This is a genomic window from Streptomyces cinnamoneus (assembly GCF_014650495.1).
GTDB lineage: Bacteria > Actinomycetota > Actinomycetes > Streptomycetales > Streptomycetaceae > Streptomyces > Streptomyces cinnamoneus.
The window spans coordinates 1-56248 of sequence record NZ_BMVB01000006.1; the positions used below are offsets into that span (position 1 = coordinate 1).

The 56248-nt window shown below is 74.0% G+C and carries 48 protein-coding genes; 19 read left to right on the forward strand and 29 right to left on the reverse strand.

Translation table 11 applies throughout. The annotated features are described in order from the left end of the window. Positions 1-116 precede the first annotated feature (116 nt). Together IE182_RS10590 and IE182_RS10595 are read right to left on the reverse strand one after the other, a co-directional pair. On the reverse strand, positions 117-1604 hold the full coding sequence (locus IE182_RS10590; protein ID WP_190109469.1) for a membrane-associated oxidoreductase: 1488 nt from the start codon (positions 1602-1604) through the stop codon (positions 117-119). A 343-nt stretch (positions 1605-1947) separates the two neighbouring features. Continuing rightward, positions 1948-2376 carry a PPOX class F420-dependent oxidoreductase gene (locus IE182_RS10595; RefSeq protein ID WP_190109470.1) on the reverse strand — a complete coding sequence of 143 codons (429 nt, stop codon included), beginning with the start codon at positions 2374-2376 and terminating at the stop codon, positions 1948-1950. A 126-nt stretch (positions 2377-2502) separates the two neighbouring features. Between IE182_RS10595 and IE182_RS10600 the strand changes: the two genes are divergently transcribed. Next, positions 2503-2904 carry a winged helix-turn-helix transcriptional regulator gene (locus IE182_RS10600; RefSeq protein ID WP_190109471.1) on the forward strand — a complete coding sequence of 134 codons (402 nt, stop codon included), beginning with the start codon at positions 2503-2505 and terminating at the stop codon, positions 2902-2904. Positions 2905-3707: 803 nt separating this feature from the next. Here the strand turns inward: IE182_RS10600 and IE182_RS10605 are convergent. Then, complete coding sequence (locus IE182_RS10605; protein ID WP_190109472.1) at positions 3708-4082, reverse strand: peptidoglycan-binding domain-containing protein; 375 nt, start codon at positions 4080-4082, stop codon at positions 3708-3710. Between the two features lie 288 nt (positions 4083-4370). On the opposite strand from IE182_RS10605, the gene IE182_RS10610 reads away from it, so the two are divergent. Beyond that, positions 4371-5363 (forward strand): ArsR/SmtB family transcription factor, encoded by a 993-nt coding sequence (locus tag IE182_RS10610; protein WP_190109473.1) that lies wholly within the window; start codon positions 4371-4373, stop codon positions 5361-5363. A 239-nt stretch (positions 5364-5602) separates the two neighbouring features. Here the strand turns inward: IE182_RS10610 and IE182_RS10615 are convergent, their stop codons facing one another. The 4 genes from IE182_RS10615 to IE182_RS10630 all read right to left on the reverse strand — a co-directional run bounded on the left by IE182_RS10615 (position 5603) and on the right by IE182_RS10630 (position 9275). Continuing rightward, positions 5603-6526, reverse strand: coding sequence for an aminoglycoside phosphotransferase family protein (locus tag IE182_RS10615; RefSeq protein ID WP_190109474.1), 924 nt, complete (start codon positions 6524-6526; stop codon positions 5603-5605). A 135-nt stretch (positions 6527-6661) separates the two neighbouring features. Continuing rightward, the gene (locus IE182_RS10620) at positions 6662-7570 is read right to left on the reverse strand and encodes a phytoene/squalene synthase family protein (RefSeq protein ID WP_190109475.1); all 909 of its coding nucleotides are present in this window, start codon (positions 7568-7570) and stop codon (positions 6662-6664) included. Positions 7571-7654: 84 nt separating this feature from the next. Continuing rightward, positions 7655-8254: a TIGR03086 family metal-binding protein gene (locus IE182_RS10625; protein WP_190109476.1), complete on the reverse strand. Its 600-nt coding sequence runs from the start codon at positions 8252-8254 to the stop codon at positions 7655-7657. Beyond that, complete coding sequence (locus IE182_RS10630; RefSeq protein WP_190109728.1) at positions 8244-9275, reverse strand: SDR family oxidoreductase; 1032 nt, start codon at positions 9273-9275, stop codon at positions 8244-8246. Before IE182_RS10630 ends, IE182_RS10625 begins: the two co-directional genes overlap by 11 nt. Positions 9276-9328: 53 nt before the next feature. On the opposite strand from IE182_RS10630, the gene IE182_RS10635 reads away from it, so the two are divergent. After that, positions 9329-10810 carry a bifunctional phosphatase PAP2/diacylglycerol kinase family protein gene (locus IE182_RS10635; RefSeq protein WP_190109477.1) on the forward strand — a complete coding sequence of 494 codons (1482 nt, stop codon included), beginning with the start codon at positions 9329-9331 and terminating at the stop codon, positions 10808-10810. 233 nt (positions 10811-11043) lie between these two features. On the opposite strand, the gene IE182_RS10640 is transcribed toward IE182_RS10635, so the two are convergent. The 3 genes from IE182_RS10640 to IE182_RS10650 all read right to left on the reverse strand — a co-directional run bounded on the left by IE182_RS10640 (position 11044) and on the right by IE182_RS10650 (position 15415). Then, on the reverse strand, positions 11044-13407 hold the full coding sequence (locus IE182_RS10640) for an AMP-binding protein (RefSeq protein WP_190109478.1): 2364 nt from the start codon (positions 13405-13407) through the stop codon (positions 11044-11046). 131 nt (positions 13408-13538) lie between these two features. Further along, entirely contained in the window at positions 13539-14264 is a 726-nt protein-coding gene (locus tag IE182_RS10645) for a DUF998 domain-containing protein (protein ID WP_190109479.1), read from the reverse strand. 11 nt (positions 14265-14275) lie between these two features. After that, positions 14276-15415 carry a DUF6777 domain-containing protein gene (locus tag IE182_RS10650; RefSeq protein ID WP_229844722.1) on the reverse strand — a complete coding sequence of 380 codons (1140 nt, stop codon included), beginning with the start codon at positions 15413-15415 and terminating at the stop codon, positions 14276-14278. Positions 15416-15651: 236 nt separating this feature from the next. Between IE182_RS10650 and IE182_RS10655 the strand changes: the two genes are divergently transcribed. Next, a complete protein-coding gene (locus IE182_RS10655; RefSeq protein ID WP_229844723.1) occupies positions 15652-16971 on the forward strand; it encodes a streptophobe family protein in 1320 nt (439 codons plus the stop codon). A gap of 37 nt (positions 16972-17008) precedes the next feature. Here IE182_RS10655 and IE182_RS10660 read toward each other — a convergent pair whose 3' ends face one another. Continuing rightward, positions 17009-18124, reverse strand: a complete 1116-nt coding sequence (locus tag IE182_RS10660; RefSeq protein WP_190109480.1) for an NADAR family protein — start codon at positions 18122-18124, stop codon at positions 17009-17011. A gap of 130 nt (positions 18125-18254) precedes the next feature. After that, complete coding sequence (locus IE182_RS10665) at positions 18255-19103, reverse strand: GNAT family N-acetyltransferase (RefSeq protein ID WP_229844724.1); 849 nt, start codon at positions 19101-19103, stop codon at positions 18255-18257. 202 nt (positions 19104-19305) lie between these two features. Between IE182_RS10665 and IE182_RS10670 the strand changes: the two genes are divergently transcribed. The 3 genes from IE182_RS10670 to IE182_RS10680 all read left to right on the forward strand — a co-directional run bounded on the left by IE182_RS10670 (position 19306) and on the right by IE182_RS10680 (position 21551). Then, entirely contained in the window at positions 19306-20412 is a 1107-nt protein-coding gene (locus tag IE182_RS10670; RefSeq protein ID WP_190109482.1) for a hypothetical protein, read from the forward strand. A 171-nt stretch (positions 20413-20583) separates the two neighbouring features. After that, positions 20584-21072 carry a hypothetical protein gene (locus IE182_RS10675; protein ID WP_190109483.1) on the forward strand — a complete coding sequence of 163 codons (489 nt, stop codon included), beginning with the start codon at positions 20584-20586 and terminating at the stop codon, positions 21070-21072. 281 nt (positions 21073-21353) lie between these two features. Then, entirely contained in the window at positions 21354-21551 is a 198-nt protein-coding gene (locus tag IE182_RS10680; RefSeq protein WP_190109484.1) for a hypothetical protein, read from the forward strand. Positions 21552-21647: 96 nt separating this feature from the next. On the opposite strand, the gene IE182_RS10685 is transcribed toward IE182_RS10680, so the two are convergent. Both IE182_RS10685 and IE182_RS10690 read right to left on the reverse strand, forming a co-directional pair. Then, positions 21648-23384: a M4 family metallopeptidase gene (locus IE182_RS10685; RefSeq protein WP_190109730.1), complete on the reverse strand. Its 1737-nt coding sequence runs from the start codon at positions 23382-23384 to the stop codon at positions 21648-21650. Positions 23385-23790: 406 nt separating this feature from the next. Beyond that, the gene (locus IE182_RS10690) at positions 23791-24216 is read right to left on the reverse strand and encodes a gamma-glutamylcyclotransferase family protein (RefSeq protein ID WP_229844725.1); all 426 of its coding nucleotides are present in this window, start codon (positions 24214-24216) and stop codon (positions 23791-23793) included. Between the two features lie 97 nt (positions 24217-24313). Here IE182_RS10690 and IE182_RS10695 point away from each other — a divergent pair, with 97 nt between their 5' ends. Genes IE182_RS10695 through IE182_RS10705 form a run of 3 tightly spaced genes read left to right on the forward strand, consistent with a single transcriptional unit; the run spans position 24314 to position 28301 of the window. After that, positions 24314-26665 (forward strand): ABC transporter ATP-binding protein/permease, encoded by a 2352-nt coding sequence (locus IE182_RS10695; RefSeq protein ID WP_190109486.1) that lies wholly within the window; start codon positions 24314-24316, stop codon positions 26663-26665. An 8-nt stretch (positions 26666-26673) separates the two neighbouring features. After that, positions 26674-27330 (forward strand): hypothetical protein, encoded by a 657-nt coding sequence (locus IE182_RS10700; protein WP_229844726.1) that lies wholly within the window; start codon positions 26674-26676, stop codon positions 27328-27330. Then, the gene (locus tag IE182_RS10705; protein ID WP_190109487.1) at positions 27327-28301 is read left to right on the forward strand and encodes a serine/threonine-protein kinase; all 975 of its coding nucleotides are present in this window, start codon (positions 27327-27329) and stop codon (positions 28299-28301) included. Before IE182_RS10700 ends, IE182_RS10705 begins: the two co-directional genes overlap by 4 nt. Positions 28302-28335: 34 nt before the next feature. On the opposite strand, the gene nirD is transcribed toward IE182_RS10705, so the two are convergent. The 4 genes from nirD to IE182_RS10725 are packed head-to-tail and all read right to left on the reverse strand — an operon-like array spanning position 28336 to position 35937. Next, positions 28336-30015 carry a nitrite reductase small subunit NirD gene (gene nirD / locus IE182_RS10710; protein WP_190109488.1) on the reverse strand — a complete coding sequence of 560 codons (1680 nt, stop codon included), beginning with the start codon at positions 30013-30015 and terminating at the stop codon, positions 28336-28338. Further along, the gene (nirB, locus tag IE182_RS10715) at positions 30012-32519 is read right to left on the reverse strand and encodes a nitrite reductase large subunit NirB (RefSeq protein WP_190109731.1); all 2508 of its coding nucleotides are present in this window, start codon (positions 32517-32519) and stop codon (positions 30012-30014) included. The genes nirD and nirB overlap by 4 nt, the downstream gene beginning before the upstream one ends. A gap of 38 nt (positions 32520-32557) precedes the next feature. Further along, positions 32558-33805, reverse strand: a complete 1248-nt coding sequence (locus IE182_RS10720) for an NAD(P)/FAD-dependent oxidoreductase (protein ID WP_190109489.1) — start codon at positions 33803-33805, stop codon at positions 32558-32560. Continuing rightward, the gene (locus IE182_RS10725) at positions 33802-35937 is read right to left on the reverse strand and encodes a molybdopterin oxidoreductase family protein (RefSeq protein ID WP_190109490.1); all 2136 of its coding nucleotides are present in this window, start codon (positions 35935-35937) and stop codon (positions 33802-33804) included. The genes IE182_RS10720 and IE182_RS10725 overlap by 4 nt, the downstream gene beginning before the upstream one ends. A gap of 191 nt (positions 35938-36128) precedes the next feature. Here IE182_RS10725 and IE182_RS10730 point away from each other — a divergent pair, with 191 nt between their 5' ends. Beyond that, positions 36129-37286, forward strand: a complete 1158-nt coding sequence (locus IE182_RS10730; protein WP_190109491.1) for a uroporphyrinogen-III synthase — start codon at positions 36129-36131, stop codon at positions 37284-37286. Here IE182_RS10730 and IE182_RS10735 read toward each other — a convergent pair. Together IE182_RS10735 and IE182_RS10740 are read right to left on the reverse strand one after the other, a co-directional pair. Beyond that, positions 37264-37536, reverse strand: a complete 273-nt coding sequence (locus IE182_RS10735) for a hypothetical protein (protein WP_190109492.1) — start codon at positions 37534-37536, stop codon at positions 37264-37266. The two genes, IE182_RS10730 and IE182_RS10735, sit on opposite strands and share 23 nt — an antisense overlap. A gap of 101 nt (positions 37537-37637) precedes the next feature. Further along, positions 37638-38015 carry an RNA-binding S4 domain-containing protein gene (locus IE182_RS10740; RefSeq protein WP_190109493.1) on the reverse strand — a complete coding sequence of 126 codons (378 nt, stop codon included), beginning with the start codon at positions 38013-38015 and terminating at the stop codon, positions 37638-37640. A gap of 140 nt (positions 38016-38155) precedes the next feature. Here IE182_RS10740 and IE182_RS10745 point away from each other — a divergent pair, with 140 nt between their 5' ends. Next, positions 38156-38704 (forward strand): hypothetical protein, encoded by a 549-nt coding sequence (locus tag IE182_RS10745; protein WP_190109494.1) that lies wholly within the window; start codon positions 38156-38158, stop codon positions 38702-38704. On the opposite strand, the gene IE182_RS10750 is transcribed toward IE182_RS10745, so the two are convergent. Further along, complete coding sequence (locus IE182_RS10750) at positions 38691-39227, reverse strand: DM13 domain-containing protein (protein ID WP_190109495.1); 537 nt, start codon at positions 39225-39227, stop codon at positions 38691-38693. The two genes, IE182_RS10745 and IE182_RS10750, sit on opposite strands and share 14 nt — an antisense overlap. 103 nt (positions 39228-39330) lie before the next feature. Next, positions 39331-40098: a type I methionyl aminopeptidase gene (map, locus tag IE182_RS10755; protein ID WP_190109496.1), complete on the reverse strand. Its 768-nt coding sequence runs from the start codon at positions 40096-40098 to the stop codon at positions 39331-39333. A 63-nt stretch (positions 40099-40161) separates the two neighbouring features. Between map and IE182_RS10760 the strand changes: the two genes are divergently transcribed. After that, positions 40162-40437: a helix-turn-helix domain-containing protein gene (locus IE182_RS10760; protein WP_190109497.1), complete on the forward strand. Its 276-nt coding sequence runs from the start codon at positions 40162-40164 to the stop codon at positions 40435-40437. Positions 40438-40500: 63 nt separating this feature from the next. Here IE182_RS10760 and IE182_RS10765 read toward each other — a convergent pair whose 3' ends face one another. Then, on the reverse strand, positions 40501-41217 hold the full coding sequence (locus IE182_RS10765) for a B3/B4 domain-containing protein (protein ID WP_190109498.1): 717 nt from the start codon (positions 41215-41217) through the stop codon (positions 40501-40503). Between the two features lie 290 nt (positions 41218-41507). Here IE182_RS10765 and IE182_RS10770 point away from each other — a divergent pair, with 290 nt between their 5' ends. Further along, entirely contained in the window at positions 41508-42113 is a 606-nt protein-coding gene (locus tag IE182_RS10770; protein WP_229844727.1) for a hypothetical protein, read from the forward strand. 101 nt (positions 42114-42214) lie between these two features. On the opposite strand, the gene pdxR is transcribed toward IE182_RS10770, so the two are convergent. Beyond that, positions 42215-43714, reverse strand: coding sequence for a MocR-like pyridoxine biosynthesis transcription factor PdxR (pdxR, locus tag IE182_RS10775; protein ID WP_190109499.1), 1500 nt, complete (start codon positions 43712-43714; stop codon positions 42215-42217). A gap of 50 nt (positions 43715-43764) precedes the next feature. On the opposite strand from pdxR, the gene IE182_RS10780 reads away from it, so the two are divergent. Further along, the gene (locus IE182_RS10780; protein WP_190109500.1) at positions 43765-44220 is read left to right on the forward strand and encodes a carboxymuconolactone decarboxylase family protein; all 456 of its coding nucleotides are present in this window, start codon (positions 43765-43767) and stop codon (positions 44218-44220) included. Between the two features lie 40 nt (positions 44221-44260). Here IE182_RS10780 and IE182_RS10785 read toward each other — a convergent pair whose 3' ends face one another. Further along, a complete protein-coding gene (locus tag IE182_RS10785; RefSeq protein ID WP_229844747.1) occupies positions 44261-45244 on the reverse strand; it encodes a GlxA family transcriptional regulator in 984 nt (327 codons plus the stop codon). Between the two features lie 238 nt (positions 45245-45482). On the opposite strand from IE182_RS10785, the gene IE182_RS10790 reads away from it, so the two are divergent. After that, on the forward strand, positions 45483-46688 hold the full coding sequence (locus IE182_RS10790; protein ID WP_190109501.1) for a PP2C family protein-serine/threonine phosphatase: 1206 nt from the start codon (positions 45483-45485) through the stop codon (positions 46686-46688). Here IE182_RS10790 and IE182_RS10795 read toward each other — a convergent pair. Both IE182_RS10795 and IE182_RS10800 read right to left on the reverse strand, forming a co-directional pair. Beyond that, positions 46595-48220, reverse strand: a complete 1626-nt coding sequence (locus IE182_RS10795; protein WP_190109502.1) for an alpha/beta hydrolase — start codon at positions 48218-48220, stop codon at positions 46595-46597. The two genes, IE182_RS10790 and IE182_RS10795, sit on opposite strands and share 94 nt — an antisense overlap. A 156-nt stretch (positions 48221-48376) precedes the next feature. Beyond that, positions 48377-49363 carry an NAD-dependent epimerase/dehydratase family protein gene (locus IE182_RS10800; RefSeq protein WP_190109503.1) on the reverse strand — a complete coding sequence of 329 codons (987 nt, stop codon included), beginning with the start codon at positions 49361-49363 and terminating at the stop codon, positions 48377-48379. Between the two features lie 138 nt (positions 49364-49501). Between IE182_RS10800 and IE182_RS10805 the strand changes: the two genes are divergently transcribed. From IE182_RS10805 to IE182_RS10815, 3 genes are all read left to right on the forward strand, one after another. After that, entirely contained in the window at positions 49502-51058 is a 1557-nt protein-coding gene (locus IE182_RS10805) for an FAD/NAD(P)-binding protein (protein ID WP_190109504.1), read from the forward strand. Positions 51059-51141: 83 nt separating this feature from the next. Further along, on the forward strand, positions 51142-52077 hold the full coding sequence (locus IE182_RS10810) for an oxidoreductase (RefSeq protein ID WP_190109505.1): 936 nt from the start codon (positions 51142-51144) through the stop codon (positions 52075-52077). Positions 52078-52354: 277 nt separating this feature from the next. Beyond that, positions 52355-53317, forward strand: coding sequence for a 2OG-Fe(II) oxygenase (locus IE182_RS10815; RefSeq protein WP_190109506.1), 963 nt, complete (start codon positions 52355-52357; stop codon positions 53315-53317). Positions 53318-53323: 6 nt separating this feature from the next. Here IE182_RS10815 and IE182_RS10820 read toward each other — a convergent pair whose 3' ends face one another. Both IE182_RS10820 and IE182_RS10825 read right to left on the reverse strand, forming a co-directional pair. Beyond that, a complete protein-coding gene (locus IE182_RS10820; protein ID WP_190109734.1) occupies positions 53324-53995 on the reverse strand; it encodes a response regulator in 672 nt (223 codons plus the stop codon). 7 nt (positions 53996-54002) lie between these two features. Then, positions 54003-56006, reverse strand: a complete 2004-nt coding sequence (locus IE182_RS10825) for a sensor histidine kinase (protein WP_190109507.1) — start codon at positions 56004-56006, stop codon at positions 54003-54005. Between the last annotated feature and the right edge of the window lie 242 nt (positions 56007-56248).

Sequence of the window (56248 nt, forward strand, 5' to 3'; positions counted from 1 at the left end):
ATCCATGCCCCCATCGTGCAGCGACACCGTTCCCGGTCACCCGACATTCTCCGCACCGCCTTTGTCGGGTAATCACCACGCCGGTTTATGCGGCTCCGTTCACAACGTGGCGTCGGTCACGGACTTCCTCCGGGGTTCGCGCCGCGGCTGGTGGTCCGGGTCACGCCGGCGAAGACCGTCGTGGCCAGCACCCAGCCGGCGACGATCAGGGCGTAGGAGAGCGTCTGGTACCAGCCTTGTGGGGCGAACGCGCTTTCCTGGCCGAAGGAGATCACCGGCAGCAGCAGGTCGAGCGTGAAGAACACGGGGTTGAAGTCGGGGGCCTCGTCCGGCTTGAGCGGGGGCGGGTGGTGCAGGCCGTAGACGACCGATCCGACGGCGAGCAGGGACAGCAGCCAGAAGCCCGCGAGCAGGGGGCGGAAGCCGTAGCCGACCGTGGCCTCCTGGAGGTGTCCCCACACACGGGCCTGCCAGGGGAGGGTGCGGCGGTGCCGGCGGATCTTGGCCAGCTGGACGACACGGGCGGCGTGGTCGTCGCCGACCCGCAGGAAGGCCCCGGTGAGCTGCTCGTAGCCGTGGGGCAGGTATCCCTCGCTCTCGCTGTGCAGCATGGGGAGGCGGCGCTCAGCAGACTCGTGCGGGGTGAGCGTGGTGTAGACGAGACCGTTGAGCATCACTTCGTCCGGCAGCACCTCCGGCTCCAGGAACAGCACCTCGATCTGGGTGCGTCGCAGGTTCAGGGCGCCTTCCATGGGGGGTGCCTTGCGCAGCCAGAGTTCGCCGATGGCGCAGCTGCTCGCGCGCAGCGCCGTGTCGCCGGGGTTCGAGAGGTGGGCGTACGACAGGTCGAGCCGTCCCGGGACGCGGGCGCCCCGGAGGCCGATCCAGCCCTGGACACGGATGTGTCGCATGAGGAGGTTGCTGCCCACGACGAGCGTCTCCGCGTCGAGGGCGGCACCCCCGGGGTTGCCGAGCCTCGCGCGGTCGAGGGTGGCCGATCCCGCGACCGAGGCGCCGCTGAGCCGCACTTCGCCGTGCGCGACCAGTCCGGGGGCCCACAGGTTGTCGCCGATGGTCGCGTGACCGAGGCGGAGCGCGGGCCACTCGGTGGTGTCCGGCGGGATGATCTCGCATGCGTCCATGAACAGCGCCCCGTCGATCCGCGCCCCGCCGAGCCGCACCGGCCCGCGGAACCGGCAGCCGGACAGGTGGACCATGCCTTCCACCTGCACGATGGCGGCCGCCAGACCGGGCAGGACGGAGCCGTTCAGGCTCAACTGGCGCAGCCTGGCGGCATAGAGGAGGGGCGTCTCCTCGAAGAAGCAGTCGCTCAGCCGCAGGGCGTGATCGATCGTCCCGTACGCAAGATCGAGGGTCCCGGTGATCCGGGCGCCCGCCAGTTTGAGGGCGGGTATCTCGCCCTCCTCCTGCGGACCGCTGAGGAGGAGGGTCCGCAGTACCTCGGCGCGGACGGTCCGCTCCTGGCCCCAGTCCGCGCCCTGTGCCGCGTCCTCGTCGTCGGCCGCACGGAGGTCGACGGAGATGCCCTTGGGGAAGGCGTGCCACACCCTCAGTTCGGCGGGGGAAAGATCATTTGTGTCCACCTGCCGGGACTCTGGCGCCACCGCGCATGGCTGTCAACACCTCCTTGCGTCAGAACATCGAGGTCCTGGGGGCGCCTTGTCGCAGCGGCCGGCCACAGACGCCCTTCTTCCACCTTCCGGACCACCACACGAGTCGCCGCCCATAGGTGCTCTCGCTCATGACCTGCGCAGCCGGTCCCGGATCCGCCGGAACGGGGCACACCGGGACTGCACCCGGCCTCCATCATCCGTACGCCCGTAGATGCCTGGCCCGCGTGTGGGCGGACTGAGCTTGTTCCGTGACCTCATCGGATCCCTCCGCCGAGTCCCCCTGACGGGACGCGTGATCGCCCGGGCAGGACCGCTACAGGGATATCGCGATGACCTTCTCCGCGGTGATCCGCACGATCAGCCGGACGACGTCGGCCGGCTCCGCCGGCGGGTCCTCGCCGAGATACCGCTGTGACAGCTCGCGCGGCAGCGCCTTGTCCGGGTCCGGCAGCAACTCGGCCGTTCCCCGTATTTCCACGGACCGGTACGGGTTCGCACGGTCGTAGACCGTCAGGCTGATCCGCGGGTCCCGGACGAGGTTTCGCGCCTTCTGCCTTCCTGCGGTCGTGGAGAAGACCACGGCGTCCCGCTGCCTCCCGACCCAGACGACGGACGTCTGCGGACCGCCGTCGGGATTCAACGTCGCCACCACGGCGAAGTTCCGCCCGTCGATCAGCTCCTTCACCGCCGCGTCGAGCGCCACCGGCGCGGGAAGCTCCTCCGTCTTCCGGGCGTTCTTCATTCGTCGTCCTTCGTTTCTCGGTGAGCGTGGGATCAGCGCGAGCGGCTGAGGCCGTCTCTCGCGGGGCACTGACGTGCACGCGCCCATCCTCGGAGGCCGCGCCACACAACGGAAGTAGGCACATTTATGTCACGCAAGAACACGTGCACGGCGGAAGAGGCTGCGGGCCGCGAGGTCTGTACCGTCCTCGATGTGCTCGGCAGGGTGAGCGGCAAATGGAGCCTCGGCGTCCTGAGCGAAACCACGCGTGGACCTGTCCGATTCGCCGAACTCGAACGTTCGCTGAACGGGATCAGCCGTCGGATCCTCACCCTGACGTTGCGGCAGCTCGAAGAGAACGGCCTCCTGATCCGCACGGTGTACCCCACGGTGCCGCCCAAGGTCGAGTACACCGCCACCGACGAGGCGCGCGAGCTCTACGCCCAGCTCACCGGTCTCACCACCTGGGCCGCACGCCACGCGACCGCGACCACCCAGACCGACCCCCTGTCGGACTCCGCTCACGATCGCCCGGACATGACCCGGTAATCACCGCACGTCAAAGCCCTCGCGATCGTCACGTCCGATGCATGACGCTTCGGCGCGGCTTCGGGCGCACCGGGCGGTGTGGAACCAGCCAGCCCGGGGGGCAACATGGCCTGAAGTGCCGGGCGCTCTGGAATTGCTGTGGGTCTACTCTCTGCTCATCAAATCCACAGCTGGGGGGTCACAGTGAGGATACGGCGCATCAGTACTGTTGTTGCTGCTGTTGCAGCAGTACTGATCCTGGAAGCCAGTCCGGCGAGTGCGGCAAGCATTTCCTGGTCGAGTTGCAGCGGTGGGCAGTGCGACTACGGGGCAGTAGCGAACAACGCCAACGGCACAAGCACGGCGACGGTTCTGGACGGAAGCGCCGACGGTCTGGGGGCAGGGCTTCAGATTCAGTTTTACAACACCGATAAGTCGTCGTACCTCGTAACTCTCAGAGGTAAGGGCTCGACTGCCAGTCAGTCATACCCGTCGACCATTCGGAGAGCGCGCATCTGCGACTACCTGGATTACGGCCCGGGTTACCACAACTGTGGCGGCTGGAAGAATTTCTGACCGGTCACACCCTCCCCTTGCTCCATGAGGTCGAGCGGCGATGGCTGGGACAGCTCGGTGGCGGCGGTGCGCATGGTTGCGGGACGTGCTCGACGGCCTTGCGGGCGGGGCGAGGGATAGCCGAAGTCGTCGTCGGAGCACAAGCCACCCTCAATCCGGCGCACCGCCCGTGCGCCGACGGCGGGCTGCCGACCTGACGGTCGGCAGCCCTGTGCCGGTGCCTCCCGTGCGGCTCGGCAGGGAAATCGTCAGGGGCAGCCGTTGCCGCGTAAGGCCCGCCAGGTGTTGGGGCCGATCTCGCCGTCGACCGTGAGGCGGTTGGAGCAGTACTTGCTGTCGTACTGGAAGCCGATGGTGGCATCGTGGGTGTCACGGCCGAAGTCGCCGTCGATGCCGGACGGGCCAACGCTGTAGCCCCAGTAGAGGAGCAGGCACTGAGCCTGCTTGACGGCCGGGCCGCCGGAGTCGCGGGCCATGGAAATGGTGGGGGTGGAGTTCGAGTAGTTGCAGCCGTGGACCCCGGCCGCGGTCGAAGCCGCGGCCATTGCGGGCGTGGCCGGCAGGGGGCCGGCAGCGAAGATGGCGGCTGTGGCAGCCGCTGCGGCACATGTTCGCAAGCGCATGATTCTCCCCTTGGGTGTGGTTGCAGGATCACGAGCGCTGCAAGGCTCGCGCAGGAGGCACCGTCGTCGGTAGCTGTGTGCAGCCACATGCACATTCCCTGGTCACAGGACTGGGGTTGGAGCCGTGAAGCCGTGGCCGACGTAATGGCACCGGTGGTCGGATCGCCCGGCCGAAAAGGGGCTGCTGGGCGAGGCAAGCGGTCTGCTACTTGTGGGCAGCCGATGTTCCGGATGCCTGCCCAGCCGACGGAATGAGTCCTTCGGGAGGCAGCCGGGGGGAGGAAGCGGATGCTACAAATTCACTTCACACCTGAGGACCTGGCCCGGACCCGTTTCGCTCCGGGACCGGATCCGATGTGGGAATTGGTGATCAGCCTGCACCGAATCCAGCGCCGCGACAGTTCGGTTCTGTTCGGGCCCTGGCGCAGACAGGTGATGCCCCGGATCCCGGTGGCCACCGGAATGATCTCGGCGCTCAGCCCACCGGTCGGCTACGGCTTCGATTTCCTGACCCCGCAGACCGGGGGAAGCCTGTCTGCACAAGCCGAGGCTCTGCGTGCCACGCCCCAATGGCGACTGCGGAACGATTTCGCCGCACACGGCATGCTGAACCCGCGGCGTCGGCTTCCCTCCTGGTCCAAGGACCTGTTCGACGGCCGCTCCAGCATTCTCACCACGATCGCAGACGCGGCCCTGGCATACTTCGCGGCCTGCCTCGAACCATACTGGCGGCACATCTGCAACGAGGTGCGGCATGACACGGCTCGGCGGGCGCGCGCCATGGTCAGCGGGGGCTGGAGCGAGGTATTCAGCAAACTGCATCCTTCAATGCGCTGGGACTATCCGGTCCTGAGCGTGGGCTATCCCGTCGATAAGGTAATGCGCCTCGAAGGCCGAGGACTGGTGTTACAGCCGTCCTTCTTCTGCCGGTACGGCCCCACTTCACTCGTCGACCCGGTCTTCGACCCAGTGCTGGTCTATCCGATCGAGCACCAGCCCGGCTGGGCCCTCGATGGGACGCGCGATCAGTGTCGCTCTCTGTCCGCACTCATCGGCCGTACCCGGTCGGACATTCTACGGGCGGTAGCCGACGGCATCTCCACCACGACGGACCTCGCCGTGGTCGCAGGTGTCACCCACCCCACCGCGAGCCGCCATCTCGCCGTGCTCGGTGAAGCCGCGCTGGTCATCAGCCACCGTCACCGGAACACCACACTGCACAGCATCACCGACTTGGGGACGGCCCTGCTCAACGGGGCACAGCCATGGCTGCCCGCCTGAATCGTCCGCCGTCTGGGGGTATCGACGGTCACCCGCCACTGGAAGGTGGCGTGCCGGCACCAGTGCTGCGGGCCGGTTGCTGTGCCTGCCGGGCCAGCGCACTCGCCCCCGGCAGCAGCAAGGAAGGTACGGAGCCGCCGTGACCACTCCGGGTCCTCGTACTCGTGGTACTCGTAGGCGTCCCGGGTCTCCCACCCATGCTCGGTCGAACATGTGCCTGGCGCACCGTCCGCAGCCTGTCAGCGGCCTGTGAGCGCCTCGGCGACCGCCGTCTGCGAGGGGGCGAGGGCCGTGGCTCCGTCCTCGACGTCCCAGAGGGAGTTCTGCAGCAGCCGGCCCAGGGTCCAGCCCGTCGCGCGGTCCCGGTCCAGGCCGAGGGTGTCGGTGAGCAGGTCGAAGCGGCGGCGCACCACGCGCAGGGGCTCGCCCGAGGCTGTCACGGTCTCCCAGCGGCTGTCCAGGGCGGGCCACAGGTCGAAGCCGGGGTCCCCGGCGAGGGGTTCGGGGTCGATGGCGAGCCAGGGTTCGCGCTCCGCGGACAGGACGTTGTCGTAGTGGAGGTCCCAGTGCAGCATCCGGTCCCCCGGCTCGTCGGCCAGTTCGGCCACCGCCGAGGCCCAGGAGCGCAGCAGCCGCCGGTCGGCCGGGTCGGTCAGCGCGGTGACGGCAGCGGGCACCTGTTCCAGCATCTCGTGGGCGACGTCCCCGAGCCGGCGCAGCTCCGCGGGGGCCCGGACGGAGGTGAGGCGGGCCAGCAGGCCGGCGAGGACGCCCATCGCGGTGTCGTCGTCCTCGACGGCGGCCAGCGTGCGGGAACCGTCCAGCCGTTCCAGCAGCATGGCGCTGCTGTCCGGATCGTGGTCGAGGAGCCGCACGACGCCGTCGCCGTTCCACACGCGCAGGCCGGTCAGCGCGGCGGTGCTTTCCTCCCGGGGCCTCTGGAGCTTCAGCACCGCGGGCGTCCCGTCCGGGTGCCGGACGGGCACCACCAGCGACGCCTCCCCGTGCCGTACGTCGCCGTCCGGCGTGAGGTCCCAGCGCTCCAGCAGGCCGGCGGCCAGCAAGGGCAGGCCGGCGACCCACTCCTTGCCTTCCTCACCGCTGTTCCTGATGCAGGCCGCGACGAAGGCCGGCGGTACCTCGACTCTTAAGGGTGCACTCATGGGCCCACATTCTTCACGGGACAGAGCGCACGGCAGGCGGCTGACGCGGTGGCGCCTCCCGCGCCGGAGGGGCCGGCGGGGAGGCGGCCGGCAGCGCGACCGAGAGGCCGGCGTCCCGCCGGCCCGTGCGGCCGGTCAGTGGCCACGGCGGCGGTATTCCCGGGCCAGGACGCCGAGGGCGGCGCGGGGAGCGGGGCGTGCCGGGCCGCGCAGCACGGCGGTGCTCTTCGCCAGCGCGGCGTCGTTGGTGAGCCCCTCCAGGGTGACGAACGCCCGGACGAACGCCCGGTGGGCGGGCGGGGCCAGCCGCGGCAGCGGGCGGCTGGCGAGAAGGTCCTCGCGGCTCTGCCTGAGAAGTCCCTGGAGGAGAGCGCGGGTTGCCGGGCTGTCGAGGCCCCGTTCGAGGCCGGTGCGGGAGACCTCGTACTGCTTCAGCGTCTCCTCGGGGAGGGTCAGGCGGCCGTGGCCGAGGTCCTCGGCCAGGTCGTTGACGAAGTCCAGTCGCTGACTGCCGTCGATGTAGGACCGGCACAGGGCACGGCTTTCCCGGGGATCCGCGTCGGGCGCCAGGATGAGGCACGCCACCACCATGAAGGCCGGAAGCGAGTACCCGTCCACGTACCGCTGGTAGGCCGCCTCGTCGGCGAAGCCCGTGAAGTCCCGGTCCAGCGGCGCTCCGGCGAGGAACCGCTCGACGTGCTCGCGCAGGCCCGGGTGGCGGGAGAGCGTGTGCACCAGCGGGCGCAGCACCGGGTGGCTGCTGTCCCCGCCGGTCAGCGCCGTGTGGACCTGCTCCTCCCAGGTGCTGAGCGGGTCGATGCCCGCGGCGTCGGAGGGCCTGGCTTCGGCCTGCACGTCGGTGTGGTGCATGAACGCGGTGGCGGCGATGACGTGCGGGACGATCGGTGGGGGCAGCAGCAGGCGCACGGCGAGGTAGGCGTTGCGCCGGTAGGCCGACACGGTCTTCCGCTGCTGCGTGTAGTCGTCGCGCAGCAGCGGCTCGTGGATGCCTGCTGCCGTCAGCGTCCTGCTCCACAGATGCACGGTGGCCGATCCCCCCACAGACGATGGTGACAGGCGAGCCTAACGCCGCCCGGTCACGGCGCGTCCGAGGGGGCCGCGCACGGGTCAGGGCCGGCGGCCGAGCTGGGCCAGGAGTTTCTCCCAGGCGCCGGCGTCGGGCGGCGGCTGCACCGGCTGCGCGAACAGGCCCGAGGACGCGAGGTTTGCGGCGTAGGGCTCGACCTCGTGGCGGGTGAAGTCGACGAGGGCCTTCGAGGGGTGTTCGTCGGCGCCGATCGCCCGGGAGAGGTCCCAGGCGTGCACGACCAGGTCGGCGATCATCTGTGCGCAGTAGGCGTGCGCGGCGGTGCGGCCGTAGGAGAGCTCCACCGTCCGGGTGAGGGCGCCGCGGGCGTGGAACGCCTCGCGGGCGGCGGCAGCGGCCTCGTCCCAGGCGGCGACGGGGTCCTCCCCCAGCCGGTCGCCGTCGAAGGCGTCGCCGACGTCGTCGATGCCCGCGCCGTCCAGCAGGGGCGGCACCCACAGCTGTTCGACGGCCAGGTGGTTGACCAGCTCGCGGACGTCCCAGTCGGTGCAGGGTGTGGGCGCGTGCCACTGGTCGGGGCGGATCGCGTGCACCCGGGCGGTGAAGAGGTCGAGCGCCTCGGCGTGCCGTTCGCGCAGGGTGCGCCGCCGGGCGTCGGTCGGGTCCTGGTCAGCGGTCATGGCAGCCGTGGTCCGTTCGCAGCCGGGCCGCCGCGAGGGCCGCGGCGGCGAGGGCGGCACCGGCGGCCAGGGTGCCCCGGTGCTGGGAGAGCCACGGCTGGGGGCCGTGGGCATGGGCCCGGTCGTCGAAGGTGCCGTGCGCACCGTAGTCGTGGCCGCCGGCGCCGTCGGCGGGGTGCCACAGGTTCACCGGGGGCAGCGGTCCCTGCGGTTCGTCGGTCTGCTGGGACGCGAAGGCGGTGCGGGCGAGGTAGCGGTCGAGCAGGCCGGGGGCGACGGCGTTGGCGAGGAGGGTGGCGACGGTGCTGCCGCCCACCCAGTACTCGCGGCGCCGCGGGTGGGCGGCGGCGTGGACGATGGCGCGGGCGGCGAGCTCGGGCTCGTAGACGGGCGCCACGGGCTGGGGGCGGCGCGGCATCCGGGAGAGCACCCAGGTGAACTGCGGGGTGTTCAGGGCGGGCAGCTGCACCATGGTCGTGCGGACCTTGCTGCGCTGGTGGAGCAGCTCGCAGCGCAGGGCCTCGTTCCAGCCCTGGATGGCGTGCTTGGCGCCGCAGTAGGCGGACTGCAGGGGGATGCCGCGGTAGGCGAGGGCCGAGCCGACCTGGACGATCGTGCCGTGGTCGCGGGGCAGCATGCGGGTCAGGGCGGCGTGGGTGCCGTACACGTAGCCCAGATAGGTCACTTCGGTGACCCGCCGGAACTCGTCGGGCTCGATCTCGACGAACGGGGCGAAGACGCCCGTGAAGGCGTTGTTGACCCAGACGTCCACCGGGCCGAACGTCTCCTCGATCCGGTCGGCGGCCTCCGTGACCGCCCGGTGGTCGGCGACGTCCACGCTCAGCGCCAGCGCCTCGCCGCCGCGTTCGCGTACGTCCGCGGCGGCCGCGTCCAGTCCCTTGCGGCCGCGGGCCAGCAGCGCGACGCAGGCACCGCGGGACGCGAACGCCCGGGCGGTGGCGCGGCCCACGCCGCCGCTCGCCCCGGTCACCACCACGACGGAGGGCTTGTTTCTCTTCATCACCGCCGCCGGGTACCCGCATCGCCCCGGGATAAACGGGGTACACGTCGCGCATGCGAAGCAAGTTGAGTGCATGGGACCGGTCCGTCTTCCAGCGGGTCGCCGAGCGCCACTGGCCGGGCGGCGACCGCGTGCTGCCCGCGCTGTCGCACAGCGCCAACCACGGTGTGCTGTGGTTCGCCGTGGCTGCGGGGGCCGCGGTGGCCGGCAGAAGGCCCGCGCGGCGCGCGGCGCTGCGCGGGATGGCGTCGCTGGCCGTCGCGTCCGCAACGGTCAACACCATCGGCAAACGGTCGGTGCGGCGCAGCCGCCCGCTGCAGGACGCCGTGCCGCTGGTGCGCCGACTGAGCCGGCAGCCGTTCACCACGTCCTTCCCTTCCGGGCACTCGGCGTCGGCGGTCGCCTTCACCACCGGCGTCATGCTGGAGAACCGCTCGTGGGGCCTGGCCCTGGCGCCGCTGGCGGCCGCCGTGTGCTTCTCCCGCGTCTACACCGGCGTCCACTATCCGGGTGACGTGGTGGCCGGGGCGCTTCTCGGCGCCGGGGCGGCCTTCGCCGTGCGCGGCGTGGCCCCCACCCGTTCCCAGCTCGCTCCCCCGGCCCGGCCCCGCGCCGACGCCCCGGCGCTGCCCGGCGGCCGGGGCCTGGTCGTGGTGGCCAACGGCGGCTCCGGGCAGCGCGCCGCGGCCGCGGCCCGGCCGGATCCGGTGGAGCTCCTCCGCTCGGCCCTGCCGCACGCGGAGATCGTGTCGTGGGGCGGGGACGCCGACGAAACCCGGCGCCCGCTGTCCGCGGCCCTGGAGGAGGCGGCGGCCCGCGCGGCCGAGCTGGGCGGCGCGCTGGGGGTGCACGGCGGGGACGGCACGGTGAACGCGGCGGCGGGCGCCGCCCTGCGGCACGGCCTGCCGCTGGCCGTCCTGCCCGGCGGCACCCACAACCACTTCGCCTACGACCTGGGCATCGAGTCCGTCGCCGACGCCTGCCGGGCCATGGAGGCCGGGGAGGCGGTGGCGGTGGACGTGACGCGGTTCGGCCGGAACGGCTGCTTCCTCAACACCTTCAGCCTCGGCGCCTACCCCGAGCTGGTGCGGGTCCGCGAGCGCTGGGCGCCGCGGATCGGCACCTGGCCGGCCGGTCTGCTCGCCGCGGTCCACATCCTGCGCACGGCCCGGCCGGTCCGGCTGCGCGTCGACGGCCGCGAGCGGCGGCTGTGGATGCTCTTCGCCGGCAACTGCACGTACCACGGGCTGGGGCTGGCGCCCGTGCGCCGGCATGACCTGGCCGACGGGGTGCTGGACGTGCGCCTGGTGCACGGCGGCAGGCTGGCCCGCACCCGGCTGCTGGCGGCCGCCCTGACGGGGGGCCTGCGGCACTCGCCGGTACTGCGGACGGCACGGGTGCGGAAGCTGCACATCGGCGCGGTCGGCCAGGGCACGCACCTGGCGTACGACGGGGAGGTGGCGCCGGCGCCGGAGGAGCTGACGCTGACGAAGGTGAACGAGGCGCTGGTGGTCTACCGGGTGCCGGACGAGTGAGGGGGCGGGGGCCGGACCAGGGCGTGTCCGATGGGTCGGTGCGGGCCCCGCGGCGTCTGGTGCTGGGGGCACCTCCCAGCGGTAGCTGGGGGAGCGTCGCAAGGCGGAGCATCTCCCGCGTACTGGGCGTACTCGGGTGATGCGACAACGCGGCGAGGTGCCGTGCCTGGGGGCACCTCCCAGCGGTAGCTGGGGGAGCGTCGTGGGGTCTGTGCTGACCCATCGGACACGCCCTAGGCGCCGGTCCCCTCCGTCGCCAGGGTGGCGATCGCCTCGGTGTAGAGCTCCGCGACGGCCTCCAGCCGCTCGTCGTCGGCGCGTCGTTCGTCCGCCTCCAGTTCCAGGGTCAGCAGCCGGGTGAAGGGGTCCTGGACGAACTCCACCCGCAGGGCGGCGCCGGTGCGGACGCGGGTCTTGGCGTCCAGCAGATGGAGCTCGGTGGCCGCCACCAGCTCCTCGAAGCCGCGCGACCGGGTGCAGGCGACGGTGATGTCGGTCGGCTCGCGGACCCCGGCGAGGCGTCCCAGCGCCGCGTAGGGGAAGCAGCGGAAACCTTCCAGGGCACGCTCCTTGTCCTGGACGGCGCGGATCAGCTCGCCCCAGCCGCGGCCGCGGGTGCGCAGCCGGTGGGGCACCACGTTCAGCTGGACGCCGACCGGCCGGCCGGCGCCGCCGCCCGCGTCGCGCCCGTCGGTCTCGACGCCCAGCACCACCTCGTCACGGCCCGTCAGGGCGGTCAGCACCCGGGCGTGCACGGCGAGCAGCACCTGGTCGAGGGTGGCGCCGTGGGCGCGCGCGACCTCGTCCAGCGCCTCCGACTCCCCGGGCGGGAGGTCGACGACACACAGGCCCGCCGGCTCCTCGCCGGTGCCCGCGGGCCCCGCGGCCGGCCAGGGCAGGAGCGTGGGCTGCAGCCCGGCCAGCTCGTGGGACCAGAACGCGGCGGTCCGGGGGTCGTTGCGCGCGCGCCGCTCCCGGGCGACCGTGTCGGCCGGCCGGTGGGCGGGTGGCTCGGCGGCCGGTTTGCCGCGGCCGCCCCGCAGGGCCCAGAAGTCCGCCAGGATCTCGGTGATCAGCACCTGCTCGCTCCACCCGTCGAGCAGGGCCTCGTGGAAGCCGACGGAGAAGAGGAACTCCCCGTCGTCCAGGAGGTACGCGGCGCAGCGCATCAGCGGCGGCGCCGACCGGTCGAAGGGTGCGGTGCGCTCGCGTTCCGCCTGGGCCGCGACCTCCGCGGCCCGGTCGCCGGGACACAGTCCGCGCAGGTCCCGCACGCTCACCGGGGCGGTCGCCGTGCGGTGCAGCAGTTGCAGCGGCTCGGTGCGGCCAGCGAAGCGGAAGGACGTCCGCAGGATGTCGTGCCGGGCGACGGCGCGCGCGACGGCACGGGTGAGGGCGTCGTGGTCGTAGGCGGCCCGCAGCCGGAAGATGAACAGGTCGCAGACCGGGTCCGTGGCCGCGCGGTAGGCGCTGCGCAGGAACAGGCGCGCCTGCACGTCGCCGACGGGGTAGGCATCCTCGATGCCGCCGGCCGCCGTCAGCCGTTCGCGGTCCTCGGTGCCGAGCAGGGCGAAGGGCGCACTGCCCGGGGCCTGTGCCGCGGCGTCGTCGAGGGTGACGAGCCGCGGGGCGGCCTCGCCGTACGCGGCCCGCCAGGGGGCGAGGTCGCCGTCACGAGGGTGCCCTCCGTCGAGGACCACGCACCTGAGCGGCAGGCGGCGGCCGCCGGTCCGGGCGTCCTCGGCCAGCAGCCGGCGGAGGGCGGCGGGGCTCTGGTGCAGGACGGTCACCCGCTCGTTGCGCAGCAGGGCGAGCAGGGCCCGGGGGTCCTCGGCGGTGCGCCGCGGCACGACGACCGCGCAGCCGCCGTACAGCAGTGCTCCCCACATCTCCCGTACGAAGGCGTCGAGGGCGACGGAGTGGGACAGCGCCCACACGTCCTCGCTGCCGAAGCCGTGGCGGATCCCGGCGCCGGCGAAGAGCTCCAGGACGCTGCCGTGCGAGAGCTGCACGGGCCGGGCCCGGCCGGCGGCGCCGGGCGGGAAGAGCGTGTACGCGGGGGTGTCCCGGCCGGGGACGGCGTCCGGGCCGGGCGGGGGAACCGCGTCCGGGCCGGGCCGGTGGTCGGCGGGCGGGCCGGACGGGAAGCCCGGGTACGGACCGGGCCGGAAGCCGGCGTCCGGGCCGGGCGGGAGGTCCGCGTCGGTGCGGAGCACCGCGGGGCCGCCCGGCAGCCGGGTGGCCGGCTCGCCCGCCGTGATGACCACCGACGGCCGGGCGGCCTGGAGGAGGGGCTCCAGCCGGTCCCGGGGCGTCGCCGGGTCCAGGGGGATGCAGGGCGCACCCGTGCGCAGGACCGCCAGGGCCGCGGCGACCATGTCCGCCGACCGCTCCAGCAGGACGCCCACCGGGCGCCGCGGCCCCGGCCGGTGGGCCCGCAGCGCCGCCGCCATCGCCTCGGCCCTGGCGTCCAGTTGGCGGTACGTCAGGGAACGCAGTCCGTCCCGCACCGCGACGCGCCCGGGCAGGGCCCGGACCGAGGCCGCGAAGCCCTCGGCCAGGCTGCCCACGGCGGCCGGGGCTCCGGTGGGCGTCACACCATGCTCCTTCAACCCCTCGACCTCCGGGAGTCCGGGCGTCGCCGCCCGGTCGGTGCGGAGGACGGCGCCGTACGTTCATGCGCACTCGCGCGAAACGTACCGCTGACGGCGGGGGCCGGGGAGTGACTTCACACACGCGACCGGGCGGGGTCCGCCGGCCCGGGGGCCCGGAGCCGGCGTGCGCCGCTGCGCAACGCCGCGGCGAGCAGCACGAACCACACGCCCACGAGCAGCAGATGGGCCCGCTGGGTCAGCCCGTGCCAGCCCGGCCGCCCGAACAGCGGCCCGACCGTGGACAGCGCCGTCAGCAGGGCGCTGCCCAGCACCCAGGGGCCCCAGCGGCGCAGCAGCGGGGATCCGGGACGGCCGGTGGCGGCCGCGGCGACGAGCAGAGCCATCGAGGCGAACAGGGCGGCGTGCACCAGGGCGCTGGTCGTGGTGTGCCAGGGGTTGACGGCCTCGCAGGGGCTCTCCACCGACGGTGCGCAGCGCATGGGCACGACGACGTCGGCGACGGAGGAGGCGCCGAAGGCGACGAGCGACCACCAGCCGGCCGCCTCCAGCCGGCCGGGCGCCGGTCCGCGCGCCAGCAGGGCGCCCGTGACGACGAGGACCGCCGCGACGACCTCGATGCTGCCGAAGAGGCCGTGGTAGCGCTGGTCGGCGGCGTAGAGCTCGCTGACGTAGGAGTGGCGCGCGTCCAGTCCGGTGGGCAGGAGGAACTCCAGCACCCAGTCGTTGTAGACGACCGCCGCCGTGGTCAGCAGCAAGGGGGCCCACACGGCGCGCGGGCCGGCCGCACGGCCCGGGCCGGGGCCGGCGGCGGTCCGCGGGAGGGTGGAGGGTTCGTGCATCGGCGCGGTCTTCAGTTCGGGCGGACGGCGGGGGCTCCGTACGCCGGGGAGGAGACCGCGGGGTGCGGCGACGAGGGGGGCACGGACGACGGCGACGGCGTGGCCGACTTCGACGGCCCGGTGCTGCCGGATGTGGTGGGGCCGGGGGGCACGCCGTCCTTGGGCGGGGTCACCGGCTGGTCCTCGTCGCCGTTGCTGCCGGAGGGGCGCTCGAACCACTGGCGGTTCTCGGTGTCGTAGAGGACCAGGGAGGCGAGGTCGGAATCCGCCGAGTCGACGGCGACCAGTTCGGAGGGCCGGTAGGAGGGCCAGCTGTCGCCCTTGGCCTTGAGGGTGCCCTTCACGGCGACCGGCGCCTTCAGCGGGTTGCCGCACGCGCAGCGCACCCGGGGCACGCCCCGCTCGTCGACGAGCACGGCCGTGCCGGCCTGCAGGACGGACTGGAAGCTGGTGGGGGAACCGTCGTGGTAACCGTGGTTGGTCACGCGGGTGTCGGCGCGCAGCGCCACGGGCGTCAGGCCGCGCAGGAAGCCGGCGAGGGTGCCCTGGGGGATGCCGGCCGCTCCCTCGAAGGCGCGGGCCTTGGCCTTGTCCTGGTTGAGGAAGCCGATCTGGCGTTCGACGTCGCAGCTGGCGTAGTTGCGGGTGCCGCCGTAGAGGCCGGGCTTGGAGCCGGGGACGGTACGGACGCCGCCGCCCGTTGCCGGCGGGACGGCGGGGGCCGCACTCGCCTCGCTGCCGTAGCCCCGGGCCGTCGACTTGGTGAAGGGGTCGCGGCCGTCGGCGGACGCCGACTGCAGGAAGACCTCGCCGGTGCCGCCGCTCTGGCGGAAGAAGTAGACGGCCAGGGCCGCGGCGACGACCACGGCGCCCGAGACGAGGACGGCCCGCGAGCGCCACCAGGGCGGCCGGGGGCGGCCGCCGGGGCCTTCACCGCGCGGGCCTTCGGATCCGCCGCCCCCGCCACCGCCGCGGCGCGGCGGCTCGGTGCCGGACCGGCCGCCGGAGGGACCGCCGGACGTGTCCGAGGGCTGTGCCCCCCAGTCGGTCCGGGTCGGCTCGTGGTCGCCGGACGACGGTGTGCCCCGTCCGGGCAGGGGGCCGGGCGGTGGACCGGTGGGGCGAGGTTCTGACGGCGGTTCGGACGACACGGCCCTTCTCCTACGCTTGATTCATCCCTTTTTACCGCCCCTGGGCACATTGTGTGCCGCAAACCCGCCCGCCCCGCAAGCGGGCGCACGGGTCGCATGCCGCCGCGTTGCGCCCCCGCGCCACCCCGCAGGCCGCGATTCCCCCGGCCGCCCGCGCGGACGGGTGGCACGGCGGCAACGGGCTTACGTTGGGCTGAACCGCCACACCGGCCACCGTCGACACGTCCGGAGACAGCGTGAGTCACCCACCGCCGCCCAGCCGCCCGGCCCCGGAGCGCGCGCCCGGCACCGGGGCCCTGTCCCACGAACTGCGGGTGTGGTGGGACGCGCTGGCGGCGGTGGCCGCCGGGATCGTCGCCATGATCGTCGTCGCCGTGCTCGGCCTGTGGGCCGCGGGCGCGGACGCGCTGCCGTCCGGCGCGTTCCCGGCCGTGGTGGCCGCCACCGTGGTCACGGCGGTCGGCGGCACGGTCGAGGTCTCGGGGGGCGCGGGCTTCGTGGGCCGCACGAGCGGCGGCCTGGTCGTCGTGCCGCTGTCGGTGACCCTCGCCGGAGCCGTGGCCGTCGCCGTGCTCTTCCTGCTCCCCCTGCGCCACCGCGCGGTGGCCGGCGGGACCGAACTCCTGGGCAGGGTCGCGCGTACGGCCGTGCTGTGGCTGCTCGCGGTCCTGATCGTCGCGCTCGCGGCCCGGCACACGTTCCGCATCTCGCTGGGCGAGGACTTCATCGACGAACTCGGGGAGGCCCTGGGCGCCACGCCCACCGTGGGCTTCCGCGCGGCCGTGGGTCCGACCCTCGGCTACGCACTGCTGTGGCTGCTGGTGTTGCTGGCCATCGCCACCGCGGTGTCCCGCAAGACACCGCTGCCCTCACGGCTGCTGCGCTTCCAGGACTCGGTCCGTCCGGCGGCCTTCGCGATGCTCGTGGTCCTGTTCGCCTACGTGGCCATCGGCCTGATCGTGGGCGTGGCCGTGGCACTGTCCCGCGGGCACGCCGACCGGACGGTGGCCGTCCTGCTGCTGGGCCTGCCCAACCTCGCCTGGATGGGTCTGGGCATCGGGCTCGGCGGCGCCTGGGAGGGGCAGGTGCCGGCCGCCGACATCGGCCTGCCGGTGCCCAAGCCGCTGGCGGCCGTCCTCCGGGAGAACGACGGCGGCCCCGCCACCTTGGACCTGGCCTCCCTCTCCGCCCACGACGGCCGGGCCTGGCTGCTGGTGCTGCTGGCCGTGCTGGCCCTGCTTGCAGCCGGGTTCGTGACGGCCGTGCGCTCACCCGCCGACCGGCGGCACTGGCAGCACGCCCTGCAACTCGCCGTGGCGGCGGCGCTGACCCTGCTGGTGATCGGACTGCTCACCCACGTCGAGGCCCGCTTCGGCCTGTCCCTGCTGGGCATCGGCGACCTGGGCGACGACTTCGGCGGCGAGGTCACCCTCCAGGCGCAGTTGCCGCGCCTGGTGGGTCTGGGCGCACTGGGGGGCTTCCTCGCCGGCTTCCTGGGCAGCCTGGCCGCCTCACGGGTACGCCGCCGGGGCGAGGTGGACGCCCCGCCCGCGTGAGGCGTCCGGGCACACCGCGCCCGGGGGGGCGGTGAGATCACCCGATTCCGGCCCGCCGGGCGTGGAGTTCGGAGCGGACGAGTTCCAGGAGGCGGCCGGTCCAGTTGCGGCCGCGCCCGGCGTTGTCCCCCCAGAAGGGCGAGCCGGCCTCGTCGTAGATCAAGGTCGCGTCGTCGGTGCCCAGCAGGATCTCCGCCAGGTCGGGGTGCTGGGTGTACTTGGCGCGCAGGAGCGCGGTCATGACGGCGGTGCGGAGGTGTTCCCAGTCGGCACGGCGGGGGGTGTCACCGGCGAGCGTGCGGGCGGCGTGCAGGGTGTCCGCCGCCGCGATGGCGGCCCTCGCCCCCGGATCCGCGGCCGACAGGGCCCAGTAGGCATGGGCGACGGAAGGGTAGGTGGCACCGTCGACGGTGATGGCGGCCGGGTAGTCGTTGCGAAGCCCCACCGTGCCCGGGTCGTCCTGCCGCTCGCACGGGTACGAGTGGTGCAGCTTGACCGCCGGCGAGTGGGGCGTCGCCGGGCCGTCCGCCGGGACCCGCGAGGGCGCTTCGGCGGCCCAGCGGGCCCGCTCCTCGAAGTAGGCGAGGGCATCGTCGTACGCGGCCTCGGTGACGCGCCTGCCGGGCAGGCCCGCCATCTCGCCGCCCGGGCCGGCCAGCAGCACCTGGAGCGGCCAGTCCTTGCGGTCCATGTCCCCGAGCGCGTAGTGCCGCCGGGTCTCGGGGATCGCGAGGTAGGCGGCGCGTGCGGCGGCCCGGTTCTCCTCGGTCCGGTCGGCGAGGAACACGTCGACGGCGGCCAGGCAGCGGCCGGTCGTATCGGGGCGGCCGTTCAGCTCGTCGATGGTGTCCCGCACCTCGGCGACCAGCAGCTCGGGGGTGAGAGTCGTGTACGGATCCCCGAACGTCCATCCGCCCAGTTCGTGGACGGACGCCTCGGCACCCTCCGGGAGGGTGGTGGCCACCCGCCCGCGGCGGACCTTCTCCTCGAACTCGTCGATGGTGACGAGGCCCCAGCAGTCGATGAGCCCGTCGGCGTAGATGAAGAGGTCCGTGAAGTAGTACCTTCCGCCGTTGCAGAGGAAGGCGGGGCGCCAGGTGCCGGGTATGCGGACGCCGTCCGCTCGTCGGTGAGTGATCCGGTTGCCGATCATCGGCTCATTCTGCCGGACCCCGCCCGGCCGGCGGCGCGGCGCGCGGGCGCGGCCCCGGACGCGGGCGCGGCCCCGGACGCGGGCGCGGCCCCGGACGCGGGCGCGGCCCCGGACGCGGGCGCGGGCGCGCCTACTCCGCCGGTTCCGCGATCAGGGCCGTGGCGACGCGGCGGAAGCCGGCCCGGGCGTAGATGCGGGCCGTGGGTTCGTCGCCCGCCGACAGGAAGACGGTGGTGACCCCGCGCGCCCGTGCGTCCGCCACCAGGGCCGCCGTGACCGCGAGGCCGAGGCCGCGGCGGCGTGCGGCGGGCAGTGTGCCGATGCCGACGACCTCGCTCACCCGGCCCACCGGCTGGTGCTGGCCGGCGCACAGGGGGGTGCCGTTCTCCGTGGCGACCGCGAGGGCCGTCAGGCCGGCGCGGAGACGGGAGGCGATCTGATCGACCGTGCCGTCGTCGGTGAGGGCCCGTTCCGTCGCCGCGAGGGCCTCCGGGCCCGCGCTGCCGACGCCCGTACCGGGCTCGCCGAAGGCGATGAACGGCGTGGCGACCGCGCCCGCCAGGCCCGCGTCGTCCGGCCCCACCATGCGCACCGACACTCCGTCACCGACGGCCGGGGCGAGCGCCGGTGCGTTCGCGTCCAGCACCATCAGGGGGTGTTCGTGCACCACGAGACCCGCCTCCTCGGCGGCCGGGCGCAGCGCCGGGGTGGTCTCGGCGACCCATTCGAAGCTCTCGGGCAGTCCCAGCTCGCGCTGGCGGGCCCGTACCCGGTGGACGTCGGCGGCGGTCACCGCCGGGCCCTGCCGGCCCAGGACCGGGCGGCCGTAGAAGGGCCAGCCGTGGCCTTCCCGGACGAAGAGGGTCAGCGGCCCGAAGTCCTCGGCCCGCGCCACGCTGCGCGGTACCGCGTCGTAGTACTCCTCCAGCCGGTCGAGGAGTGCCCGGTCGCTGTGTTGACGATGATCTGCACGTGTCACGGACGGCATCCAACACGGCCCACCGCCGTGCGGCCAGTCAATAAATCCGTCAGCCGTCCGGGGGCCTTCCCGGCGGGGACACGGGTGCCCGCGAAATTCATGGGATTTCCGTGCCCCGTGGGGAACCATCAGCTGTGGAAGGCGCTCTCTCGGAGCAGAGGCGTACGGATGTGCGGGACCAACCCATAGGTGGGGGCGGTAAATGACGCGATATGTCGCAGAGCAGCGGTCGTCGAAGGCGCGGAGGGCCGCCGCGAGAACGGCCGCCGCCCTGGCTGCCGGGCTGGCGCTCACCGTGGGCGCGGCGGCGCCCGGACAGGCCGCGGGGAGCGGGACGGCGTCGGACGGCGCCCGGGCGCAGTCCGGTTGCGACACCCCCGTCGCGGGCGGCGCCTCCCCGGCGGCCGTCGCGACGGCGTCCGACGCACCACCGGCGCTCGCGCCGGCCGGCACCGGGACCGCCGCTCAGAAGATCTCCTACGGCGTCGACTCCCAGCTGCCCATCGGCTTGTGGTCGTCCTCGAACGTCACGCTGCGCACGCCCGTCACCAAGGGGACGGTGCGACTGGACGTCAGCAGCCGGGGCTTCAGCACCGCCTCGCTCGTGGTGCAGCGCTACGACACGGGCACCCGCCGCTGGGTCGACCTGGACGTGAAGCCGGGCAGCGGCAGCTGGCCCACCCGGGGCGTGTTCACCTTCCCCGTCACGGCCAAGGGCGCCGACGCCCGGCACTCCCACACCGTCGCCCTGCGCCTGCAGGACCTGGACCGTCCGGGCACGCTCACCGTCGCCGCCTCCGTGGACGACGGCCGCGGCCACACCTACCGGGCCCCCGCCCGCAGCACGACCGCGACGCGCCCGGAGGTCACCGTCGGCGGCTGGCAGCGCTCCACCACCCTGGAGCGCGGCGGGGCGTCGCGCGCGCTCACGGTGACGGTGAAGAACACCACCAACCGCGCCTACCCGCAGCTGCGCGCCTCCTACTTCGCCTACGGCGCCGGCGCGAGCCGCGCCCTGACCCCCAAGGACCTCAAGCTGCGGCAGTACCGTCCCGGCGCCGGCTGGGCGGAGGTCCCCCTGGTCGCGGGCGGCTGCGACCCCGGCATGAGCGCCACGCTGCGCCCGGCGGCCACGGGGCCGCTCGCCCCGGGCGCCACCGCCGTCTACCGGCTGACCGTGGGCGTGGGCCGCTCGGCCCCGCGCGAGGTGGCCCACGCGGACGCCGGGGTCTCGGTGGGCAACGGCGACATGACCTTCTTCTCCCGCGAACTTCCGTTCGCCATCAAGGGACAGAAGCAGGGACGCTAGCCCGCGCCCGGCCGCACCCCTCGTCGCGACGGCCATCGGCCCAGGCCGGTGGCCGTCGCGCCGTCCTGTGTGTCCGCTGTGTGAAGCCGTGCGCCGACCGCTTGTCAACAATGGCGGATGACGGTATCCATGGGAGCGAACGACACGAAAACCTCCGGGTAAGGGCGGCCGATGACGAGTGGTGACCGAGTACCTCGCCAGGGCGACCGGCCACTGCTGCGCGCGTTCGACCAGCGGCTGAACGAGCTGATCGCCGCGATCTATCCCGATGAGCGCAAGCGCCCCGGGTACGCCCGGCTCGCCAAGGAGATCCGGGACACCACCGGCGGCTCCATCTCCGGCACGTACCTGTGGGAACTGGCCACCGGAAAGAAGCGCAACGTCACCCTCGAACAGCTCGACGTGCTCGCCGAGTTCTTCGGCGTGCCCCCCGAGTACTTCCTCAGCGAGGAAGTGGCCGAGCGCGTCAACGCACAGCTCGCCCTGGCCATCGCACTGCGCGACACCCGGGTCCGCAATCTCGCCCTGCGGGCGGACGGACTCTCCGCGGCGACGCTGGACGCCCTGCTCACCATGGTCGACGAGGCCCGCAAGGTGCAGAACCTCTCCAGCGTGGAGACGGTCGCCACGACGGACGACGAGAAATCCCCCGGGGAATAGAATTATCCGACGTTTCATCAATTCGAGGGAACGTCAAAATCGCTATTGACCGCCTCGCATGCGGAGCGTACTTTCGAGCTCATCGAGAGTGCATCTCTCTGAAGGTATCGGCCGATCAGGTCCCGGCGGCCTCAACTCCCGGGCCTTTTCCGGTCATGGCGGAGGACGCCGCCCAGGCGTCGTCGCCCCCGCTGCCGGGGCCTGTCCCTGCATCCACCTCCTCTTGCATGCGACAGGCCCCTTCTTTTTTCTTCATGCCCCATGAAAGGGGTTGATCCCCCATGGCCCTGAACCGTGATGAAGCCACGACCCTGAGGACGGCAGCCGCCGCCGTCGCCGCGGCGATCTGGCGCCACGTCACCCTCGCCAACGCCGCTGACGTGGAGTTCTTCGCCAACAACCCGACGCCGCTGCCCCCCGGCACGCTGGTGGTCGTCTCCCGCGCCGACGGCCAGTTCGACGTCTTCTGGCTCGAATGAAGCAAGCGAAAGGAAAAGGGCCATGGGCGGCCATTGCTCCGGCCGCCCATGGCCCGTTCCGCTGTCATTCCGCCGTCATCGCACGGCGGTTCACCGTCAACGCTTGGGAGTGTTCGCCTCGGTGACGTTCACTCCGGCCCACGCCTTGTCCACCGCACGGTATTCCGCGCTGTCGGCGCCGTGAATGTCCGCGGCCGCCTGCAGGGTGGCCGTGCGGGCCTCGTGGAAATCGGTGGTGGAGACCATGTAGCGGGTGAGCGCACGGTAGAAGATCTGCTGCGCCTTCTCCCGCCCGATGCCGGTCACCGCCGCGCCGTCGTAGGTGGGCGAGTCGTAGGTCACGCCGCCGATGGTCTTCTTGCCGCTGCCCTCGGCCAGCAGGTAGAAGGCGTGCGAGGAGACACCGGAGCCGGCGTGGACCTCGCGGTCGTAGGAGCCCTCGTCCCAGTAGTCGACGGTCGCTTCGAGCTTGTCGAGGGACGGCTTGTCCAGACGGCGCAGGAAGGTCTGCTCCAGACCGAGCTTCTCGCCCAGCAGGTAGTTCGGCGGGTTCGCCGCGTTGTTGGCCGCGAACTCGACGCCCGCGCCGAAGATGTCGGCGAAGGACTCGTTGAGCGAGCCGGCCTCACCGTACTGGTTGCCCGCGGCGTCGACGCGCGTGGGCTCGAAGCCCGCCGTCGCCTCGATGACGCCGTGGCTCAGCTCGTGCCCGGTGACGTCCAGGGCGACCAGCGGCTGCTTGAACGTTTCGCCGTCCCCGTCGCCGTAGAGCATGCACGCGCAGTCCGGGGACCAGAAGGCGTTGCCGACCTTGTCGCCGTAGTGCACGAGGGCACGCGGGCCCGCACCGTCGTTCTTGATGCCGTTCCGCGCGAACGTCTTCTTGTAGTAGTCGAAGGTGCTGGTGATGCCGTACTGGGCGTCGACCGCCGCGCTGGCGGGGTCGCCGGCGGTGCCGTTGCCCCACTTGTTGTCGGTGTCGGTGAACGCCTTGCCGCTGGCGAACGACTCCAGCTCCCGCTTGCCCGCGTTCCTGGTCTCGCCGTTGCCGCGGCTGGGGTCCTTGAGGGTGAAGGAGCTCTTGGCCGTCTGCGTGGTGATCAGCGGCACGCTGCCCGCGAAGATCGAGGCGCCGGTGCCGTTCGCCGGTGCCGGGAAGGCGCCCGCGGCGGGCTTGGCCGGGCCGGGGACGGCCGGCTTGGTGGCGGTGCGCGGGGCGGCCTGCTGACCTTCGGCGCGCAGCGTCGACTTCAGCTTCGGCGAGATGAAGGCGTCGCTGTGCGGGGTGCTGCTGATGACCTTGCCCGAGGCGGCGTCGACGACCACGGAGTGGGCGGTGCCCGCCTCGGCGCCGCGGCTGCCGGTGACGGTCACGCGGTAGGCGAGGACGGCGTCGTCGGCGCGGGCGTCCACGACGAGCTCGGCCTGGCCGGCGGTGCCGCCCGCGGCGTCGGCGGCCTTGGCGGCGGCCTGGCCGGCGCTCAGCTTCGGGGTGACGGTGGGGACGGAGACCTGACGGTTCGTCGCCCGGGTCACGCCGGTGTAGGCGTTCTTGGCGTCCAGGTGGACGACGAGGTCGCCGCCGATGACGGTGACGCCCTGGTGGGTCCGCTCGAAGCGGACGTGACGCTTGCCTTCCGGGTCGATCAGGGTGTCCTTGACCCGCAGGACGTCCGCCGCGCCGACGCCGGTGGTCTTGGCGTTGGCGAGGGCGGCGGTCCGGGCCGCCTTCACGATGTCCCCCGTGGACACCGTGGAGGCGGCCGAAGCCACCGGGGTCTTCGCCTTGGCGGCGGCCGGCGCGGTCACGGCGGCCGAGGCCGTGCCGGCCATCGTCGCTGCGGCGGCCACCGCGACGGCGACGGTGAGGACGCGTCTGCGGGACGCGGACGCTATGGAGGTTGTGGGGGTTGTACGCACTGTGAGCGCCCTTTGGTCATGGGGGCGGTCCGGGCATGCCCGGCCACCTGCGTGCACGTGATCCGGCCCCTGCCGCACCACGGGAACCTGCGGTCCCGTGAATGACCATGCATGCAGTGACATGCGCATGAAAAGAGCGAAGTGCGGAAATATCCGAACAGTTGATGCAGTGTTTACAAATGCCCAACACTCCGTGACGGGAGGGCAACGTCCTGTCCAACTGACAGTCAGGAGGGGACAACCGCCTCTGGGGTTGCCCCTGTTGGGCAAGTGATCACTATGTGAGACGCGGCCCGTTCCGGGCCGCCCGCGGCACGCCTCAGCCGGTCCAGTCGCCGCCCGGCACCACCGTGCCGGTCACGCGCAGCCGGCGCGCCAGCCGCTCCGCCGCCACGTACACCCACGCGCGCGCCGTGCCGCCCCCGTCGACACGCACCTCGCACGGGATGCGCTCGTAGAGATTGCGGGGATCGCCCGGCCGGTACTCCTCCAGCGCGTCGAGCGCGGCCAGCACCGGACCGTACGCGCCGGGCGCCACGGTGATCAGCTCGCCCCGGACCCCGCCGCCCGCCTCCGCCACCGCGTACGGGTACCCCGGCCCCTCGTACAGCACCGCACCGGGCCAGGTGGCCGGCACCTCGGCCACCGTCCTGCCGCGCAGCAGGCGGTCGTGGTTGCACCGCCCGGGACGCAGCGTCCCGTAGACGAAGAAGGGCAGGTCAGCGGGGGTGTCCTGCGCGGTCACCGAGGATCCCTTCCGTCGCGTTCCTTCGTGGTTCCTTCGTGTTCTCCGCCGCTGCCGCCGGAAGGCGGGTGGGGGCATCCGGCCGTAGCCTAGAGGTATGGGTCAGCGGTCCGTCGCGCCCCCGGGCCCGTCCGCGCCCGAACTCGTCATCGAAGCCGACGACGGCTCGCACGTGATGAGTCCGAGCCGGATCTACCATGTGGGGCGCGACCCGACGAGCGACATCGTGCTGCGCGACACACGGGTCTCGTGGCACCACGCGGTGCTGCGCGCGGTCCGGGACCACTGGACGCTGGAGGACACCGACAGCACCAACGGCACCTACGCCGAGGGCCGGCGCGTGCACGAGGTCGACGTCGGGCCGGGCAGCGTGGTCCGCTTCGGCAACCCCTCCGACGGCCCCGCCGCCGTCGTCACCGCCCCGTGGCCGCGCCCCGCCGACCGTCCCTCGTCCGTTCACCACCCCGCGGCCACCGGCACCTTCCGCCGGCCCACTTCCGTGCACCCCCTGCCCACCCGCACCGTGCGCATCGGCCGGGGCACCGACAACGACCTCGTCATCGACGACCTGATCGTCTCCCGGCACCACGCCGAACTGCGGACCCTCCCGGACGGCGGCCACGAGATCGTGGACGTCGGCAGCCACAACGGCACCTACCTCAACGGCCGCGCCGTCCGGCGCGCCCCCGTCGCCCCCGGCGACATCGTCGGCATCGGCCACTCCGACTTCAGTCTGGTCGGCGACCAGCTGCAGGTGTTCGTCGACACCGGCGAGGTCTCCCTCGACGTCCAGGAGCTCTCCGTCCAGGTCGACAAGGGCCGCAAGACCCTCCTGGACGACGTCTCCTTCCCCGTGAAGGCGAAGTACCTGCTCGCCGTCGTGGGACCGAGCGGCGCCGGAAAGTCGACCCTGCTCAACGCCCTGACCGGGCTGCGCCCGGCCGACCGCGGCACCGTGCTCTACGACGGGCGCGACCTGTACCGGGACTACGCCGAGCTCAGGGCGCGCATCGGCCTCGTGCCGCAGGACGACATCCTGCACGCCCAGCTCAGCGTCCGCCGCGCCCTGCGCTACGCCGCCGAACTGCGTTTCCCCGGCGACACCGCGAAGGCCGAACGCGAGGCCCGCGTCGAGGAGGTGATCGGTGAACTGGGGCTGGAACAGCGTGCGCGCCAGCCCATCCACAGCCTCTCCGGCGGCCAGCGCAAGCGCGTCAGTGTGGCACTGGAGCTGCTGACCAAGCCGTCGCTGCTCTTCCTCGACGAGCCGACCTCCGGCCTCGACCCGGGCATGGACCGCTCGGTGATGACCATGCTCCGCAACCTCGCCGACGACGGCCGCACCGTCATCGTCGTCACGCACAGCGTGCTGAGCCTGGACGTCTGCGACCGGCTCCTGGTGCTCGCACCGGGCGGACGCACCGCCTTCTACGGGCCGCCCCGGGACACCCTCGACTTCTTCGGCTTCACGCAATGGCCCGAGGCGTTCGAGGCGTTCGAGAACGACCGCAGCCGCGACTGGGCGGGCGAGTACCGCGCCTCCCCGCAGTACGACCGCTACATCACGGCCGCCAGCGAACAGCCGCGGCTCGGCGGCGTCGTGCCGGCCCCGCCCGCCCTGGAACCGGTCAAGGCCCAGAGCTGGGGCGGCCAGCTGCGCACCCTGATGCGCCGCTACGCCGCCGCCCTGAGCGCCGACCGGACCTTCCTGGCCATCATGATCGCGCTGCCGTTCGTCATGGGCGCGATGGCCCGGGCGCTGGCGGGCAGCCGGCTGACCGCCGAGTCGGCCATGAACGCGCTGCTGATCCTGTGCGTGGGCGGAGTGCTGACGGGCGCCGCCAACGCCGTGCGCGAACTGGTCAAGGAACGCGTCATCTACCGGCGAGAACGGGGGGTCGGCCTGTCCCGGTCCGCCTATGTGATGTCCAAGGTCCTGGTGCTGGGCCTGATCACCGTCGTCCAGGCGGTCGTGCTGACCCTGGTCGGACTGGCCGGGGTGGACACCGGCGCGCCGGGAGGCAGGGGCGTGCTGCTGCCGCCCTTGGCCGAGATCGCCCTGGCCGTGGCGCTGCTGTCGTTCACGTCCATGATGACGGGCCTGCTCGTCTCGGCGATGGTGCGCAAGGAGGAGGTGACCATGCCGCTGCTGGTGCTCCTGGCCATCGTGCAGGTCGTCTTCTGCGGGGCCCTGCTCAAGCTGCACGGCGTGCCGGGGCTGGAACAGCTGTCGTGGCTGGTGCCCGCGCGCTGGGCCCTGGCGGCGATGGGCAGCACGGTCGACCTCGAACGCCTGGTGCCGGGCAAGGTGACCACCGACCCGCTCTTCGGCCACACGGCCGGCGTCTGGCTGCTCGACATGGGCATGATGGTGGTCCTGTCGGTCGTCATCGGCCTTCTGGTCGCCCGGCTGCTGCGTCGCCACGAGCCCGCCGTGATGCGGAAGTGACGCGGCCCATGAGCGCGGCAGCAGGCCCCTACGGCGCCACCCCTCAGTCGCCCGGCTTCGACCCGAGCCATGTCGTGCCGAAGGAGGGACTGGACGCCTGGGCGGTCCCCGACCCGACCGTCCCCAGCGTGCCGCTGGACCCGCTGCTGCCCGTGCAGCTGCTGAGCCGGCTCGGCGACTGGGGACAGGTGCTGTGCTCCAACGGCTGGTCGGCCTGGGTCGACGCCCGGCTGCTCGTCGCCCTCCCGCAGAGCCCGCCCGGGGCGGGCGGCCCGCTCGTGCACACCGCCGACGCCCGGCGCCTGCTGGCCCGGGCCGAGGAGACGCTCGGGCGGTACCGGGCGGCGGTGGAGGAGCTCGCGGCCGGCCGCACGGACGCCGGGGCCTTCCACGGCACCACGCAGGGGCTGCGGATCGGAGTGGTGGTCGACGGGGAGGCGGTCTGGCTCTACGACGCCGAGCACGACCAGTGGTGCTACTGCGACGGCACGGCCATGACCACGCTCGCCACGCGGAAGCCGGCCCCGGCCCCCGCCGCGTCCACGGGCTCCGCGGCCGGGGCGCCCGCCGGTACGCCCGCCCCCGGACCGGTCTCCGCGCAGCCCACACGGCTGAGCGGGGGCGTTCAGGGCCCGCCGCCGCACGGTCCCGGTGAGGGGTCATGACTGCGGATCCCGGTGACTACCCCACCCGCCCGGAAGCCTCGCCCGGCACCGACCCGGCGGCGATGATCGGCCGGCAGATCGGCGTCTACCGGCTGGAGAGCGAGATCGGCCGCGGCGGCATGGCCACCGTCTACCGCGCCACCGACCTGCGGCTGGACCGCACGGTCGCCCTCAAGCTGATGGCCCCGGAGATCGCCTGCAACGAGACCTTCCGCGAGCGCTTCGCGCAGGAGTCGCGGGTGGCCGCGGCCATCGATCATCCGCACATCATCCCGGTGTTCGACGCCGGGGAGGCCGAGGGCAAGCTGTACATCGCCATGTGTTACGTGGCCGGCCAGGACCTGGCCGCCCTGCTGGCCCGCGAGGCGCCGCTACCGCTGGCCAAGGCCCTGCGGATCGCCGGCCAGGTCGCGTCCGCCCTGGACGCCGCCCACGCGCACGACCTGGTGCACCGCGACGTCAAGCCGGGCAACATCCTCGTGGCGAAGGGCACCGACAGCGAGCACCCCGAGCACGTCTACCTGACGGACTTCGGGCTGACGAAGAAGTCGCTCTCGCTGACCGGCTTCACCCGGGTGGGTCTGGTCGTCGGCACCCTGGACTACGCCGCCCCGGAGCAGATCTCCGGCAAGCCGGTCGACGGGCGCTGCGACGTCTACAGCCTGGCGTGCGTGGTGTTCGAGATGCTGACGGGCACCCCGCCGTTCCGGCGCGACGACGACAGGGCGCTGTTCTACGCGCACCAGTACGAAGCGCCGCCGCGGCTCACCGAGCACCGGCCGGGGCTTCCGGAGGGCGTCGACGAGGTGCTGACGGCGGCGCTGGCCAAGGCCCCGGACGACCGGTACGACAGCTGCCTGGCGTTCGTGGCCGCGCTGCGGCGGGCGGGAGAGGGCCCTCCTCCCCCACCGGCGACACCCCCGGAGCCGCCGGCCTGGGCGGCGCCGGTGTTCCCCGGGCGGACCGCGTGAGCGGGCCCGGCCGGGGAACGGGTGGGGGGTGCGTTCACACGCGCCGGGCGTCGCCGCGCAGGTAGACCGCCCAGGTCAGGCCCAGGCAGAGCACGTACAGGGCGAGGAAGGCGAGGTAGGCGGCCTCGCCCGTGCCCTGGGTCAGGAACGCCTGGCGGAAGGCGAGGTTGATCAGCACGCCGCCGAGGGCCCCGACCGCCCCGGCGATGCCCATCAGCGCGTTGGCGTGCCGGTGGGAGCGCTCCTCGGCGGTGCGGGCGTCCATTCCCTGCGCCGTCCAGCGCTGTGCGGCGCGGCGGAAGACGCCGGGGATCATCTTGTACGTCGAGCCGTTGCCGATGCCGCTGAAGACGAAGAGCAGCACGAAGCCCGTCAGGAACAACGGCAGTGAGCCGCGTTGCGAGGCCAGCAGGACCAGGGCCGTGCTGGCCGCCATGGCGGTGAAGTTCCAGAAGGTGACGCGCGCGCCGCCCCACCGGTCGGCCAGAAGGCCGCCCACGGGCCGGACGAGGGAGCCGAGCAGCGGCCCGAGGAAGGTCAGCGAGGCGGCCCGTACGGGGGTGGGGAAGGCGTCCGGGAACTGCACGAGCAGGACTTGGCCGAAGGCGAATCCGAAGCCGATGAACGAGCCGAAGGTACCGATGTAGAGGACGGACATCGCCCAGGCGTGCGGGTTGCGGCTCACCTCGCGCAGGGGGCGGCCGTCGGGGTGGACGCGGGCGAGGTTGTCCATGCGCAGGGCCGCCGCGACGGCCACCACGACGATCAGCGGGAGGTAGACCAGCGGGACGAGCCGGGGGTGGCCGGCGCCCGCGGCGGTGAGGACCAGCAGGCCGAGCAGCTGGACGGCGGGCACGCCGAGGTTGCCGCCCCCGGCGTTGATGCCCAGGGCGCGGCCCTTGAGGCGCTGGGGGTAGAAGGTGTTGATGTTGGCCATGGACGAGGCGAAGTTGCCGCCGCCCAGGCCGGCGACGGACGCCACGAGGAGCAGGGTCGTGTAGGACACGCCGGGTTCCAGCACCCAGGCGGTGAGTCCGGCGGGGATCAGCAGGGCGAGGGCGCTGACGACCGTCCAGGTGCGGCCGCCGAAGACGGCCACCGCGACGGTGTAGGGCAGCCGGAGTGCCGCTCCGACGAGGGTGGGCACGGCGGTGAGCACGAACTTGCCGGCCGGGTCGATGCCGTACTCGGGGCCGAGGAAGAGCACGAGGACCGACCACAGGCTCCACACGGAGAAGCCGATGTGCTCGCACAGCACCGAGTACACGAGGTTGCGGCGGGCGACGCGGGCGCCGGTGGCCTCCCAGAAGACCGGGTCCTCCGGCCGCCAGTCGTCGACGCGCCGGGGGCGGCCCGCGGCGAGGCGCACGGGCCACACGGGCAGCGTCGCGGGGGCGGCGTCCGGGGCGGCGTCCTCGTCGAGGCAGGCGCCCGACCGCAGGTCGAAGACCTGCTTGTACATGGGCGAGACCACGACGGGCACCCCGCCGCGGCTGCCGATGATGCCGCGGGAGATGACGTGCGCCCCGCTGAACGGGTCGCGGTTGTCGACCGCGTAGACCTCTCCCCCGCGGTCGCGGAAGAGCGCCACCTGCCGGCCGTCGACCAGGACGGTCACCCCGCGGCCGGGCAGGAGGTCGTCGTAGCCGCAGACGGCCGTCCAGCCGCCGCCGGCGTCGATCTCGACGGTGCGTGCGTCGTCGACGGTGCTCATGGCGTGCCCACCTCTGCCATCTCGTGGGTGCGGGCCGGGCGGATCTGGCCGCGTTCGGGCAGGAAGCGCACGGTCGGGTCGGGGGTGCCGGGGGCGTTGGCGAACGAGACGAAGCGGCGCAGGCGTTCGGGGTCCTCCAGGGTGGCGCGCCACTCGTCCTGGTAGGTGCTGGTGTGCCGGGCCATCAGCGCGTCCAGTTCGCCGCAGATGCCCAGCGAGTCGTCGACGATGACGTCCCGCAGGTGGTCGAGGCCGCCTTCCAGGCGTTCGAGCCAGGGTGCGGTGCGTTCCAGGCGGTCGGCGGTGCGGATGTAGAACATCAGGAAGCGGTCGATGGTGCGGATGAGGGTGGCGTGGTCGGCGTCGGTGAGGAGGAGGTCGGCGTGGCGGGGGGTCATGCCGCCGTTGCCGCCGACGTAGAGGTTCCAGCCGGCGGAGGTGGCGATGACGCCGAAGTCCTTGCTCTGCGCCTCGGCGCACTCGCGGGCGCAGCCGCTGACCGCGGACTTGATCTTGTGCGGGGAGCGCAGGCCGCGGTAGCGCAGCTCCAGCTCGATGGCGAGGGCCACGGAGTCCTGGACGCCGTAGCGGCACCAGGTCTGCCCGACGCAGGACTTCACGGTGCGCAGGGCCTTGCCGTAGGCGTGGCCGGACTCGAAGCCGGCGTCGATGAGGCGGCGCCAGATGAGGGGGAGCTGGTCGACGGTGGCGCCGAACATGTCGATGCGCTGACCGCCGGTGATCTTGGTGTAGAGGCCGAAGTCGCGGGCGATCTCGCCGATGGTGATGAGGCCGGCGGGGGTGATCTCGCCGCCGGGGACGCGGGGGACGACGGAGTAGGAGCCGTTGCGCTGGAGGTTGGCGAGGAAGTGGTCGTTGGTGTCCTGCAGGGCGGCCTGTTCGCCGTCGAGGATGTGCACGGAGTTGCCGAGCTCGGGGTTGAGGGTGGCGAGGACCGAGCCGACGGTGGGCTTGCAGACGTCGCAGCCCTCGCCGCCGCGGCCGTGCTCGTCGAGGAGGCGGGAGAAGGTGGTGATGCCCTTGACGCGGACGATCTCGAAGAGTTCGGCACGGGTGTGCGCGAAGTGCTCGCACAGTCCGCGGTCGACGGGGGTGCCGAGCGAGGCGAGTTCCGCGTCGACGACAGTGCCGATCATCTTGACGCAGGATCCGCAGCCGGTGCCGGCCTTGGTGCAGCGCTTGACGGCGGCCACGTCGGTGCAGCCGCCGTCGGCGACGGCCGCGCGCAGGGTGGCTTTGGTGACGTTGTGGCAGGAGCAGACGACCGCCTCGTCCGGCAGGGTCACCGGGCCGGGCGGGCCGTCCGCGGGGGCCGGCAGCACGAGGTGTTCGGGGGGCGTGGTGAGCGGGGTGCCCGCCGCGGCGAGCGGCCGCAGCACGTCGAAGGGCTCGGTGTCGCCGACGAGGACCCCGCCCAGGAGGCGGCCGTCGGGGGCGACGACCAGCTTCTTGTACACGCCCTCGCGGCTGTTGGCGTACAGCACTTCCAGCGCGCCCTCGCCGGTGCCGTGGGCGTCGCCGAAGCTGGCGACGTCGACCCCGAGGAGCTTGAGCTTGGTGGCGAGGTCCGCGCCGGTGAAGGCGGCCGCGTCGCCGGCGAGCCCTGCGGCGGCGGTCTCGGCCATGGCGTAGGCGGGGGCGACGAGGCCGTAGACGCGGCCGTCGGCCGCCTGGGCGCACTCGCCGATGGCCAGGATGCGCGGGTCGGCGGTGCGGCACGCCTCGTCGACGACGATGCCGCCGCGCTCGCCGACGGGCAGCCCGCAGGCACGGGCGAGTTCGTCGCGGGGGCGCACGCCCGCCGAGAAGACGACGAGGCCGGTGTCGATCCGGCCGCCGTCGGTGAGGGTCATGCCGCTGACGGTGCCGTCGGCGCCGGCCTCGATGCCGCCGGCGCCGGCGCCGGTGTGCACGACCACGCCCAGTTCCTCGATCTTGCGGCGGAGCGTGGCGCCGCCGCCCTCGTCGACCTGGACGGCCATCAGCCGGGGCGCGAACTCCACGACGTGGGTGGCAAGGCCCATCGCGCGCAGGGCCCCGGCGGCCTCCAGGCCGAGCAGTCCGCCGCCCACGACGGCCCCGGTGCCCACCGCGCCGGCGCGGGCGCGGATCGCTTCGAGGTCCTCGATGGTGCGGTAGACGAAGCAGCCGGGGGTGTCGTGGCCGGGGACGGGCGGTACGAAGGGCCGGGAGCCGGTGGCCAGGACCAGCGCGTCGTAGGGCACGGTGCGCCCGGAGCGGGTGGTGACGGTCCGGGCCGTGCGGTCGATGGCGGTGGCCGGGTCGTCGAGCGTGAGGTCGATGCCGTGGTCGTCGGCGAACCCGTCGGGCCACAGCGAGAGTTCGTCGGCGGTGGTGCCGGTGAACCAGGAGGTGAGCTTGACCCGGTCGTAGGCGGGGCGCGGTTCCTCGGCGAGCACGGTGATCCGCCAGGCGGCCGGGCCCCGGCCGACGAGGGCCTGGAGGAAGTGCTGGCCGGCCATGCCGTGGCCGACGAGCACCAGATGCGGGTGGTGGTCCCTCACAGGGAGGCTCCTTCCGTCATGAGCAGGTGGAGGGGGTCGGGGGGTACGGGCTCGCCCCGTTCGCAGGCGTCGGTGAGGTCGCCCAGCGGGGTGAGGTCGCCGACGAGGAGCGCGCCGAGGAGTTCGCTGCCGCGCAGCACGAGCTTCTTGTAGGTGCCGCGGGTGGCGTCGGCGAGACGGACGCTGTCGGTGTCCGGGCCGTGCTCGCCGGTGCAGTCGCCGAGCGCCGCGACGTCCAGGGCGCCGGCGCTGAGCCGCAGCAGCGCGAAGGAGCCGCGGTAGCGCGCCTGCGGACGGGCTCCGGACAGGCGGGCGGCGAGGACGTCGGCCTGTTCCCAGGCCGCCTCGGCGCGGCCGTGGACGGTGCCCCGGTGCTCGGCGCAGTCACCGATCGCGTACACGCCGGGGGCGGAGGTGGCCAGACGGTCGTCGACGACGACTCCGCTGCGCACCGTCAGCCCCGCGGTCCGGGCGAGGGCGGTGCGGGGGCGGACGCCGCAGGCGAGGACGGCCAGGTCGGCGTCGTGCCGGCTGCCGTCGGCCAGTTCGGCCCCGGTGACGCGCTGCCCGCCGTGCAGGGCGGTGACGGCGTGGCCCGTCCGTACCCGTACGCCCGCGGCTTCGAGGCCGCGGCGCACGGTGGCGGCGGCCCCGGCGTCCAGGTGGTGTTCCATCAGGTGCGGTGCCCGGTGCAGGAGGTGGACGGGCAGGCCGCGGGCGGCCAGGGCGAGGGCGGTGCCGACGCCCAGGACGCCTCCGCCCACGACGACGGCCCGGCCGGCGTGCCGGGCGTCCTCGCCGAGGCGGGCGCAGTCCTCGAGGGTGCGCAGGGTGTGCACGCCGCGGAGGGGGACGTCACGGCCGGTGCCGGGCGTGCCGTGCGGGTGCAGCCCGGCGGGAAGGACCGGTTCGGCGCCCGTGGCCAGGACGAGGACGTCGTACGGGGCGGTCGCGCCCGTGGAGGTGCGCAGCGTACGGGCGGCCGGGTCGAAGGCCACGACGTCGGTGGCCCGGTGCACGGCGGCGGTCCCCGTGGGGAGGGCGAGGTCGGCGGGGGCGTAGCGACCGGCGAGGACGCCGGTGAGCAGGGTCCGGTTGTAGGGCGCCCGGGGTTCCTGCCCGTACAGGGTGATGCGGACGGTGCCGGGCGGGGCCTGGGCGAGGGTCTGCTGGGCGAGGCGGGCCGCGGCCATGCCGGCTCCGGCGACGGCGATGCGCAGCGGCCGTGCGGTGCGCGGCGTCATGACCGCTTTCCTGCGGCGGCCTTCTCCACGCGCACGGCGCACACCTTGAATTCGGGCATGCGCGAGACGGGGTCGAGTGCGGGGTTGGTCAGGGTGTTGGCCCGGCCGGCGCCGGGCCAGTGGAAGGGCATGAACACGGTGTCGGGCCGGATGGCGGTGGTGACCCGGGCCGGTGCCGTGGCCCGTCCGCGCCGGCTGGTGACGGTGAGCTGGTCGCCGTCGGTGACACCCAGGCGGGCCGCGAGGCGGGGGTGCAGCTCGACGAAGGGGCCGGGTGCGGCGCGGTGGAGGGCGGCGGTCCGGCGGGTCTGGGCGCCGCTCTGGTACTGGGCGAGGACGCGGCCGGTGGTCAGGCGCAGCGGGTAGTCGGCGTCGGGTTCCTCGGCGGCGGGCCGGTGGCCGGCGTCGGCGAACCGGGCGCGGCCGTCGGGGGTGGCGAAGCGGTCGAGGAAGAGCCGGGGCGTGCCCGGGTGGTCCGGCGGGTCGTCGGTGGCGGGGCAGGGCCAGAAGACGCCGTCGGCGGCGGCGATGCGGGGGTAGGTGATGCCGGAGTAGTCGGCCTGGCCGCCGGCCGATGCCCGCCCGAGCTCGTCGAAGACCTCTTCGGCGTCCTCGGGGAACCCCTTGTCGGTGCCCAGCCGTGCGGCGAGGGCGTGCAGGACGGCCAGGTCGGTGCGGACGCCGGGGGGCGGGGCGAGGGCGGCCCGGCGCAGGATGACGCGGCCTTCGAGGTTGGTCATGGTGCCGTCCTCCTCGGCCCACTGGGCCGACGGCAGGACGACGTCGGCGAGTTCGGCGGTCTCGGAGAGCACGACGTCGCAGACGACGAGGTGGTCGAGGGCGCGCAGCCGTTCGGTGACGTGGCCGGCGTGCGGGGCGGAGACGACCGGGTTGGAGCCCATGAGGAGCAGGGCGCGGACGCCGCCGGGGGTGCCCGCGGTGTCCAGGAGCTCGTACGCCGACCGCCCCGGGCCGGGCAGGTCGTCGGGGTCGACGCCCCAGACGGCGGCGACGTGGGCCCGGGCGGCGGGGTCGTCGATGGCCCGGTAGCCGGGCAACTGGTCGGCCTTCTGGCCGTGTTCGCGGCCGCCCTGGCCGTTGCCCTGGCCGGTGAGGCAGCCGTATCCGGAGCGGGGGCGGCCGGCCCGGCCGGTGGCCAGGCACAGGTTGATCCAGGCGCCGACGGTGTCGACGCCCTTGCTGTGCTGTTCGCCGCCGCGGGCGGTGAGCACCATGCCGGTGGGGGCGTCGCAGAACAGGGCGACGGCCTGCCGCATGTGCTCCACGCTCACGCCGGTGATGCGTTCGACGCGCTCGGGCCAGTGCGCCATGGCCACGGTGCGGGCGCGCTCGTAGCCGCTGGTGCGGTCGGCGACGAAGGTCTCGTCGACGCGGCCGTCGGCGATGACGAGGTGGAGCAGGCCGAGGGCGAGGGCGAGGTCGGTGCCGGGCCGGGGCCGCAGGTGCAGGTCGGCGAGTTCGGCGGTGCGGGTGCGCCGCGGGTCGACGACGATCAGGCGCCCGCCGGCCTCGCGCAGGGCGCGCAGGTGGCGCACGGCGGGCGGCATGGTGTCGGCGGGGTTGGCGCCGACGAGGACGAGGCAGCCGGTGCGGGCGACGTCCTCCAGCGGGAACGGCAGCCCGCGGTCGAGGCCGAACGCCCGGCGCTGGGCCGCAGCGGCGGAGGACATGCAGAACCGGCCGTTGTAGTCGATGTTCGGGGTGCGCAGCACGACGCGGGCGAATTTGCCGAGGAGGTACGCCTTTTCGTTGGTGAGGCCGCCGCCGCCGAAGACGCCGACGGCGTCGCGTCCGTGACGTTCGGCGGTGGCGGCCAGGCCCCGGGCGGCCCGGTCGAGGGCCTCGGGCCAGGTCGCGCCGCGCAGCCGGCCGGTGCGGCGGTCCCGGATCAAGGGCGCGGTCAGCCGGGCGTGGGCGGAGAGCACTGCGGCGGCGTTGTCGCCCTTGCCGCACAGGGCGCCTTGGTTGACGGGGAAGTCCGGGCGCTCCTCGACGGCGACGGCAGGCTCGCCGGGGGCGGCCGGAACGACGGGGCGCAGCCGCATGCCGCACTGCAGGGAGCAGTACGGGCAGTGGGTGTCGGTGGGGGTGGGGGACGGGGCGGGGGCCATGCCGGTAAGCGTCGCGGCGGGCGGTTACGCCGGTGCGACGGCCGTGTTGCGGGGGCCGCACATGCCGCGCATCCGGGCGGGGCCGGGGTGTGCGCGGCACGACACGTGGCCGTATACGACGGGGCCGTGGGCTAACGTCCCCGTGACGTGCACGCAACGGCGTCTTAACGACGCTCCGCAACCCTCTGCCCATGAGCACAGCAACACCCGGGGCACTGGTCGGCTTCACGGTGGGGGTCACGGCGGACCGGCGTCGCGACGAACTGACGGCCCTGCTGCAGCGGCGGGGGGCCACGGTCGTCGCCGCGCCCGCCCTGCGGATGGTGCCGCTCTCCGACGACCGCCTGCTGTACGAGGCCACCGAGTCCGCCCTGGCCGGAGGGCTGGACTACGTGGTGGCCACGACCGGGGTGGGCTGGCGGGGCTGGATGAGCGCGGTGGAGGGGTGGGGCACGGCCGGCCGGCTGGTGGCGGCGTGCCGGGAGGCGGTGCTCGTCAGCCGCGGGCCGAAGGCCGCGGGCGCGCTGCGCGCGTGCGGGCTGCGCGAGGCCCACGCCCCGGAGTCGGAGGCCCTGGACGACGTCCTGGCCTGGCTGCTGGCCCGCGACGTGCGGGGGCGCCGCATCGCCGTGCAGGAACACGGCGCCCCGCTGCCGGAGTTCACTGCGGCGCTACGGGCGGCGGGCGCCGACGTCGTCACGGTGCCGGTCTACCGGTGGGGCCCGCCCGAGGACCCGGCGGCGCTGCGCAGGCTCGTCGAGCAGACCGTACGACGGGAGGTCCACGCGCTGCCGTTCACCAGCGCCCCCGCCATCGACGCCTTCCTGGCGGCCGCACAGTCCTGCGGGCGCCGGGACGAGGTGCTCGACGCGCTGCGCGGGGACGTGCTGCCGGTGTGCATCGGCCCGATCTGCGCCCGCCCGCTGCTGAGCGCGGGCGTGCCGTGCGTATGGCCGGAGCGCGGCCGGCTGGGCTCCCTGGTCCGCACCCTCGCGCGCGAGCTCACGGACCGCTGCCGGCGCGAGCTCGACACCCCGGACGGCCCGCTGGTGCTGCAGGGCACGGCGGTCCTGGCCGGCGGCCGCACCCTGCTGCTGCCACCGCTGCCGGCGGCCGTGCTCCGGGCGCTGGCGGAGCGGCCGGGCACGGTGCTCAGCCGCGCCGACCTGCTGCGCCGGGTGTGGACCGGCCCCGCCGGGCAGCGCCCGGACGGGCACGCCGTGGAGGCGGCGGTGGCCCGCCTGCGCACGGCCCTGGGCCCGTACGCGCACCTGGTCCACACCGTGACCAAGCGCGGCTACCGCCTGACGGCCGTGCCCGCGGTGCCTAGTGGGGCAGAAGGTTCGTGACCTCGGTGAGCAGCCCGATGACGGGCGCCAGCGGCCCGCCGGCCTGCCCGGCCTGCCCGTACGGGCCGCCCTGCCCTTCGTGACCTTCCATGCCGCCCTGCCCCTCCTGCCCGGCGGACCCCTCGTCCGGGCCGGGGCCGAGCAGCTGGGAGGCGAGGACACCGGGCGCGGACACGGCCGAGGCGGCGCCCGCAGGGAGGAGGAGGGCCGCGGCGGTGAGAACGGCGGCGGCTGCAATGCGCTTCGTCATGCCCGCCCTAACGACCGGCCCATGCCACAGACACGACGTTTCGCCCATTTTCGATCCCTCGGCGCACCTTTGGCCCGGCGGTCCGTCCCGCAGCCCGTCCGTCAGTGTCCGCGCAGCTGCTCCATCTCGCGCCGGTCGCGCTTGGTGGGGCGGCCCGTGCCGCGGTCGCGTTGGCCGGCCGGGGAGGCGGCCTCGCGCGGGGGCGGGGGCGGGGGCGGGGAGTTGTCGAGGAAGCATTCGGCGGCCACGGGCGGGCCCACGCGCTTGCGGACGAGGCGCTTGACGACGACGATCCGCTCGCGGCCGGCGTGCCGCAGCCGGACCTCGTCCCCGGCCTTGAGGGTCTGGGCGGGCTTGGCCCGTTCGCCGTTGATGCGGACGTGGCCGGCCCGGCAGGCCGAGGCGGCCATCGAGCGCGTCTTCGTGAGCCGTACGGACCAGATCCAGCTGTCGACCCGTACCGTCTCCTGAGTCTCCATGCCCGAACCCTATGCCAGGCACCGTAGGTGTCCGATAACCGCTCACGCCGGCAAGACCGCACCGGAGCCGTGTTGACTTCTCCGGCACCCGGTGCAACTCATGACGTGTTCACATCACACCCCACCAAGGGAGCACGTCGATGCCCACCTCAAGCGGTCTGGACAGACGACGCAAGCGGACCCTGACGAGCCTGGCCTTCGTCGCCGCGCTGGCGAGCGGCGGCACCGCACTCGGCGCACCGCCGGCCGCGGCGGCCGACGCCGTGTCCGTCGACTACACCTGCACCGGCCCCGGCGCCCCCGACGGCGCCCAGCCCCTGCAGGTCACGATGACGGCCCCGGCCACCGTGCCGCAGGGCGGCACCGCCGACCTCACCGTGGAGGTCTCCACCCAGCTGACGGTGCCCATCGGCGTCCCCGCGAACGGCGTGAGCGGCGAGATGGAGATCACCCTCGGCGGCGCCGGATCCGGCAGCGTGACCGCCACCGGTTTCACCAACCCCGGCCGCATCCCGAGCGGTTCCACCGTGACGCTGACCGGCGGCGTCGCGTCCGTACAGCTCGATGCCGCCGGCACCGCCACCTTCGCGCCGGGCAACGCCTCGGTCCACGTCTTCGGCGTGACCGTCGCCTGCACGGTCGCCGGCACCGCCCCCGTGGCCGCGTCGACGGAGGTCACGCCCGCGTAGGCGCCAGAGGGGCCGCACCGAAGGAGACGTCGAAGCGGTCGCACCAAATGCTCACGCTGGTGTAGCGGTTGAGGTCGAGGCCGGCGGGCAGGGCGTAATTCTGGTCGCCCTTGTTGCCCTTGAGCTTGCCGAGGCTGACGTGGGCACCGTCGTCGAACACGTACCAGCCGGCCCGGCCCTCCTTCACCGGGGCGTCCGTGATCAGGACCCGCAGGTCCGGGCCGTTGCTGGTGTCGAGGTTCTCCAGCCGGAGCGTGCGGCTGCCGTCCGGGAGCTGCAGGATCCGCACCCTGCCGCTGGTCGTGTGCTCGTGACTGATCAGTTCGCCGGCCGCCAGGGTCCGCACCCCGCCCGACGGCGCCCCCGGGCTCCCCGCGGACACCGGCGCGGACTCGCGCACCGTCTCGTCGACCCAGAGCTTCCAGGGCTGGAACCAGTACACCCCCGCACCCACCGCCAGGATCCCCACCGCCAGTACCGCCATGACGATGGGCCTGGTCAGCAGCCGTCGTACGCGTCCCATGTTCCGCCTCCTGAAGCCGTGCTCCGCTCTCACCCGTTCAGAACGCCGGCGGGGCCCGGCAGGATCCGGAAATCCGATGACGAAAGTCTTACGGCGGGGGCGTCTACGGCAGGGTGAGGATGCGCGGCCCGTCCTCGGTGACGGCGACGGTGTGCTCGATGTGTGCGGCGCGGCTGCCGTCGGCCGTGCGCAGGGTCCAGCCGTCGGGGGCGACGCGGTAGTCGTCGCGGCCGCCGGCCATGAGCATCGGTTCGATGGCCAGGACCAGCCCGTGCTGGAGACGGAATCCGCGGCGCGGCCGCCCGGCGTTGGGCACGTGCGGATCCTCATGCATCCGGCGCCCGATGCCGTGCCCGCCCAGATCGGCGGGCAGCCCCCGGCGGGCGGCGCGGGCGACGCCCCCGATGGCGTGCGAGATGTCCCCGATGCGGTTGCCGACGACCGCCGCGGCTATGCCGGCGTCGAGCGCCTGCCGGGTGGTCTCGATGAGGGCCAGGTCGGCCGGGTCGGGCGTGCCGACGGTGAAGCTGACGGCGGCGTCGCCGGCCCAGCCGTCGAGGACGGCACCGCAGTCGATGCTCACCAGGTCGCCGTCGCGCAGCCGGTAGCCGTCGGGGATGCCGTGCACGACGGCGTCGTTGACGGAGGCGCAGATGACGGCGGGGAAGGGAACGGGGGCGAACGACGGGTGGTAGCCGAGGAACGGCGAGGTCGCCCCGGCGCCGTCCAGGACGTCCCGCGCCACCCCGTCCAGCTCCTGCAGGGTGACGCCGACCGCTGCGGCCTCCTGCACGGCGGCCAGGGCACGGCCCACGACGCGGCCCGCCTCGCGCATGGCCTCCAGGGCCTCGTCCGTCTTGATCTCCACCATGTCTGCCGACTCCCCACCCCAGGCGTACGTTCCAATTCTTATACCGGTATTAGTATCACGGTCATGGTGAGAACTCCTCTGACCCCGTGGGAGCGGCAGCGCGGCGAGCGCCTGGGCGCGCTGCTGCGGGAGGCGCGCGGCGAACGCAGCATGGTGGAGGTGGCGGCTTGGGCCGGGCTGTCCGCCGAGACCCTGCGCAAGATCGAGACGGGCCGGGCGCCGACGCCCGCCTTCTTCACGGTCACCGCCCTGGCGAGAGCGCTGGACCTGCCCCTGGACGCCCTGGCGGACGCCTGCGTCGAGGGGCTGGACCACGACGAGGAACCGATGACGGCGTGAGGGGCGGCGGGGGCGGAGGTGAGCCCGGGCGCCTCCCCCGGCCCACCCTGCCCCTGCCCCCGCTTACCGCACCAGCCGCGCGGCGACCGTGGCTCCCGGGCTGCTCGCGACGAGCGCCTCGGTCAGCGCGTCCCCCGCGGCGGTCAGCTCGGCGTCCCCCAGCGGACCGAGGGCGTCCAGGATGAACACCGCGCGCGTCGTGGCGAGCGTGAGGCGGGTGCGGGTGCACTGCCGCCAGTTCCAGCGCCGGCAGGTGACGCCCTCGTCGTCGCGCCAGACGACCTCGCCGGGCGGGCAGTGCTCCACCACCGCCTCACCCTCGGCCGTCGTCACGAAGGGCTCGTCACCGGTGGCGCGGACCAGGCGGGCCGGCCCGGCGTAATGGTCGAGGTCCTCGCCGCCGAGCGGCACGACATGGGCGACGGACACCGCGTTGTAGATGTCCGTGAGCCGGTCCACGCGCGGCAGACCGGCCTCGACCCGGCGCAGCAGCGCCTCCGCGCTGGGTCGCGTGCGCTGGGGCTTGGCGCCGAAGGAGCGGAACGCCTCGCGCCAGGCGGCCAGGTGCGGGTGGTCCTCGACCGGCAGGTCCGCGAGCCACCCGCGCGCGGACCGTTCGGCGGCGGCGAGCAGCTTCTCGCTCGCCGCGTCGCTGGGCCCGGGCTGCAGGCCCTCGGCGGCGAGCACCAGGGCGCGGTAGTCCGGCCGCAGGGCGCGAACGGCCGGATCGATGGTGACGGTGTCGAGCCATGCCTTGATGTCGGCGCTGTCGGATGCCATCAGATCTCCCCAGGTCAGCATGATGAACTGCAAAGTTCTCTGCACTGTACCAACGAGGCGCGCCCGGCGCCCCGCGCACGCACGATGACCTGCCGATCACCTGCCGCCGGCCTGCCGCGTGGCAGCAAGCTGCCACGGCCCCGCCCATTCCACCAATGACGGTAGTGAGGCCGAGCCACCTGTGGCACTCTTCCCCCGCAAGACCGAGTACGACGAACTTTGTTCCACTGTCAACCGTTTTTTGCTCACTTCGGGGAACCACGTGAGCATGCCGAGAGGACCGGTGTGAATTGAACAGATTCCGTCAACTGTGGCGCGGCCGTGCGGCGATGGGGGCCGTGCGGCGCCGGTTCGCCGCCCTGGCAGGAGCCGTCGCGATGATCGCCACGGTCCTCACCGGCGCGGCCACCGGCACCGCGAGCGCGGCGACCGGCGGAGCGGCGAAGGCCGCGGCGGGCGGGTGGTCCTGCTCCGGGGCGCCCGTCCCGGACGGGTACGTCATCACCAACTACGACCGCAACGGCTGCCGGGGCGCGGGGGCCTGGTACCAGGAGCCCGTGCGCGACGGGATCTGGACCTGCTCGGGCTCGCCGATCGTGGCCGGCTACGTCATCACCAACCACAACCGCCTTGGCTGCAACGGCATCGGCGCCTGGTACCACGAGCTCGCCCGTGACGGCCGGTGGACCTGCGGCGGCTCCCCCATCCCGCCCGGCTACGTCGTCACCGGCTACAACCGCACCGGCTGCGACAACGCCGGCGCGTGGTACCACCAGCTCGTGCGCAACGGCATCTGGACCTGCCCCGGTTCGCCCATTCCGCCCGGCTACCGCAGCACCACCTACTCGGCCGGCGGCTGCAACGGCATAGGCGCCTGGTGGACCGTGCGCGCCTGACGCCGGTCACGGCACCCGCGACGACCACACGGATCCCCGAAGGCACCGCGCGCTCCCCGCGGTGCCTTCGGCACGTCCGCGCCGGCCGGCCGCCGCCCCGCTCAGGGCGGCGGAGGCAACGCTTCGCAGAGGGCGTTCAACGCGCCGGCGAAGGCGTGTTCGGGCGGGGTTCCGTAGCCCACGACCAGGCCGTCGCCCGGTACGCCCGTCGCCTCCCCGTGCCGGTACAGTCCCAGGCCCTCGACGGCCAGCCCCTGCCAGGCCGCGGCCTGGACGACGGACCGTTCGGTGCCCGCCGGAAGGCCGAGCACCGCGTGCAGTCCGGCCGCGATGCCGGTGACCTGCACGTGCGGGGCGCGCTCGGCGAGCGCGGCGACGAGCCGGTCGCGACGCCGGCGGTAGAGACGGCGCATGCGGCGCACATGGCGGTCGTAGGAGCCCGACGCGAGGAAGTCGGCGAGCGTCAGCTGTTCCAGGGCGCTCGCCCACGACTCCCGCTCCCCCTTCAACTCCAGCACCGCATCCACCAGATGCCCCGGCAGCACCATCCAGCCCAGGCGCAGGGCCGGCGAGAGGCTCTTGCTGACGGAGCCGATGTAGACCACCCGATCCGGGTCGAGGCCCTGTACGGCGCCGACCGGCTGGCGGTCGTAGCGGAACTCGCCGTCGTAGTCGTCCTCCAGGACCACTCCGCCCTCCGCGCGCGCCCAGTCGATGAGCGCGGCCCGCCGTGCGGGGTGCAGCGGCCCGCCCGTCGGGAACTGGTGTGCGGGGGTCAGCAACGCCGCCGCGGCGCCGCTGCCCGGCAACTCGCGTACCTGCGCCCCGTGTTCGTCGATGGGCAAGGCGAACGTGGTCCGCCCGGCGGCCGTGAGCAGGGAGCGGTGGAAGCCCAGGCCGTACGACTCCACGGCGATGGTGCCGTCGATCACCTGGCCCAGCAGGCGCAGCGCGTTGGCGAAGCCCGAGCAGACGACGATGCGTGCGGGGTCGGCCCGCACGCCGCGGGCCCGGGCGAGGTAGGCGGCCACGGCGTGGCGCAGTTCGGTGCGGCCGCGGGGGTCGCCGGGGCCGAAGGCTTCGTGGGGTGCGGCCGTGAGGGCACGGCGGGCCGAAGCGAGCCAGGCGGTGCGGGGGAAGGCGGAGGCGTCCGGGGTGCCCTGGACCAGGTCGTGGACCGGGCGCCGGGGGCGGGAGGGGGTGGTGGGACGGCGCGGACGGCCGGAGTCCGGGGGTGCCGCGCGGTCCGCGACGCGGGTGCCGGAGCCCTGGCGGGCGGTGAGCCAGCCCTCGGCGACGAGTTCGGCGTACGCCTCGGCGACGGTGTTGCGGGCCAGGCCCAGGTCGGCGGCGAGCGTGCGGTAGGGCGGCAGCCGGGTGCCGGGGGCGAGCCGGCCCGTGCGGACGGCGTCGCGCAGCGCGCGCATCAGCGCGCCGCGACGGCCCCCCGGGCCGTCGGAGAGCTCCAGGTGGAGGTCGCTGCCCGGACCGCCGGGCTCTCCCCCGGCCCCGCCGCGCACCGGCCCTCCCCCGCCCGTGGCACGCCCTTCTCCCGCACCGCCCACCGGCGACGCCTCCCCCGGATTGACCTTCGGTTCCATCCCTGAATTGCACCATGGGACCGGCCGTTTCCCCGCCTACGGTGGTGCACATGACGACGACGCAGCATGCACAGCGCATGAACTTCACCAAGGCCGCCCCCAAGGTTTTCAAGGCCATGATCGCCCTCGACGCGGCCGCCACGGAGGGTCTGGACCCGGCCCTCGTCGAGCTGGTCCAGATCCGTTCCTCGCAGCTCAACCACTGCGCCTACTGCCTGGACATGCACACCCGCGACGCCCGCAGGGCGGGCGAGAGCGAGGAGCGCATCCACCTGCTCAGCGCATGGCGGGAGGCCGGCCTCCACACGGAGAAGGAGCAGGCGGCCCTCGCGCTGACCGAGGCGGTGACCGTCCTGACCGACGGCTTCGTCCCGGACGAGGTGTACGAGCGGGCCGCCCGGCACTTCGAGGAGGAGGAGCTGGCCCACCTGATCGCACTCATCTTCACCATCAACGCCTGGAACCGCATTGCCGTCGCCACCCGGAAGACCCCCGGGACGGAGTGAGGCGGGAGCGGCCGGGGAGCGGCGCCGGCTCCGCCCGGCGTCAGCCCCGCCGGAACCGGTCGCGGTAGGCGGCCGGTGACACACCGGCCTCGCGGACGAAGGCGCGCCGCATCGTCTCGACCGTCCCGAAGCCGCATTGCGCGGCGATGGTGTCGACGCTGTCGGGGGTGCTCTCCAGCAGGGCGCGCGCGGCGGCGACCCGGGCCCGCTCGACGTAGGCACCCGGGCTGGTGCCCACCTGCTGGCTGAAGAGCCGGCTGAAGTGACGCCTGCTCATGCCCAGCCGGGCGGCCAGGGCAGGCACGGACAGGTCGTCCGCGGGACGGGCGTCGATGGACTCGACGAGCTCGCGCAGGGCGCCGCCGCGCGGCGGCTCGCCGCGCAGCCAGGTGCTGAACTGGGACTGGCCGCCGGGCCGCTGCATGAAGACGACGAGGAACTTGGCGACGGCCCGGGCCAGTTCGGGGCCGAAGTCGTCCTCCAGCAGGGACAGGGTGAGGTCGATGCCGGCGGTCACGCCGGCCGAGGTGACGACCGTGCCGTCGCGGACGAAGATGGCGTCGGGCTCCACGGAGACGGCCGGGTAGCCGGCGGCCAGTTCGGAGCAGAACGCCCAGTGCGTGGTGGCGCGGCGCCCGTCGAGGAGGCCCGCCTCGGCCAGGACGAACGCCCCGGTGCACACCGACCCCGTGCGCCGGGCGCCGGCGGACAGCCGCCGTACGTGCCGGACCAGGTCGCGGTCGGCCGCGGCCGCGGCGTAGCCCCGGCCGCCGGCCACCATCAGCGTGTCCGGCGGCTTGCGGACCCGGGAGAGGTCCGCGGAGACGCCCAGCGGCGCGTCGGCGGAGGTGGCCACCGGCCGGCCGCCGAGCGAGGCCAGTCGCACGCGGTAGCCGGTCCCCACCTCGGGCGCGGCCTCGGACGCAGCCCGGTCGAAGACGTCCAAGGGACCGGCGACGTCCAGCAATTGCACTCCGTCGTACACGACGATCAGCACGTCGCGCGTCTCCGCCTTGTCCACCATGCCGCTCACAACGGCCATCATCGGCGACCCGTCCGGACCGCACGGCCGAAGATGACGGCGATCACCTTTATGGAGCAATGTCCTTTTTTCTGGGCATAAGACAGTTTATGCCACGCGATCCGGCGGGCCCGCACAGGCCCGTCCGCATACGGTCCTTCCATCGCACCGTCCGACCCATCGCGCCGCACGGCCGGTCCGCTTGCGGGTGGGCGCGGGCCACCTAGGGTGGGAAACCACCATGAAGCCAGACCCAGGCCGCGACCGGCCGCCCGAGGTGCCGCCCCCGCTGCCCCGCAGCGCACGCCTGCTCGTCCTGGCCGCCTACACGCTGCTGGCCGTGGCCGTCGTCCTGGACCTGGCGACCAACCCCCAGCTGACGTTCTCCCCCGTCCTCGCCACCGCCCCGGCGCTCGCCGGCGTCGGCGGCACCCGGCGCGCCCGCGTCCCCCTGACCGTCGGCCTGCTCGCTCTCGCCTTCGTCCCCCTGCTCGGCCTCGCCGACACCGGAGTGCCGCTCGCCGTCCACCTCACGGCGGGCGCCACCGTCCTGGCCATCACCTGCGTCAGCACCGCCAACGTCGTGCTCGTCGCGACCCGCGAGCGCGAACTGCTGCACTCGCGCTCGGTGGCCGAGGCCGCGCAGCGCACCCTGCTGCGCCCGGTCCCGGAGCGGATCGACGGGCTGCGGGTGGCGGTGCGCTACCTGGCGGCCGCCGCCGAGGCCCGCGTGGGCGGCGACCTCTACGAGGTGCTGGCCACCCCCTACGGGACCCGGCTGCTCGTCGGCGACGTGCGGGGCAAGGGGCTGTCCGCCATCGAGACCGCCGCCGACGTGCTCGGCACCTTCCGCGAGGCCGCCCAGGTCGAGCCCGACCTGGGTGCGGTGGCCCGCCGGCTCGACGCCACGGTGGTGCGGCGCCGGGCCCGCGAGGAGTTCGTGACGGCCGTCCTGCTGGGGGTGCCCGAGTCCGACGGGCCCACGGAGCTGGTGAACTGCGGCCACCTGCCGCCGCTGCTGTGGCGCGCGGGAGGGGTCACGGAGGTGGACACGCCCGTGCCCGACCCGCCGCTGGCGCTGCGGAACCTGGTCGCGGGCCCGTACCACTCCACCCGCTTCGCGTTCGTGCCGGGCGACCTGCTGGTGCTCTACACCGACGGGGTGACCGAGGCCCGCGACGCGTCCGGCCGCTTCTACCCGCTGGCCGACCGCCTGGCCACCATGCCGGAACTGTCCCCCGACGCGCTCGTGGACCGGCTGGTCGCCGATCTGCGCGTGTACACCGGCGGCCCGCTCTCCGACGATGCGGCCCTGCTGGTCGTACGGCGCGAGCGGCGCCGCTCGGCAGCGCCTCAGGCGCTGCACTCCACGTTCGGCGGCGGCAGCCTGTCCTCGACGAGGAACGCGTCCACGGCCGCGTCGGTGCACTCCGATCCGCTGGCGTAGGCGGAGTGGCCGGTGCCCCGGCGGACGACGAGGGAGCCCGCGCCCAGGTTCTTCCGCACGGCACGGGCGCCGGCCAGCGGCGTCGCCGGGTCGACGGCGTAGGAGACCAGCACCATGGGCGGGGCGCCGGGCGCCGTGAGCGGTTCGGCCCGGCCCGTCGGGGCCAGCGGCCAGGCGGCGCAGTGGTAGAGGGCCGCGGCCACGGTGGCGCCGAACAGCGGCGACGCCTTCTCGAACTCGGCGAGCTCGGCGAGCACTTCGGCGGGGGTGCGGGGGCCGGGCTTGTCGAGGCAGTCGACGGCGTTCCTGGCCATGGTGGGATCGACGTCGCCCGCGGGAGCGCCCGGGACCGGGAGCAGTCCGCCCCGCCGTTGCTGCCCCTGGGACTGCTCCTGCACCCGCACCTGCTCCACGGCGAGGCCGATGAGGGGGCCCGGGCTGCCGTCCATCGCCTCGACCAGGGCCCTCGTCAGGTCCGGCCACCGCGCGGCCTGGTAGAGGGGGGTCCGGATGCCCTGGACGGCGAGGGCCGTGGTGAGCCGGCCGCCCCCCGGTACGGGGACGGGGTGGGCGTCCAGGTCCCGGACGAACGCGGTGGTCCTGGCCACGACCTCGTCGGGTGTCCGGCCGAGCGGGCAGCCCAGGGTGGCGCAGGCCCGGGCGTAGCCGGCGAAGCTGTCGTCGAGGGCCGCGACGTCGTTGCGCGCGGTCCGCCGCTGGTCGGTGGCGGGGTCCACCAGGCCGTCGAGGACGAAGCGGCCCACCCGGCCGGGGAAGAGGTGGGCGTAGTGCTGGCCGAGGTACGTGCCGTAGGAGAAGCCGAGGTAGTGCAGCCGGGGCTCGTCGAGGGCGGCGCGCAGCAGCTCCAGGTCGCGGGCGACGCTGGCGGTGTCCATGTGGGCCAGCAGCGGGCCGCTCACCCTGCGGCAGCTCTCGCCCTGGTCGGCGGCCGCCTTGAACTCCGCCTCCGCCTGCTCGCGGGTGCGGGGGATGAGGTCGCCGCCCGTGCCCTGGGGGCAGGCGAGCGGCGCCGAGCGGCCGATGCCGCGCGGGTCGAAGCCGACGAGGTCGTAGCGGTCCGCCACCGCGGGCGTGGCCTCGAAGAGACCGCCGGCGACCATGGCGGCCCCCGCCTCGCCGGGGCCCCCGGGGTTGAAGACGAGCGAGCCGAGGCGCCGGTCCTGCGCACGGGCCCGCACGCGCACGACCCGGATCCGGATGCTCTGCCCGGTGGGCGCGCCGTAGTCGACGGGCACGGTGAGCCAGGCGCACTCCGCCTCCGGGCGCGGGCCCTGGCCGCCCCGGGGAGCGTCCTCGGCGGCGCACGCCTCCCAGGCGAGGCGCTGCCGGGCCAGGGCGGGGGGCAGCCCGGGCAGGGCGCGTTCCTGCCGCTCCCCTGGCGCGGCCGAGGCGGCGGGCGGGGCGGGGGAGGCGCGGCCCCGGCCCTGGTGGCCGGTGTCCGGGCTGCACCCGACGGCCAGCAGGGCGAGGGCGGCGAGGGTGGCCGCAACGGTGCCGAGCCGCTCGTGCATCGCACCTCACCCCTTCCGGGAACCCCGGCCCCAGTCCACTGGCACCGGCCGCCGCGCGCAGCAGGGGAAGGGCCATCGGAATGACGCGGGCACCGCCGTGGCCCGGCCGGCCCGGGCGGGGCGGCCGGCGGTGTGCGTCCGTCCCGGCCGTCCGTCTCAGCCCCGCAGCGTCCTCGCCTCCACCTCCGGGTCCAGGCCCACCGGCGGCCGGTCGGGGCGGTGGGGCGGGATTCCGCCCAGGGACTGCAGCCAGGCCCAGGTGTCGGCCACCGTCCGCTCCACCGGGCGGCAGTGCAGGCCGGCGGCGAACGCCTTGTCCACGCCGCCCTGGTGCAGGGTCACGTGCTGCTCGCCCGGCGGCACCCAGACCGGCAGGTGGGACCAGGGCTCGATGCTGGCGGCGAGGATCGTCTCCGGGGCGGTCCAGCGCAGCTGTGCAACGCCTCCCGTGACGCGCGCGCAGGACTCCAGCAGGTCACCCGTCGTGGCGTGGCCCGGACGGCTGATGAGGTTGTACGGGCCGCCGAGCCCGCGGGCCGCGGCGTCCAGGGTCCAGGCGGCCAGGTCCCGGACGTCGATGTACTGCAGCCCCAGGTCGCGCGGGCCCGGCGCCAGCACCGGACCGCCGCGCGCCATGCGCAGCAGCCACCAGGGCAGGCGGCCGATGTTCTCGCCGGGGCCGAGGATCAGGCCCGCCCGCACCAGCAGCGCCCGGTCGCCGAAGGCTGCGGTGGCCGCGAGCTCACCGCCCCGCTTGGCCTGCGCGTACGGTGCCTCGTCGCCCGCGTCGGGCGAGCCGTCCACCAGCGGGGCGCTCTCGCCGAGCCCGGCAGGGCGCGGGTGGCGGTAGACGGACCCGCTGGAGACGTACGCGTAGTGCCCGGCCCGGCCGGCCAGCAGCCGCGCGGCGTCCCGGACGGCGGACGGCGCCGCGGACCAGGTGTCGACGACCAGGTCCCACGTGCCGTGGGCGAGGGCGGCGAGGCCGCCGTCGGCCGTGCGGTCGCCGTGCAGCGCCCGGGCGCCCGGCGGCGGCTCGTGCCGCCCGCGGTGGAAGACCGTCACCTCCCAACCCCGCGCCAGCGCCTCGTCGGTGACGGCGCGCCCCACGAACTCCGTTCCGCCCAGCATCAGAAGTCTCATGACCACGACCCTGCCCGCCGGCCCGCCGCCGGGGAAGCCCCGCATGCTCTCAGCGGAATCGCCGTGGGCTGAACACCGCTTCGGTGCTTCCGGGAACCGGCCCGCGGGCAGGGTGAGGTACGGAAAGGGGAGGTGTCCATGCAACGCAGGGAGCACGGGGAACACGCGGAAGCGGTGGCGTCCGGGGGGCGGGAGGGTTCCGGCGCCGGGCAGGACGTGGTGGTGGTGGGCGCCGGCGTGGCGGGGACGAGCGTCTTCCTGCACCTGGTCCGCGCGCTCTCCCGCGCCGGCGCCGGCGCGCCGCTGCGGGTGCGGTCCGTCCATCTCCTGGACCCCCACCCGGTCGGCTGGGGGCTCGCGTTCGGCGACCGCGACCCGCTGCTGTTGTGCAACAGCGCGGCCGAGGTCAACTCCCTGCTGGCCGAGGAGCCCGCGGACTTCGTCCACCACCTGCGCGAGCACGGCTGGACGGGCGAGCCGCGGGAGTGCGTCCCACGGTCCCGGATGGCCGAGTACTGCCAGGACCGCTACGCGCAGGCGCGCAAGGAGGCCACCGCCCTCGGCGTCGAGGTGCGGCACGTGCGCGCCCGCGCCGAGGAGATCGGCACGGAGCCGGGCGGCCGGCGACGGGTGCGGCTGAGCACGGGCGCGGAGCTGGTGGCCGATGCGGTCGTGGTCTGTACGGGCGTCCACCGGCCGCGCGTCCCGGACGGCTTCGTGGGCCTCACCGGCCACCCGCGCTACCTCGACAGCCCCTACCCTGCCGGCCGGCTCCGTCGCGAGCTGACGCCCGGCAGCCGCGTCCTGGTGCTCGGCACCCGCCAGTCGGCCGTCGACGCGGCGCTGGTGCTGTGCCGCGACGGCCACCGGGCCGTCATGACCTCGCCGTCGGGCCTGCTGCCGTCCGTGCGGGTGTCGCTGGGGGCTCCCGCCCGCGACTTCCCGCCGCTCGACCGCATCGCCCGCCTCGACCCCGACGACCCCTTGCTGGCGGACAAGATCCAGCGCTGCACGGTCGAGGCGGTCCGGCTGCTGAGCCGGCGTCCGCTGCGCCGGCAGACCTCGGCCGCGCCCGATCCGGTGCAGCGGCTGCGGGAGGAGACGGCCCTGGTGGACGCGGGCGTCGGTGTCTGGCCCGGGGTGGTCGTGGCGGTGCTCGAAGCGGTCATCGCGCTGAGCGCCACGCTGCCGGCGCCGCGCCGGGAGGCGCTCATGGAGCGCTTCGCCTGGTTCGTCTCCCGCTATGCCACGGCCATGACGGTCGTCAACGCCCGCCGGCTGCTCACCCACGTCGCCACCGGTGCGCTGCGGCTGGCCCACCCCTATCCGGTCGCCGTCGCCTTCGAGGACGGAGCGTGGCAGGTGCGGTGGCGCGGGGCGGAGTCCGAACCGGAGCGCTTCGACCACGTCGTCAACGGCACCGGCTTCCACCCTCCGGTCCTGCACCGCTCCCGCGACGGCGCGACGCTGTACCTCACGGGTCCCCAGGGCGATGCGGGCGTCGTGGACCACCTGGAGGCCGACCTGCGGGTGCGACGGGGACCGGGGGCGCCGCCCGAGCGCGTGTGGGTGGCCGGCGTCGGCACCCACGTGCGGATCCCTTTCGCCAATCACCTGCGCAACGTGGTGCGCCAGGCCCGGCAGGTCGCGGAGGACGTGGTGCGGGTGCGGCCGGAGGCGGTGCGCGGCGCGTGACCGCCGGGCGCGCCTTCCCCTGACGGCCGCCCGGGCGGCGGACAATACGGTCGCCCGTCCGCGACCGGCCGCCGAGGAGGCGCATGCACCACAGCTGGACCATCGAGGACATGCCCGGCCAGGAGGGCCGGCTGGCGGTCGTGACCGGCGCGAGCAGCGGCATCGGGTACGTCACCGCCCGCGAACTGGCCCGGGCCGGCGCCGAGACCGTCGTGACCGGCCGGGACGCGGGACGGGCCCGGCAGGCCGCCGAGCGCATCGCGGCCGAGGTGCCCGGGGCCCGGGTCCGCCCGGACCTCCTCGACCTCGCCGACCTGGCCTCCGTCGCCGGCTTCGCCCACCGCATGCAGCACGGCGGCCGCCCGGTCGACCTGCTGGTCAACAACGCCGCGGTGATGGGGGTCCACCGGCGCCGCACGACCGGGGACGGCTTCGAGCTGACCGTCGGCGTCAACCACCTGGGTCACTTCGCCCTCACCGGCCGGCTGCTGCCGCTCCTCCTGCGGGCGTCCACCCCGCGGGTGGTCACCGTCAGCGCCGCCATCTCCCGGGCCCCCCTTGCCGATCTGTCGGATCTGCAGAGCGCGGGCAGGTACCGGCCCATGGCCGCGTACGCCAAGTCCAAGCTGGCCAACGTGCTGTTCGCCCTGGAGCTCCAGCGCTGCGCCGACGCCGCCGGGGCGGCGCTGACGAGCGTGGCCGTGCACCCGGGCGTCAGCTGGACCGGGCTGCAGCGGTACGCCTCGCCCCCGGTACGGGCGCTGGAGCGCGTCGCGCTGGAGCGGCTGTTCGGCCAGCCGGTGGACCGGGCGGCGTTGCCGTCGCTGTACGCGGCCACGGCCCCCGGCGTCGCGCCGGGCGGCTTCTACGGGCCGACCGGTCACTTCGAACAGCGGGGCGCCCCGGGTCCGGTGGAGCTGCCCCGGCCGGCCGGTGACCCCACGCTGGCGCTGAGCCTGTGGGAGATCTCCGAGGCGCTGACCCGGGTGCGCTACCGCTGGCCCGCCGCCCCCGGCTGATCCGCCGTCGCCCTCACCGGCGCAGGACCTTACGGGCGAGGGCGGCGGCCGTGGACGCCGCGGCGAGGGCGCGGCGGGAGAGCGAGAGTGTCATCGGAACTCATTCCAGGAAGCACGGAGAAATACGAACGTGTACCGAGGATCGTAGGAGCGAAACCGTCAGTTACCTGGGAATGAAAGGAAGAGTTCACGTCCTTGCAAGAGTCCCCAGGCCGGGGCCCGTCGTGGCGGGAACCGGGCTCTTGCCGGGCGGGGGTCCCGGCGCTGCAATCGGCTCATGACGACGGCAGGGGAGAGATCCGGCAGGAGCAGCGTCCTCAACCACCCCCGGATGGCCACCGGTGTCGACCAGGTCCTCCACGCACTGCGGGCCCGCAGGCCGCGCCGGCGCCCGGAGTTGCCCGGCGAACCGCGCTGGCGCCCCGGCTTCGTGGCCGGTGACGTCGGCGGTCCGCGGCTACGGCTGCAGGAGTTCGGTTACGCCACCCACGAGCTCAACCGGGGGCACGGCACGGTCGACGAGACCGCGCTCGTGGGGCCCGTGCAGATCCTGACGCCGGAGGGCCTGGACTGCCTCGGCGAGGTGTGCGACCGGCTGGAGGGCTCCGCCGGCACCGCCCGCTTCATCACCACGCGGCGGGTGCGCAGCGCCGATCTGATGTCGGCGTTCATCAACAACATGATCCGTGACCGGGGTTTCCTGCTGGCCTGCTCGCGGATGGCCGGGGTCCCACTGATCCCGCACCCCTTGCGGATCCCCACCGTGCAGATCAACTACTTCGAGGCCGACGGCCGGCGGGACATCGTCAAGTGGCACCACGACGGCATGGACTACGTCCTGACCATCCAGCTCAACGGCTACGAGGACTACGACGGCGGCCGCTTCTCCTACTTCCAGGGCCGGGCCGACGCGTTCACGGGCGCCCGCGCGGACGACCCGCGGATCAAGGAGGCGCCGTGCGGGGAGCGCGGGGCAACGCTGTTCCTGCACGGCAGCCGGATCTTCCACGCGGTCTCGCCGGTGACGCGGGGGCGTCGGGTGACGGTGGTGGTCTCCTTCTTCTGCCCGTACTTCGCCCGGCAGGACTCCAACACCTTCTGGCACCTGGCCGCGGACGACGGCATCGCGGCCACCGTGCCGAACTGGCTGCGGCTGAAGTGGCCGGTGCGCGACCCGGCGATGGACTTCAGCCTGCGGGCGGGCAGCCCGGTGATCACGTGGGAGGACCTGTCCGGCTGACGCGGTTCACCCGGCGCCCCGGGGGGCGTGCCGGAGGTAGGCGAGGACCGCGCTCACCCGGCGGTGGAGCTGGGGCTCCTCGGCCAGTCCCAGCTTGGTGAAGGTCGCGTTGACGTGCTTTTCGATGGTGGACTCCGAGAGCACCAGGGCCCGGGCGATGGCCCGGTTCGTCTTGCCCTCCGCCATGTGCCGCAGCACGTCCAGCTCGCGCCGCGTCAGCGCCGCCAGCGGCGCGTCCGCGGCCCGGGTGTGGCTGCCCATGAGCACCTCGACGATGCGGGGGTCGACCACGGAGCGGCCCGCGGCGACCTCGCGCAGTGCGCGCAACAGTTCGTCGAGTTCGCCGATGCGCTCCTTGAGCAGGTAGGCCAGGCCGTCGGTGCCGCGCTGGAAGAGGTCGAAGGCGTAGTTCTCGTCGGCGTGCTGGGAGAGCATGACGACGCCGATGCCGGGGTGGCCGGCGCGGATGGCGTGGGCGGCAGCGATGCCCTCGGTGTGGTGGCTGGGCGGCATGCGGATGTCGGCGATGACGGCCTCGGGGCGCAGTTCCTCGACGGCGGCCAGCAGTTCGGCGGCGTCGCCGACGGCCGAGACGACGGCGACGTCGCCGGTGTCCTCCAGCAGCCGGCGGGTGCCCTCGCGCACCAGGTAGTGGTCCTCGGCGATGACGACGCGCATCGGTTGCTCAGTCACGGATCTCCTCCCGCACCCGTTCGGCCAGTCTGGAGCGGATCGTGGTGCCGGCACCGGACCGGCTGGTGATCCGCAGGTCCCCGCCCACCGCCTCGATCCTGTCGCGCATCCCGGTCAGTCCGGAACCGCGCGTGGTGTCGGTGGGGAAGCCGACGCCGTCGTCGACGACCTCGACCACGAGCCAGCCCTCGCGGCGGGCTATGCGGATCGTGACCCGGGTGGCGTCGGCGTGCTTGAGGACGTTGGTGAGTGCCTCGGAGATGAGATAGAACGCGGACTCCTCGATGTCGAGGGCGAAGCGCACGCGGTCGAGGGACTCCTCGATGTGCACGGTGACGGGGATCGGCATGCGGCGGGCCCGGGAGGTGACGGCGGCGACCAGGCCCTGGTCGGTGAGGACCGGCGGGTGGATGCCGTGGGCGACCTCGCGCAGCTCGTCGATGACGCGGTAGGCGTCGTCCTGGACCTCGGTCAGCACGGCGTGGACGTCACCGCCGCGGCCGAGCCGGTTGCGGGCGAGGCGCAGCTTGGCGACCAGGGCCACCAGGTCCTGCTGGATGCCGTCGTGCAGCCGCCGTTCGATGCGCCGCCGCTCGCCGTCCTGGGCGTGCACGATGCGGGCACGGGAGGCGTCGAGTTCGCCGGCCTGGCGCTGCGCCTCCTCGATGCGGGTGGACAGTTCGGCGGCCAGGCGCACGTTGTGGACGGCGAGGGCGGCCTGCCGGGCGAGGGTGCCGACCACGTCGTGGTCCTCGGGGGTGAAGCGGCCCTCGGACTTGGGCCCGTACTCGATGAGGCCGAGGACGTCCTTGCCGTAGCAGACCGGGAAGCCGCTGCCGGCGGTCCCGGCGGCGTCGGCGGCTGGCTCCTCGCCGGCCCTGCCGACGTGGGCGGGCAGGTCACCGCAGCCGCCCAGACGGACCCGGGCCCACTGCAGGCCCAGCCCCTGCTGCAGGCCGGCGGCGAGCTGGGGCGCCAGCCGGCTGAGGTCGTAGGCGTGTTCGAGGACGCTGCCGAACTGGACGAGGAGTTCGAAGCTGCTGAGCCGGTCGCCGAAGACGCGGCGCTCGGCGAGCTGGTTCAGCTTGGCCCGCAGCGGCTGGAAGAGGGCCGTGGCGGTGACCGCGACCAGCACCGACAGGCCGATGGGGAAGTACTGGCCCGCCGTCAGGCCGAGGGTCATCGCCATGCCCAGGTACCAGCCGCTGATGATGAGCCACAGCGTGCCGTAGACGACCGAGCGCCGGATGACGATGTCGACGCCCAGGAGGCGGTAGCGCAGGGCCGCGTAGACGACGGACAGGGAGATCAGCACGTAGGGCAGGGCGCCGAGGGCCGAGCCGATGAGGTAGAGGATCCCGGACTCGCCGTGCCAGGTGCGGAACAGCCGGGAGACGGCCCGGCCGAGGAAGAGCCCGGCCGCCGCCAGGGCGAGGGGCAGCAGCACGGCGACGTCGCGCTCCCCGGCCGCCCGGGCGCGCAGGCACCGGACGACCAGCAACGTGGCGCCCACCCCGGGCAGCCACGCCTCGGGGTAGTAGAACACCGCGAACTCGACGACCCTGGTGGGCACGCCCGCCAGCGGCAGGACGAACGGCAGGGCCAGCAGGGCCCACAGCGAGCGCAGGACGGGGCGCTCGTAGCGGAAGCGGGAGCGGCCGTCGGGCAGCAGCGCCAGCAGGTGCACGACGAGGATGCTGACCGCGAGGTTGTCCCACTCCGCCGGGAGGACGACCAGGCAGGCCGTCGGGGAGGGCAGGCCGTTCTCGGGGGCGCTGAGGTCCCAGCCGAACCGGACGGTCAGCAGGGCCGAGGTGTAGCGGATGCCGATGCTCACCGACAGGGCGGTGCCGATCAGCAGCAGCCGGCGGGCGACCGGGTTGGCGGGTGCGTGCCACCAGGCGAACAGGCCGGCGCAGTAACAGGGCAGAACGGCACCGAGGATCCACGGCAACGTGACCGTGTTGTTCTCCAGCAGAAACGCTCCGGTGGTCACCGCCCAGAGCAGGCACGACCCGCCGAAGAACGCGGCAATCCGTATCGCCGGTCCGTTACCCCTCACGCGCAACCCCTCACGCGCGCCATTATCGACGGGCCGGACGACGGCAGTCCAGACGATCGCCCGCGGGTCGTATAGCGGAAAACCTCCATGGAGATCGGGGGATTCCGGGCTGGGCGCCGGGCGTCGGACGCGGCAGGCTCGGATTGTCTGTCATTTGCCCGGACTTCCGGTACGAC

Coding starts and splice junctions, on each gene's coding strand:
- IE182_RS10645 (WP_190109479.1), bottom strand. CDS start 14,264: ATGCACGAACCCTCCACCCTCCCGCGGACCGCCGCCGGCCCCGGCCCG.
- IE182_RS10695 (WP_190109486.1), top strand. CDS start 24,314: ATGGGTCAGCGGTCCGTCGCGCCCCCGGGCCCGTCCGCGCCCGAACTC.
- IE182_RS10735 (WP_190109492.1), bottom strand. CDS start 37,536: ATGACGAAGCGCATTGCAGCCGCCGCCGTTCTCACCGCCGCGGCCCTC.
- IE182_RS10615 (WP_190109474.1), bottom strand. CDS start 6,526: ATGAGTGCACCCTTAAGAGTCGAGGTACCGCCGGCCTTCGTCGCGGCC.
- IE182_RS10790 (WP_190109501.1), top strand. CDS start 45,483: ATGAAGCCAGACCCAGGCCGCGACCGGCCGCCCGAGGTGCCGCCCCCG.
- IE182_RS10610 (WP_190109473.1), top strand. CDS start 4,371: ATGCTACAAATTCACTTCACACCTGAGGACCTGGCCCGGACCCGTTTC.
- IE182_RS10805 (WP_190109504.1), top strand. CDS start 49,502: ATGCAACGCAGGGAGCACGGGGAACACGCGGAAGCGGTGGCGTCCGGG.
- IE182_RS10595 (WP_190109470.1), bottom strand. CDS start 2,376: ATGAAGAACGCCCGGAAGACGGAGGAGCTTCCCGCGCCGGTGGCGCTC.
- IE182_RS10740 (WP_190109493.1), bottom strand. CDS start 38,015: ATGGAGACTCAGGAGACGGTACGGGTCGACAGCTGGATCTGGTCCGTA.
- IE182_RS10765 (WP_190109498.1), bottom strand. CDS start 41,217: ATGGCATCCGACAGCGCCGACATCAAGGCATGGCTCGACACCGTCACC.
- IE182_RS10605 (WP_190109472.1), bottom strand. CDS start 4,082: ATGCGCTTGCGAACATGTGCCGCAGCGGCTGCCACAGCCGCCATCTTC.
- IE182_RS10730 (WP_190109491.1), top strand. CDS start 36,129: ATGAGCACAGCAACACCCGGGGCACTGGTCGGCTTCACGGTGGGGGTC.
- IE182_RS10635 (WP_190109477.1), top strand. CDS start 9,329: ATGCGAAGCAAGTTGAGTGCATGGGACCGGTCCGTCTTCCAGCGGGTC.
- nirB (WP_190109731.1), bottom strand. CDS start 32,519: ATGGCCGGCCAGCACTTCCTCCAGGCCCTCGTCGGCCGGGGCCCGGCC.
- IE182_RS10820 (WP_190109734.1), bottom strand. CDS start 53,995: ATGCGCGTCGTCATCGCCGAGGACCACTACCTGGTGCGCGAGGGCACC.
- IE182_RS10720 (WP_190109489.1), bottom strand. CDS start 33,805: ATGACGCCGCGCACCGCACGGCCGCTGCGCATCGCCGTCGCCGGAGCC.
- IE182_RS10760 (WP_190109497.1), top strand. CDS start 40,162: ATGGTGAGAACTCCTCTGACCCCGTGGGAGCGGCAGCGCGGCGAGCGC.
- nirD (WP_190109488.1), bottom strand. CDS start 30,015: ATGAGCACCGTCGACGACGCACGCACCGTCGAGATCGACGCCGGCGGC.
- IE182_RS10785 (WP_229844747.1), bottom strand. CDS start 45,244: ATGGTGGACAAGGCGGAGACGCGCGACGTGCTGATCGTCGTGTACGAC.
- IE182_RS10815 (WP_190109506.1), top strand. CDS start 52,355: ATGACGACGGCAGGGGAGAGATCCGGCAGGAGCAGCGTCCTCAACCAC.
- IE182_RS10700 (WP_229844726.1), top strand. CDS start 26,674: ATGAGCGCGGCAGCAGGCCCCTACGGCGCCACCCCTCAGTCGCCCGGC.
- IE182_RS10670 (WP_190109482.1), top strand. CDS start 19,306: ATGACGCGATATGTCGCAGAGCAGCGGTCGTCGAAGGCGCGGAGGGCC.
- pdxR (WP_190109499.1), bottom strand. CDS start 43,714: ATGGAACCGAAGGTCAATCCGGGGGAGGCGTCGCCGGTGGGCGGTGCG.
- IE182_RS10725 (WP_190109490.1), bottom strand. CDS start 35,937: ATGGCCCCCGCCCCGTCCCCCACCCCCACCGACACCCACTGCCCGTAC.
- IE182_RS10705 (WP_190109487.1), top strand. CDS start 27,327: ATGACTGCGGATCCCGGTGACTACCCCACCCGCCCGGAAGCCTCGCCC.
- IE182_RS10795 (WP_190109502.1), bottom strand. CDS start 48,220: ATGCACGAGCGGCTCGGCACCGTTGCGGCCACCCTCGCCGCCCTCGCC.
- IE182_RS10810 (WP_190109505.1), top strand. CDS start 51,142: ATGCACCACAGCTGGACCATCGAGGACATGCCCGGCCAGGAGGGCCGG.
- IE182_RS10685 (WP_190109730.1), bottom strand. CDS start 23,384: ATGGCCGGCACGGCCTCGGCCGCCGTGACCGCGCCGGCCGCCGCCAAG.
- map (WP_190109496.1), bottom strand. CDS start 40,098: ATGGTGGAGATCAAGACGGACGAGGCCCTGGAGGCCATGCGCGAGGCG.
- IE182_RS10675 (WP_190109483.1), top strand. CDS start 20,584: ATGACGAGTGGTGACCGAGTACCTCGCCAGGGCGACCGGCCACTGCTG.
- IE182_RS10745 (WP_190109494.1), top strand. CDS start 38,156: ATGCCCACCTCAAGCGGTCTGGACAGACGACGCAAGCGGACCCTGACG.
- IE182_RS10800 (WP_190109503.1), bottom strand. CDS start 49,363: ATGAGACTTCTGATGCTGGGCGGAACGGAGTTCGTGGGGCGCGCCGTC.
- IE182_RS10750 (WP_190109495.1), bottom strand. CDS start 39,227: ATGGGACGCGTACGACGGCTGCTGACCAGGCCCATCGTCATGGCGGTA.
- IE182_RS10625 (WP_190109476.1), bottom strand. CDS start 8,254: ATGACCGCTGACCAGGACCCGACCGACGCCCGGCGGCGCACCCTGCGC.
- IE182_RS10660 (WP_190109480.1), bottom strand. CDS start 18,124: ATGATCGGCAACCGGATCACTCACCGACGAGCGGACGGCGTCCGCATA.
- IE182_RS10780 (WP_190109500.1), top strand. CDS start 43,765: ATGACGACGACGCAGCATGCACAGCGCATGAACTTCACCAAGGCCGCC.
- IE182_RS10630 (WP_190109728.1), bottom strand. CDS start 9,275: ATGAAGAGAAACAAGCCCTCCGTCGTGGTGGTGACCGGGGCGAGCGGC.
- IE182_RS10680 (WP_190109484.1), top strand. CDS start 21,354: ATGGCCCTGAACCGTGATGAAGCCACGACCCTGAGGACGGCAGCCGCC.
- IE182_RS10600 (WP_190109471.1), top strand. CDS start 2,503: ATGTCACGCAAGAACACGTGCACGGCGGAAGAGGCTGCGGGCCGCGAG.